The 48,768-nt window shown below is 70.8% G+C and carries 44 protein-coding genes, 1 pseudogene and 1 riboswitch; of the genes and pseudogenes, 24 read left to right on the top strand and 21 right to left on the bottom strand.

Annotation, left to right across the window (positions count from 1 at the left end; genetic code table 11):
* Positions 1 to 183: 183 nt before the first annotated feature.
* Together GCG21_RS14235 and purU are read right to left on the bottom strand one after the other, a co-directional pair.
* Positions 184 to 894, bottom strand: coding sequence for a PIG-L deacetylase family protein (locus tag GCG21_RS14235; protein WP_152910335.1), 711 nt, complete (start codon positions 892 to 894; stop codon positions 184 to 186).
* A 31-nt stretch (positions 895 to 925) separates the two neighbouring features.
* Positions 926 to 1,810 carry a formyltetrahydrofolate deformylase gene (purU, locus tag GCG21_RS14230; RefSeq protein ID WP_152910343.1) on the bottom strand — a complete coding sequence of 295 codons (885 nt, stop codon included), beginning with the start codon at positions 1,808 to 1,810 and terminating at the stop codon, positions 926 to 928.
* Between the two features lie 59 nt (positions 1,811 to 1,869).
* Between purU and GCG21_RS14225 the strand changes: the two genes are divergently transcribed.
* Both GCG21_RS14225 and GCG21_RS14220 read left to right on the top strand, forming a co-directional pair.
* Positions 1,870 to 2,391 (top strand): GNAT family N-acetyltransferase, encoded by a 522-nt coding sequence (locus tag GCG21_RS14225; protein WP_152910334.1) that lies wholly within the window; start codon positions 1,870 to 1,872, stop codon positions 2,389 to 2,391.
* A 29-nt stretch (positions 2,392 to 2,420) separates the two neighbouring features.
* Positions 2,421 to 2,966, top strand: coding sequence for a hypothetical protein (locus GCG21_RS14220; RefSeq protein ID WP_152910333.1), 546 nt, complete (start codon positions 2,421 to 2,423; stop codon positions 2,964 to 2,966).
* A 15-nt stretch (positions 2,967 to 2,981) separates the two neighbouring features.
* Here the strand turns inward: GCG21_RS14220 and GCG21_RS14215 are convergent, their stop codons facing one another.
* Positions 2,982 to 3,281, bottom strand: coding sequence for an MTH1187 family thiamine-binding protein (locus GCG21_RS14215; RefSeq protein ID WP_152910332.1), 300 nt, complete (start codon positions 3,279 to 3,281; stop codon positions 2,982 to 2,984).
* A gap of 86 nt (positions 3,282 to 3,367) precedes the next feature.
* Positions 3,368 to 3,452: riboswitch (ZMP/ZTP riboswitch) on the top strand.
* A gap of 91 nt (positions 3,453 to 3,543) precedes the next feature.
* On the opposite strand from GCG21_RS14215, the gene glyA reads away from it, so the two are divergent.
* Together glyA and GCG21_RS14205 are read left to right on the top strand one after the other, a co-directional pair.
* Positions 3,544 to 4,806: a serine hydroxymethyltransferase gene (glyA, locus tag GCG21_RS14210; RefSeq protein WP_152910341.1), complete on the top strand. Its 1,263-nt coding sequence runs from the start codon at positions 3,544 to 3,546 to the stop codon at positions 4,804 to 4,806.
* Positions 4,803 to 5,669, top strand: coding sequence for a bifunctional 5,10-methylenetetrahydrofolate dehydrogenase/5,10-methenyltetrahydrofolate cyclohydrolase (locus GCG21_RS14205; RefSeq protein ID WP_370517534.1), 867 nt, complete (start codon positions 4,803 to 4,805; stop codon positions 5,667 to 5,669). The genes glyA and GCG21_RS14205 overlap by 4 nt, the downstream gene beginning before the upstream one ends.
* 80 nt (positions 5,670 to 5,749) lie before the next feature.
* Here the strand turns inward: GCG21_RS14205 and GCG21_RS14200 are convergent, their stop codons facing one another.
* The 4 genes and pseudogenes from GCG21_RS14200 to GCG21_RS16820 form a co-directional block, all read right to left on the bottom strand.
* Positions 5,750 to 6,391 (bottom strand): methionine ABC transporter permease, encoded by a 642-nt coding sequence (locus GCG21_RS14200; protein WP_152910340.1) that lies wholly within the window; start codon positions 6,389 to 6,391, stop codon positions 5,750 to 5,752.
* An 11-nt stretch (positions 6,392 to 6,402) separates the two neighbouring features.
* Positions 6,403 to 7,455 carry a methionine ABC transporter ATP-binding protein gene (locus tag GCG21_RS14195; RefSeq protein ID WP_152910331.1) on the bottom strand — a complete coding sequence of 351 codons (1,053 nt, stop codon included), beginning with the start codon at positions 7,453 to 7,455 and terminating at the stop codon, positions 6,403 to 6,405.
* 11 nt (positions 7,456 to 7,466) lie between these two features.
* Positions 7,467 to 8,105: pseudogene (locus GCG21_RS14190) on the bottom strand (MetQ/NlpA family ABC transporter substrate-binding protein); the annotation flags it as partial.
* Between the two features lie 12 nt (positions 8,106 to 8,117).
* Positions 8,118 to 8,360: a hypothetical protein gene (locus GCG21_RS16820; RefSeq protein ID WP_227993867.1), complete on the bottom strand. Its 243-nt coding sequence runs from the start codon at positions 8,358 to 8,360 to the stop codon at positions 8,118 to 8,120.
* Between the two features lie 455 nt (positions 8,361 to 8,815).
* Here GCG21_RS16820 and GCG21_RS14185 point away from each other — a divergent pair, with 455 nt between their 5' ends.
* Both GCG21_RS14185 and GCG21_RS14170 read left to right on the top strand, forming a co-directional pair.
* The gene (locus GCG21_RS14185; protein ID WP_370517533.1) at positions 8,816 to 11,416 is read left to right on the top strand and encodes a glycoside hydrolase family 3 N-terminal domain-containing protein; all 2,601 of its coding nucleotides are present in this window, start codon (positions 8,816 to 8,818) and stop codon (positions 11,414 to 11,416) included.
* A gap of 156 nt (positions 11,417 to 11,572) precedes the next feature.
* Entirely contained in the window at positions 11,573 to 12,382 is an 810-nt protein-coding gene (locus tag GCG21_RS14170) for an exodeoxyribonuclease III (protein WP_152910330.1), read from the top strand.
* 12 nt (positions 12,383 to 12,394) lie between these two features.
* Here the strand turns inward: GCG21_RS14170 and GCG21_RS14165 are convergent, their stop codons facing one another.
* Positions 12,395 to 12,664 carry a hypothetical protein gene (locus GCG21_RS14165; protein ID WP_152910329.1) on the bottom strand — a complete coding sequence of 90 codons (270 nt, stop codon included), beginning with the start codon at positions 12,662 to 12,664 and terminating at the stop codon, positions 12,395 to 12,397.
* Between the two features lie 142 nt (positions 12,665 to 12,806).
* Between GCG21_RS14165 and GCG21_RS14160 the strand changes: the two genes are divergently transcribed.
* Positions 12,807 to 14,507, top strand: a complete 1,701-nt coding sequence (locus GCG21_RS14160; protein WP_152910328.1) for a hypothetical protein — start codon at positions 12,807 to 12,809, stop codon at positions 14,505 to 14,507.
* Positions 14,508 to 14,519: 12 nt separating this feature from the next.
* On the opposite strand, the gene GCG21_RS14155 is transcribed toward GCG21_RS14160, so the two are convergent.
* From GCG21_RS14155 to galT, 3 genes are all read right to left on the bottom strand, one after another.
* Positions 14,520 to 16,913, bottom strand: coding sequence for an HNH endonuclease signature motif containing protein (locus GCG21_RS14155; RefSeq protein WP_152910327.1), 2,394 nt, complete (start codon positions 16,911 to 16,913; stop codon positions 14,520 to 14,522).
* 163 nt (positions 16,914 to 17,076) lie between these two features.
* The gene (gene galK / locus GCG21_RS14150; RefSeq protein WP_152910326.1) at positions 17,077 to 18,279 is read right to left on the bottom strand and encodes a galactokinase; all 1,203 of its coding nucleotides are present in this window, start codon (positions 18,277 to 18,279) and stop codon (positions 17,077 to 17,079) included.
* Positions 18,280 to 18,281: 2 nt separating this feature from the next.
* Positions 18,282 to 19,493: a galactose-1-phosphate uridylyltransferase gene (gene galT, locus GCG21_RS14145; protein WP_227993865.1), complete on the bottom strand. Its 1,212-nt coding sequence runs from the start codon at positions 19,491 to 19,493 to the stop codon at positions 18,282 to 18,284.
* Between the two features lie 110 nt (positions 19,494 to 19,603).
* On the opposite strand from galT, the gene GCG21_RS14140 reads away from it, so the two are divergent.
* Both GCG21_RS14140 and GCG21_RS14135 read left to right on the top strand, forming a co-directional pair.
* The gene (locus tag GCG21_RS14140) at positions 19,604 to 20,113 is read left to right on the top strand and encodes a 2'-5' RNA ligase family protein (protein ID WP_152910324.1); all 510 of its coding nucleotides are present in this window, start codon (positions 19,604 to 19,606) and stop codon (positions 20,111 to 20,113) included.
* On the top strand, positions 20,110 to 21,288 hold the full coding sequence (locus GCG21_RS14135; protein ID WP_152910323.1) for a YihY/virulence factor BrkB family protein: 1,179 nt from the start codon (positions 20,110 to 20,112) through the stop codon (positions 21,286 to 21,288). Before GCG21_RS14140 ends, GCG21_RS14135 begins: the two co-directional genes overlap by 4 nt.
* Before the next feature lie 48 nt (positions 21,289 to 21,336).
* On the opposite strand, the gene GCG21_RS14130 is transcribed toward GCG21_RS14135, so the two are convergent.
* The 4 genes from GCG21_RS14130 to sdhC all read right to left on the bottom strand — a co-directional run bounded on the left by GCG21_RS14130 (position 21,337) and on the right by sdhC (position 24,837).
* Positions 21,337 to 22,089: a succinate dehydrogenase iron-sulfur subunit gene (locus GCG21_RS14130; RefSeq protein WP_152910322.1), complete on the bottom strand. Its 753-nt coding sequence runs from the start codon at positions 22,087 to 22,089 to the stop codon at positions 21,337 to 21,339.
* Positions 22,089 to 23,879, bottom strand: a complete 1,791-nt coding sequence (sdhA, locus tag GCG21_RS14125) for a succinate dehydrogenase flavoprotein subunit (RefSeq protein ID WP_152910321.1) — start codon at positions 23,877 to 23,879, stop codon at positions 22,089 to 22,091. The genes GCG21_RS14130 and sdhA overlap by 1 nt, the downstream gene beginning before the upstream one ends.
* A 79-nt stretch (positions 23,880 to 23,958) precedes the next feature.
* Positions 23,959 to 24,408 carry a succinate dehydrogenase hydrophobic membrane anchor subunit gene (locus GCG21_RS14120; protein WP_152910320.1) on the bottom strand — a complete coding sequence of 150 codons (450 nt, stop codon included), beginning with the start codon at positions 24,406 to 24,408 and terminating at the stop codon, positions 23,959 to 23,961.
* A gap of 15 nt (positions 24,409 to 24,423) precedes the next feature.
* Entirely contained in the window at positions 24,424 to 24,837 is a 414-nt protein-coding gene (gene sdhC, locus GCG21_RS14115) for a succinate dehydrogenase, cytochrome b556 subunit (protein ID WP_153878697.1), read from the bottom strand.
* A gap of 145 nt (positions 24,838 to 24,982) precedes the next feature.
* Here sdhC and GCG21_RS14110 point away from each other — a divergent pair, with 145 nt between their 5' ends.
* From GCG21_RS14110 to GCG21_RS14070, 9 genes are all read left to right on the top strand, one after another.
* Positions 24,983 to 26,170 (top strand): mannose-1-phosphate guanylyltransferase, encoded by a 1,188-nt coding sequence (locus GCG21_RS14110; RefSeq protein ID WP_152910318.1) that lies wholly within the window; start codon positions 24,983 to 24,985, stop codon positions 26,168 to 26,170.
* A 38-nt stretch (positions 26,171 to 26,208) separates the two neighbouring features.
* The gene (locus tag GCG21_RS14105) at positions 26,209 to 27,495 is read left to right on the top strand and encodes an amidohydrolase (RefSeq protein WP_152910317.1); all 1,287 of its coding nucleotides are present in this window, start codon (positions 26,209 to 26,211) and stop codon (positions 27,493 to 27,495) included.
* 237 nt (positions 27,496 to 27,732) lie between these two features.
* Positions 27,733 to 28,863: a BMP family protein gene (locus GCG21_RS14100; protein ID WP_370460126.1), complete on the top strand. Its 1,131-nt coding sequence runs from the start codon at positions 27,733 to 27,735 to the stop codon at positions 28,861 to 28,863.
* Positions 28,864 to 29,098: 235 nt separating this feature from the next.
* Positions 29,099 to 30,697 (top strand): ABC transporter ATP-binding protein, encoded by a 1,599-nt coding sequence (locus GCG21_RS14095; RefSeq protein WP_153878695.1) that lies wholly within the window; start codon positions 29,099 to 29,101, stop codon positions 30,695 to 30,697.
* Positions 30,694 to 31,971 (top strand): ABC transporter permease, encoded by a 1,278-nt coding sequence (locus GCG21_RS14090; protein ID WP_370517532.1) that lies wholly within the window; start codon positions 30,694 to 30,696, stop codon positions 31,969 to 31,971. The genes GCG21_RS14095 and GCG21_RS14090 overlap by 4 nt, the downstream gene beginning before the upstream one ends.
* Positions 31,968 to 33,245, top strand: coding sequence for an ABC transporter permease (locus GCG21_RS14085; protein ID WP_152910316.1), 1,278 nt, complete (start codon positions 31,968 to 31,970; stop codon positions 33,243 to 33,245). The genes GCG21_RS14090 and GCG21_RS14085 overlap by 4 nt, the downstream gene beginning before the upstream one ends.
* Before the next feature lie 29 nt (positions 33,246 to 33,274).
* Positions 33,275 to 33,694 (top strand): cytidine deaminase, encoded by a 420-nt coding sequence (locus GCG21_RS14080; RefSeq protein WP_152910315.1) that lies wholly within the window; start codon positions 33,275 to 33,277, stop codon positions 33,692 to 33,694.
* 17 nt (positions 33,695 to 33,711) lie between these two features.
* A complete protein-coding gene (locus GCG21_RS14075) occupies positions 33,712 to 35,013 on the top strand; it encodes a thymidine phosphorylase (protein ID WP_152910314.1) in 1,302 nt (433 codons plus the stop codon).
* Positions 35,014 to 35,188: 175 nt separating this feature from the next.
* Complete coding sequence (locus tag GCG21_RS14070) at positions 35,189 to 35,998, top strand: hypothetical protein (protein ID WP_152910313.1); 810 nt, start codon at positions 35,189 to 35,191, stop codon at positions 35,996 to 35,998.
* A gap of 2 nt (positions 35,999 to 36,000) precedes the next feature.
* On the opposite strand, the gene GCG21_RS14065 is transcribed toward GCG21_RS14070, so the two are convergent.
* From GCG21_RS14065 to GCG21_RS14050, 4 genes are read right to left on the bottom strand one after another with little or no spacing between them, the layout of a single operon-like run.
* Positions 36,001 to 36,906, bottom strand: coding sequence for an aldehyde dehydrogenase family protein (locus tag GCG21_RS14065; RefSeq protein ID WP_152910312.1), 906 nt, complete (start codon positions 36,904 to 36,906; stop codon positions 36,001 to 36,003).
* The gene (locus tag GCG21_RS14060; protein ID WP_152910311.1) at positions 36,903 to 38,345 is read right to left on the bottom strand and encodes an aldehyde dehydrogenase family protein; all 1,443 of its coding nucleotides are present in this window, start codon (positions 38,343 to 38,345) and stop codon (positions 36,903 to 36,905) included. The genes GCG21_RS14065 and GCG21_RS14060 overlap by 4 nt, the downstream gene beginning before the upstream one ends.
* A gap of 8 nt (positions 38,346 to 38,353) precedes the next feature.
* On the bottom strand, positions 38,354 to 39,379 hold the full coding sequence (deoC, locus tag GCG21_RS14055) for a deoxyribose-phosphate aldolase (RefSeq protein WP_152910310.1): 1,026 nt from the start codon (positions 39,377 to 39,379) through the stop codon (positions 38,354 to 38,356).
* Between the two features lie 38 nt (positions 39,380 to 39,417).
* Positions 39,418 to 40,131: a GntR family transcriptional regulator gene (locus tag GCG21_RS14050; protein ID WP_194165114.1), complete on the bottom strand. Its 714-nt coding sequence runs from the start codon at positions 40,129 to 40,131 to the stop codon at positions 39,418 to 39,420.
* 145 nt (positions 40,132 to 40,276) lie between these two features.
* On the opposite strand from GCG21_RS14050, the gene GCG21_RS14045 reads away from it, so the two are divergent.
* The 6 genes from GCG21_RS14045 to GCG21_RS14020 all read left to right on the top strand — a co-directional run bounded on the left by GCG21_RS14045 (position 40,277) and on the right by GCG21_RS14020 (position 46,421).
* The gene (locus GCG21_RS14045; RefSeq protein ID WP_152910308.1) at positions 40,277 to 41,275 is read left to right on the top strand and encodes a carbohydrate kinase family protein; all 999 of its coding nucleotides are present in this window, start codon (positions 40,277 to 40,279) and stop codon (positions 41,273 to 41,275) included.
* Positions 41,272 to 41,850, top strand: coding sequence for a TIGR00725 family protein (locus GCG21_RS14040; protein ID WP_152910307.1), 579 nt, complete (start codon positions 41,272 to 41,274; stop codon positions 41,848 to 41,850). The genes GCG21_RS14045 and GCG21_RS14040 overlap by 4 nt, the downstream gene beginning before the upstream one ends.
* A 36-nt stretch (positions 41,851 to 41,886) precedes the next feature.
* Positions 41,887 to 42,963, top strand: coding sequence for an ABC transporter substrate-binding protein (locus GCG21_RS14035; RefSeq protein ID WP_152910306.1), 1,077 nt, complete (start codon positions 41,887 to 41,889; stop codon positions 42,961 to 42,963).
* 6 nt (positions 42,964 to 42,969) lie between these two features.
* The gene (locus GCG21_RS14030) at positions 42,970 to 43,758 is read left to right on the top strand and encodes an ABC transporter ATP-binding protein (RefSeq protein ID WP_152910305.1); all 789 of its coding nucleotides are present in this window, start codon (positions 42,970 to 42,972) and stop codon (positions 43,756 to 43,758) included.
* A gap of 2 nt (positions 43,759 to 43,760) precedes the next feature.
* Complete coding sequence (locus GCG21_RS14025; RefSeq protein WP_152910304.1) at positions 43,761 to 45,395, top strand: ABC transporter permease; 1,635 nt, start codon at positions 43,761 to 43,763, stop codon at positions 45,393 to 45,395.
* Positions 45,396 to 45,464: 69 nt separating this feature from the next.
* Positions 45,465 to 46,421: a nucleoside hydrolase gene (locus GCG21_RS14020; protein WP_152910303.1), complete on the top strand. Its 957-nt coding sequence runs from the start codon at positions 45,465 to 45,467 to the stop codon at positions 46,419 to 46,421.
* 48 nt (positions 46,422 to 46,469) lie between these two features.
* Here GCG21_RS14020 and GCG21_RS14015 read toward each other — a convergent pair whose 3' ends face one another.
* Positions 46,470 to 47,102 carry a hypothetical protein gene (locus GCG21_RS14015; protein WP_152910302.1) on the bottom strand — a complete coding sequence of 211 codons (633 nt, stop codon included), beginning with the start codon at positions 47,100 to 47,102 and terminating at the stop codon, positions 46,470 to 46,472.
* A 77-nt stretch (positions 47,103 to 47,179) separates the two neighbouring features.
* Positions 47,180 to 48,475: a threonine ammonia-lyase IlvA gene (gene ilvA / locus GCG21_RS14010; RefSeq protein WP_153878682.1), complete on the bottom strand. Its 1,296-nt coding sequence runs from the start codon at positions 48,473 to 48,475 to the stop codon at positions 47,180 to 47,182.
* Between the last annotated feature and the right edge of the window lie 293 nt (positions 48,476 to 48,768).

Genomic DNA, 48,768 nt, shown 5'->3' with positions numbered 1-48,768 from the left:
ACGGGCATCAACAGGCTCATTCGCAGGCATCCGCTCATCAAACCCGCTGAAGTGTCACCACCAAGACCCCTCGAACTGTCACCGATGTCCTGATGCAGAACTGTCACCGATGTCCTGCGACATAACATGTGCCACCGCAACGGCGAGTTTCCCCGCAGGGGGCGGGGAGGGGCAAGCCCGCCCTCAGGGCTGGAGCACCTCGAACGTGGCGGCGTACCGGCAGCCGAGGCGCTCGCCGGCGGCGGTCGCACCAGCGTCCAGGAAGCCGGCCGGGTCGAAGCCGCCGAGGCCCTCGATGTAGGCGGCATGCGCGCGGAGCGAGTCGAGCCCGACCTCGAACGTGGCGGTGATGTCGACCGCGTGCCCCGCGGCGGGCGAGCCGGGCAGCCAGATCTGGCGGACGCCGTCCCAACGCTCGAGCCCGCCACCCGCATCGGGGAAGATCCACCGGTTCCCGGCGTCGCGCACGGCGTCGACACTCGCGCGGCCCACGGCGATGTGGTCGGCCTGATTGAGCAGCCCGCCGGGCCAGGTCTCCCGGTAGCTGTTCGTCATCACGATCTGCGGGCGCAGCCGCCGGATCTGCTCGCACAGCGTCGCCCGCAACTCGAGCGAGTGCTCGAGCGTGCCGTCCGGTCGGCGCAGGAAGATCACGTCCTCGACGCCGACGATCCGGCACGAGTCGACCTGCTCGCGCTCCCGCAGCGGTCCCGCCCGATCGGGTGCCATCGAGTCGATGCCCGCCTCGCCCGAGGTGACCATGACGTACGTGATGTGCTTGCCCTGCGCCGTCCAGCGGGCGATCGCCCCGGCGGCGCCGAACTCCATGTCGTCCGGGTGCGCCACGATCGCGACGGCGCGCTCCCAGTCCTCGTCGAGTGGTTGCAGTTCCATGCCACTCACCGTAGGCGACGGAGCGGGCCGGCTACCGGAACACGACCGTGCGGTGTGCGTCGAGCAGCACCCGGTGCTCGGCGTGCCAGCGCACGGCCCGGGCGAGCACCCGGCGCTCGACGTCCTGACCGAGCCGCATGAGTTCGGTCGGGTCCTCCGCGTGCGTGACCCGCTCGACGTCCTGCTCGATGATCGGGCCCTCGTCCAGGTCGGCCGTCGCATAGTGCGCGGTCGCCCCGATGAGCTTGACCCCGCGAGCGTGCGCCTGGGCGTAGGGCCGGGCGCCCTTGAACGAGGGCAGGAACGAGTGGTGGATGTTGATGATCCGCCCGGGCAGGGCACGACACAGGTCGTCCGAGAGGATCTGCATGTACCGGGCCATGACCACGAGCTCGGCGTCCAGCTCGGCGGTGAGCTCGAGCAGCCGGTTCTCCGCCTCGGCCTTCGTCGCCTTCGTCACGGGGATGTGATGGAACGGCACGCCGTAGAATTCGGCGATCGGCGCGAGGGTCGTGTGGTTCGACACGACGGCCACGATGTCGGTCGGCAGCCCGGTCGAGCGCTGTCGGAAGAGCAGGTCGGTGAGGCAGTGCGCCGTGGTCGAGACCATGACGATCGTGCGCATCGCCCGGCCCACCCGGTCGAGGGTCCAGGTCATCCCGAACGAGGAGGCCACCGGCTCGAGCACCGACCGCAGCGGCCCCTCGCCCGCACCGGACTCGACCTGGACCCGCATGAAGAACAACCCGGACTCCGGATCGCCGAACTGCTGTGACTCGGTGATGTTGCCGCCGATCCCGGCCACGGCACCGGCCACGGCATGGACGATCCCGGGGCGGTCGGGGCAGGAGAGGGTGAGGACCCACTGGGGTGCGCTGTCAGTCACAACGGCCAGGGTAGCCGCCCGGCCCGACATCGTCTCACCCACGGCGCTGCGCCGTGCGCCGGGGGAGTCCGAGGTGCAAGGATGGGGTCATGAGCGAAGACCTGCGGATCGACCTGGTCGAACAATCCTGCGCCGGCGAGCTGCTGACGGTGCGCCGGGCCGCGTTCGTGACCGAGGCCCAGCTGTACGGGGACCCGAACATCCCCTCCCTCACGCAGACCCTGGCGGAGCTCGAGGCCGATCTCGATCGTGCCGACGTCGTCACGCTCGGGGCGTGGACCGGCTCGCGGCTCGTGGGCTCCGTGCGCGTGGGCCTCGAGGAGGACCGGGCGCTGCTCGGCCGCCTCGCCGTGGTGCCGGACCTGCAGGGCCAGGGGATCGGCACCCAGCTCCTCATGGCCGTGCTCCACTACCTGCCCGAGGACACGAAGGAGGTCTGGGTCTTCACCGGCCAGGACTCCAAGCAGAACCTCGCGATGTACGACAAGCACGGCTTCGAGCACCAGTACGACCAGAACGCCGGCGATCTCACCTACGCCTACCTGCGCAAGATCCTTGGCGACGGGCCGGATGAGGCGCAGACTGAACACGAGGTCGACTCCGCCTCCTGACCCCGGCACCGACGATGGGGAAGGATTTCATGCACGCGCTCACTACGCGCCACGCCCTCGCGGCCGGCGCCCTGGCCGCGGCGCTGCTCGCATCGCTGAGCGGCTGTGAGAGTGGGGACGACGGCGGCTCGCCCACCCCGCCCGCGTCACCGCCGGCCTCGGTCACGCCGAGCGAGCCGGGGCCGAACGAGTCGGCGCCCACGGGCTCGCAGAGCGATACCGCGAGCCCGACGTCCACCCCGACGCCCACCCCGACACGGAGTGAGACCGGCGGGACCGATGCGCCCATCCCGACCGACGCCGCCGACTACGCCGACGCCCTGATCGTCGCCTGGGGGTCGGGGGATCACGACCGGATGGTCGAGCTCGCCACCCCCGAGGTGGTCGAGGAGCTCACCGGTCATGCCGATCCGGGCGGCCCGCACTGGGATCGGGTCGGCGAGGACTCCGGGGCCGGATCCACCTTCGTGCGGTACGAGGACACGAGCACCGGGGAGACCGTCGAATTGCGAGTCGAACTCCAGGCGGCCGGTCAGGGGCGGGAGCACGCCGTCGCCGAGGTGAAGTTCGGCTGAGGCGGAGCGCGCCGGTCAGTCGGTCAGCCGGGCCTCGACCCGGTCGACCTTCTCGGTCAGCTGATTCGTGAAGCCGGGCCGGATGTCGGCCTTGAGCACGAGTCCGACCCGCGGGGAGCCCTCGCCGGCCGCGTCGAGGGCCGCCTTGACCACGGCCATGACCTCGTCCCATTCGCCCTCGATCGTGGTGAACATGGCGGTGGTCTCGTTCGGCAGGCCGGAGTCGCGGATGACCCGGACGGCCTTGGCCACCGCGTCGCTCACGCCCCCGGTCTCGTCGCCGGCGGAGGGGCTGATACTGATCGCTACGAGCATGCGTCCAGCCTAGTGACCGTTCCCGCGTCCGGCCACGGCCGGTGGGCGGCGATCGCATATCGGATCGCCGCCGGTTCCTTGTACACTGGCATCATCGCGACTGGCGCAGAGGTGGATCACCACCGGGGAGCGATGCCAAGGAGTTCGTGGTCGCCCGCCTGGGCCACGGAATCGACTGAGACCGACCGAGATCGATCGACATCCGTCGACACCGTCGAGACCCGTACTTGGAGAACCCGTGACGCAAGAAGCCGCCGCCAACATGCCCCTGGCCGAGCTCGATCCCGAGATCGCCGCCGTGCTCGAGGGGGAGCTCGTCCGCCAGCGCGACACCCTCGAGATGATCGCCTCGGAGAACTTCGTTCCCCGCGCCGTGCTCCAGGCCCAGGGGTCGGTGCTGACGAACAAGTACGCCGAGGGCTACCCCGGCCGCCGCTACTACGGTGGCTGCGAGCAGGTCGACATCGCCGAGTCGCTCGCGATCGAGCGCGCGAAGTCCCTTTTCGGCGCCGACTACGCGAACGTCCAGCCCCACTCGGGTGCGACCGCGAACGCCGCCGTGCTCCACGCCCTCATCAAGCCGGGCGACAAGATCCTCGGCCTCTCGCTCGCGCACGGCGGGCACCTGACCCACGGCATGAAGATCAACTTCTCCGGCAAGCTGTACGACGTCGCCGCCTACGGCGTGGCCGAGGACACCCACCTGATCGACTACGACGCGCTGCGTGCCCGCGCCATCGAGGAGCAGCCGAAGGTCATCATCGCCGGCTGGTCGGCCTACCCCCGCCACCTCGACTTCGAGGCGTTCCGCTCGATCGCGGACGAGGTCGGCGCCTACCTGTGGACCGACATGGCCCACTTCGCGGGTCTCGTGGCCGCCGGTCTGCACCCGAACCCGGTACCGTTCTCGGACGTCACCTCGACCACCGTGCACAAGACGCTCGGCGGCCCCCGCTCGGGCCTCATCCTCTCCCGTGACGGTGAGACGTTCGGCAAGAAGCTCGACTCGGCCGTCTTCCCGGGCCAGCAGGGCGGTCCGCTCATGCACGTCGTGGCGGCGAAGGCCACGGCCCTCAAGGTCGCGGCCGGCGCGGACTTCCGCGAGCGGCAGGCCCGCACGATCTCGGGCGCGCGGATCATCGCCGACCGGTTGCTCGCGGAGGACGTGAAGAAGGCGGGCGTGTCCGTCGTCTCCGGTGGTACCGACGTCCACCTCGTGCTCGTGGACCTGCGCCACTCCGACCTCGACGGCCAGCAGGCCGAGGACCTCCTGCACGCGGCCGGCATCACGGTCAACCGCAACGCCGTGCCGTTCGACCCGCGCCCGCCCCGGGTCACCTCCGGCCTGCGGATCGGCACCCCGGCGCTCGCCTCCCGAGGCTTCGGCGACGAGGAGTTCACCGAGGTCGCCGACATCATCGCGGGGCTGCTCGCGACCGGCGCGGGCGCCGACGTCGAGGCGGCCAAGGCCCGCGTGGCCAAGCTGACCGGCGCGTTCCCGCTCTACCCCGGCCTGCAGCAGTGAGTGCTCGGATGCTGCCGGGCGGCCCGGTCGCGGACGCGGTCCTCGCCGGCCTCGCGCCCCGGATCGCCGCGCTCACCGCGGCCGGGCACACCCCGGGCCTGGGCACGATCCTCGTTGGCTCCGACTCCGCCTCCGCCGGGTACATCCGGATGAAGCAGACCAAGGCCACCGAGCTCGGGTTCACCGCGCCGCACATCCATCTCGGGGACGACGCCACGCAGGCCGACGTGCTCGCCGCGGTCGCCGACATGAACGAGGCGGACGACGTGGACGCCGTGCTCATCCAGCACCCGACCCCGCCGCAGATCGATTTCGACGCCGCCCTGCTCGCCCTCGACCCCGATAAGGACGTCGACGGCCTGCACCCGGTGAACATGGGCCGCCTCGCCCTGGGGATGCCCGGGCCGGTCCCGTGCACGCCCGCGGGCATCGAGGCGATCCTCGCCCACTACGAGATCGAGGTCTCCGGGCGCCACGTCGTGATCCTCGGCCGGGGCACGACGCTCGGCCGGCCGCTCGCGCTGCTGCTCTCGCAGAAGCGTCCGACCGCGAACGCCGCGGTGACCGTCGTCCACACGGGCGTGCCGGACTGGGCCGACTACACCCGCCGCGCCGAGATCGTCATCGCCGCCGCGGGCGTGCCCGGCATCCTCCAGCCCGAGCACCTGACCCCGGGCGTCACCGTCATCGGCGGCGGCGTCCGCTACGAGGGCCGCAGGCTCCTGCCGGACGTCGACGAGGCCTGCGAGCAGGTCGCCGGCGCCATCACCCCGCGCATCGGGGGAGTGGGCCCGACGACCATCGCCATGCTCTTCAAGAACGCGGTCGAGGCCGCGGAACGCCGGGCGGGCCTGGCGGCCTGAGCTCAGCCGTTCACAACGACCTTGTGGTCGGGAATCGCGCGATTCCCGACCACAAGGTCGTTCTCGACGAGTGATACGACTCAGCGCCGCAGCGCCCGTTTCGCGAGCGAGTTCCCGAGCCACTGCACGAGCTGGACGATGATCACGATGATCACCACGACGGTCGCGGTCACGGCCCAGTCGTACTGCTGGTAGCCGTACACGATCGCGACGTCGCCGAGCCCACCGGCGCCGAGGTATCCGCCGATCGCCGACATGTCGAGCACGCCGACGAACAGGAACGTGTACCCGAGGATGAGCGGGGCGAGCGCCTCGGGGATGAGCACGGTGAGGATGATCCGCAGCGGCGAGGCGCCCATCGCGCGCGCCGCCTCGACCACGCCCGGGTCGATCGACAGCAGGTTCTGCTCCACGAGCCGGGAGAACACGAACGCGGCCATGAAGCACATCGCGAACGTGAACGCCTCGATGCCGATGATCCGCCCGGTCACCAGCTTGGTCAGCGGCCCGAGCGCCACGAGGAAGATGATGAACGGGATCGGTCGCACGATGTTCACGCCCAGGTTGAGGATCGTGAAGGTGGCCCGGTTCGCGAGCAGGTTGCCGCTGCGCGTCACGTACAGCCCGATCCCGAGCGCGAGCCCGACGACGCCGCCCGCGGCGAGGGTGATGAGGACCATGTAGGCCGTCTGCCCGAGGGCCTCGAGCAGCAGCGGCGCCATGTCGCCGGCCGTCACGGGCGCACCTCCGATGCTCCGGAACCGCTTGTGGACGACGTCGCTCCCCAGTCCTCGACGTCCGTCAGTCCGCGCAGCTCGGCCACGGCCCCGGCCACGCCGGGCCCGGTCAGCTCGTAGGTGAGCGAACCGGACGGCCGTCCGGACACCTCCGTGATGCCGCCGTAGACGAGGGTGGCGGCCACGTCGTGCCGGCCGAGGACCGACTGGAGGCGAACGCTCGAGCGAGTCTCGTCGTCCACACCGATCGTGAGAAGCCGCCCCGTGTGGCGGGCGCGCAGCCGCTCGACCACCTCGGCCGAGGGCCGGTCGCGCCGGGTGGAGGCGACGAACGTGCGGGTCATGGGCGCGCGCGGGCGCGTGAACACGTCGTAGGTGGGGCCGGCCTCGACCACGCGGCCCGAGTCCATGACCGCCACCCGGTGGCAGATCGCGCGCACGACGTCCATCTCGTGGGTGATGACGACGACCGTGATGCCCAGCTCGGCGTTGACCCGTTGCAGCAGGGAGAGCACGTCGGCGGTCGTCTCCGGGTCGAGCGCACTGGTGGGCTCGTCGGCGAGCAGGATCCGCGGGCTGGTCGCGAGCGCCCGGGCGATGCCCACGCGCTGCTTCTGGCCACCGGAGAGCTTCGCGGGATACGCGCGTGCCTTGTCGGACAGCCCCACGAACTCGAGCAGCTCGGCCACCCGCGCCCGGCGCCGGGTCCGCGGCCAGCCCGCTACCTCGAGCGGATAGGCCACGTTCGCGGCGACGGTGCGCGAGCCGAGCAGGTTGAAGTGCTGGAAGATCATGCCGATCCCGGCCCGGACCCCGCGCAGCCGCGTCTCGCTCAGCGGCGAGAGCGGCTCGCCGGCGACGGTGAGCTCGCCGGCATCGTGCCGCTCGAGGGCGTTGATGAGTCGCACGAGGGTGCTCTTGCCCGCACCCGAGTAGCCGATGACCCCGAAGATCTCCCCGGCGTGGATCTCGAGGGAGACCTCGTCGACGGCGCGCAGTGCGCCGAAGGACTTGCTCACGCGCTCGAGGCGGATGATGGTGTCGGTCATGGGTGGGCGACTCAGCCGTCGATGTCGGTCTGCAGCCCGGTCAGGATGTCAGCCAGCGCGGCCGGGGCCTTGTCGAGGAAGGCCGCGGTGCCGCCGGCGACCTCCTGCACGCCGGCCTCGACGGTCGCGTCGTGGTAGATCTCGGCGAGCTTGGCGAAGGTCGGGTTGTCGGCGTCGCCGGCCCGGGCCGCCCAGATGTTGATGTAGGGGGCGGCGGCGTCGGACTCGGGGTCGTCGGAGAAGAGCGCGTCGTCGGCGCTCAGGCCGGCCTTGCCCACGAAGTCGTTGTTGATGATCGAGGCGTCGACGTCCTCGAGCGCGAGCGGGGTCTGGGCGGCGTCGACGGGGGTGACGCTCACCCGGGAGGAGTCGAGCACGTCGCTCGGGGTGGAGAAGGCGTTCCCGCCGCCGGCGAGCTCGATCAGCCCGGCCTCCTGGAGCACGAGGAGCGCACGGGCCTGGTTCGTGGCGTCGTTGGGGATGGCGACCTCGCCGCCCTCGGGGATCTCCTCGATGGTGGAGTGCTCGGTCGAGTAGATGCCGAGCGGGTAGACCGCGGTCGACCCGATCGCCACGAGGTCGCCGTCGGCCTTCGCGTTGTACTGGGCGAGGAAGAGCAGGTGCTGGAACTGGTTGAGGTCGAGTTCGCCGTCGGTGAGCGCCTAGTTGGGCAGCTGGTAGTCGGTGAAGTTGACGAACTCGACGCTGATCCCCTCGGCGGCCGCGAGGTCGGTGAACGTGTCCCAGTAGTCCTCGGCGGCCGTGACCACGCCGATCCGGATCGGGTCGTCGCTGCCGCCGGTCGAGGCCGCGGCGGGGGCATCGCTGCCGCAGGCGGTCAGGGCGAGGGCGCCGGCGGTGAGGAGGGAGGCGAGTGCGGCGTGCTTGAGGCGGAGGGAGGACATGGGTGTGGTTCCTTCGTGCTGGGGCGGCGCGGATGGGCCGCCGTTCGGGGCGGGACGGCTCGCGGCAGCGGTCGTGCTCACGGGCCTGGCGGGTCGGTGCGGGTGGGGGACGACCCGATGCGCCGCTCAGATGGGCGCGGGGGAGGCGTGGTTCAGGCGCACATTCGCATCATTCGGCCCGGGGAGGGCCGAAGGGATGCGCGCAGGACGATCGAGGTGGACACGGGTGCCATTGTGCATGGGCGCGAGTCGGCGTGCTCGTGGGCCGCCGCAAGTGTTCAGCATGTGGACGACGTCGCTCCCCTTGCGTAGCGGCGGCAGGCGCCGTAATGTCAGGTCCGAAATATCTTTACGACCAGTAGTGATCTGGCAACAGATATTTTCATCAACGTTCCGTGCTGCGCACGGTTGCCGGTCCGGAACGGTGCGACTCACCCAACACAGGAGGAACAACGGTGTCCCGAACACTTCGACGGGCCGGTCGCGCGACCGGTACGCGTGCCTGCCTCGCCGCGCTCGCGGCGGGCGGTCTCGTGGCGGCCACGATGCTGCCGGCCCAGGCCGCCATCGATCCGCCCAGCGACGCGGATGCGATCGCCCAGATTGTCGCAGACATGAGCCTCGAGGAGCTCATCGGCCAGATGACCTGGACCCACGTCTACGGCAACTCCGCCGACGACGACTCGATGAAGTCCAAGAATCAGGCCCGCTACGGCGTCGACACGCCGGCCGAGGTCGTGGAGAAGTACGACCTCGGCGGTGTGCTCTACTTCGCCTGGTCGAATCCTGTGGTCGAGCACGATCCCGTCGGCAGCGCCGAACTGTCGAATGGCTTGCAGGAGGCGTCCGTCGGGGAGGACGGATCGGGGATCCCGCTCGCCGTGACGATCGACCAGGAGGGCGGCATCGTCGCCCGGGTCGGCTCCCCGGCCACGGTGTTCCCGGGCAACATGGCCCTCGGCGCGACCTTCGACGCGGGCCTCGCCTATGACCAAGGGGCGGTCCTCGCGAAGGAGATGACCGCCATGGGCATCAACGTCGACTTCGCCCCGAGCGTCGACCTCAACACGAACCCGGACAACCCCGTCATCGGCGTGCGGTCGATGGGCTCCGATCCCGATGCGGTCTCGGAGCTCGGCGTCGCGCAGATCAACGGTATGCAGGAACAGGGCATGGCGGCAACGGCCAAGCATTTCCCCGGTCATGGGGATACGGCCACGGACTCCCACACCGGCCTGCCGATCGTCACGTACGATCGCGCGACCCTGAACACGCACCTCGAGCCCTTCGAGGCCGCGATCGACGCCGGCGTCGACATGATCATGACCGCCCACATCATCGTCGAGGCGATCGACCCGGACATGCCGGGCACGCTCTCGAAGAAGGTGCTCACCGGGCTGCTGCGCGAGGAACTCGGCTTCGACGGGCTGATCACGACCGACGCCCTCGACATGGACGCGCTCAAGAACATTCCCGGCAACCCGCTCGACGACGGTGATATCGCTGCTCTCGCGGTCGCGGCCGGCTCGGACATCCTGCTCAACTCCCCGGACGTCGACGCCGCCATCCAGGGCGTGCTCGACGCCGTGCACGACGGCGACCTCTCTCGTGCCGACCTCGAGCAGTCGGTCACGCGGATCCTGCACTGGAAGCTCGATCGCGGAGTCTGGGAGGACCCGATGGTCGACACCGGCGCCGCCGCGGACCTCGTCGGTTCGAGCGAGAACCTCGCGGTGGCCAAGGAGATCAGCGAGCGCTCGCTCACCCTGCTGCGCAACGACGATGCCGTGCTCCCGCTCGATGTCGACGCCGACCACGTGCTCGTGGTCGGCGCCGGGTCCGGCTGGCCCGAGCGGATGACGCCGATGCTCGAGGAGCGAGGATTCACGGTGACCGAGGAGCTTGAGAACGGCTCCTCGCCGTCGGCCGAGTATCGTGCCCGGGCCGTCGCCGCGGCCGAGGACGATGCGATCGACGTCGTGCTCTTCACCTCGAACAACGCGAGTGGGAACAGCGCCCAGCAGGCGATGGTCGCCGACCTCGTGGACACCGGCAAGCCGGTCGTGGTCATCGCCACCCGGAACCCCTACGACATCAACGTCTTTCCGGGTGCCGCCGCCGTGATCAACCAGTACAGCTGGCAGATCCCGAGCTTCGCGGCCGTGACGGCCGCACTCGCCGGCGACATCAACCCGAGCGGGAAGCTCCCGGTCGACGTTCCCACGGCCGACGGCTCCGACGTGCTCCTTCCGCTCGGCTTCGGCATGCGATACACGACCACGCTGGTGCCGGACGAGCCGGTCTTCACGGACGGCCCCGGGACCGCCGGTGACACGGTGACGATCCCCGACGTCGAGGGAGTGCGGTACCGACTCGGCGGGGAGCCCATGAGCCCGGGGGTCTACCCGGGACGCGGTGACGTGGTGGTCACGGCGGAGGCACTCGAATGGTTCGAGTTCGCCGACGGCGCGACCACGGAGTGGACGTTCTCCTTCGACTCCGCGAAGCAGCCGGCCGTACCGGTCGCTCCGACGTTCACGGATGAGGCCGGTATGGATTCGGACACCGTGACGATTCCCGACGTCGAGGGTGTGCAGTACCTCATCGGCGGTGAGTCGGTCGAGCCGGGCACACATCCGGGCTCCGGCGAGGTGGTCGTCACCGCGGAGCCGCTCGAGGGCTTCGAGTTCGCCGACGATGCGGTGACCGAGTGGTCGCACACCTTCGACGCCGGCCCGACCGAACCTCCGACGGACGATCCGACCGATGAACCGACGGACGATCCGACCGATGAGCCGACCGATGAGCCGGCGGACGAGCCGACGGACGAGCCGACGGACGAGCCCACGGGCGATCCGACGGACGAGCCGACCGACGGTTCGGACGTATCCGACGGGCCCGGCGGTCAGCCGACGGGCACGGTACCGGGCGGGGACGCGATGCCCGACACCGGTGCGGACGCATCGGGAATGCTGGTCGCGGCGCTGGCCATGCTCGCCGTCGGGGGAGCGGTGCTCCTCGGGGTGCGCCGTCGCAGTGCGAGCAGGGTGAGCTGATCGGCTGACCGAACGCCCGAGAACGACGTGAGGTCGCGCACCGTGGATCCTCGATCCATCGGGCGCGACCTCACGGCCGTCTGCCTTGCACCGGACTGCGCTGTGGTCCAGGTCACGAAATTTCGGGCCGCGCCGCTCTGACGATTTGATGGGGGCATGTTCAGTATCGCCACCGTCAACGTCAACGGGGTCCGGGCCGCCTACCGGCGCGGCCTGCAGGGATGGATCGACACCCAGGATCCGGACGTGCTGCTCCTGCAGGAGGTCCGGGCGGAGACGTCGATCCTCACCGATCACCTCGGGGACGGCTGGCACGTCGTCCACGCCGAGGCCCCCGCGAAGGGGAGGGCGGGCGTGGCCATCGCCACCCGCCGGCCGGTCGAGGCGGTCCGCATCGGGCTCGAGGGCGCGGCCCCCGCGAGTGGCGGACGTTGGATCGAGGCGGACCTGCTCACCCCGGACGGCAGGCATGCCACGGTCGTGAGCGTGTACGTGCACACCGGGACCGCGGACGAGCCGGAGCACATGGCCCTCAAGTACGGCTTCCTCGACGTCATGGAGAAGCGCATGGCCCAGCTGCGCGAGCTGGCCGAGCTCGACGGGCGCCGGCTGATCATCGGCGGCGACCTGAACATCGGGCACACCGAGCGGGACATCAAGAACTGGAAGGGCAACCTCAAGACCTCCGGCTTCCTGCCGGAGGAGCGCGCCTATCTCACCCGCTGGTTCTCAGGCGCGGGCTGGGTCGATCTCGGCCGAGCGCACGCCGGCGACGTCGCCGGGCCGTACACGTGGTGGTCCTATCGCGGGAAGGCCTTCGACAACGACGCCGGCTGGCGCATCGACTACCTGCTGGCCGACCCGGGTACGGCCGCCGAGGTGCGCGACGTGACCGTCGACCGCGAGCCGAGCTACGACGTCCGCATCTCCGACCACGCCCCGGTCCGCGCCCGCCTCGACATCTAGTTCGCCCGCGGCTCAGCGCACGAGCACGACGACGAGCCACACGGCGGCGGCGATCAGGCCGCCGGTGAGCACACCGGCGGAGACGCGGCGCACCCGGACCGGCCGCGGGGCGGCGGGATTGGGCACGAGGAGCGCAAGCGAGGCGAGGACCGCGGCCACCGTGAGCAGGTGGCCCACGAAGTTCGACCAGCGACCGAGCAGGACGAGCGCGACCGCGCTCACAACGGCCGCTGTTCCGGGAATGAGCAGCCGATGGCGCCCGATGTTCGACTCCTCGCTCATGTCCCACTCCTCACCACGGCACGTGCCGGTCGATCCTCCACGCGGCCTTGTACACGAGCACCGCCAGTCATAGATTGGCACAGTCCTCGCCGCGCAACGTCGTCCGGCGAGCAGGATCAATGAGGATTGTGAGGCCCGTGCCATGAAGCGACCGACCGACTCCGAGGCCCGCCCGCGGCGTCTGCGCGTGGCCCTGGCGACCGGGGGCGGCGCGGCTCTCCTCGTCGCTCTCGCGTTCCCCGCCTGGGCCGCACCCGACGCGGAGGCGCCCGTCGCCGACCAGTTCCCGCCGCGGGCCAATTCGGTGTGGATGTACGACCGCGACGAGGCGGGGGAGTTCCAGGCCGGGATGTGGGTCGACCTCGTCAACGAGTACAACGCGGTGGCGACACCCGGCAACGAGATCGGCGAGGTGTTCAGCTACGCCACCGACATGGAGACCTACTGCCCCGACGCGGTTGCGGCGAACTGCACCCTGGACGACCTGCATGTGTACTACGGACCCGATGCCCAGGGCCGGCGCTCGACCGCGGCGTACGCGCGTGACCTCGACCCGATCGAGGGCACGGACGGCGAGGAGACGCCCGTGCTCGTCTCCCCGATCATCGACGGCCGGATCGGCCCGGACGGCTACCTCACCAATTTCGACGACCTGTCCGAGGAACTCGCCCGCGGCTACGCCGATACCGCAGCCGAACTGCTCTGCGGGGACCCGGGCATCGACGGGATCCAATTCGACCTCGAACCCTTCGATGTGTCCACGAAGAACGGGCAGTACTACTTCTACCTGCAGATCGCGGAGAACTTCGCCGGCACCGACGGCACGGACCCGTGGGGCTGTGTCGACGAGACACACCCCCAGGGGCGCTTCTTCTCGTTCTTCACCTTCGCCGAGGCCATCGAGCCCGGCACCGAGAGCGCCGCGAACGTCCAGGACATCGTGAGCGCTCGCGGGAACGGCTACATGGTCGCCTCCCTGTACAACCTGAACAACCGCGGCCCGGGCAAGCTCGACGGCCTGCCCGCCTACACCGAGACCGTCGCACGCGAGGTGGCCGACATGAAGGCCTGGGCCGCCGAGTCGGATATCCCCTACGGCTTCGGCATCCCCGCTTCGGCGTCGTCGAACGAGTACACGACGTGCGACGGCGCCGGCTGCGAGCCCGACGTCGAGGGGGTGCCCGGATACCCGATGCTCGACTACACGAAGGCGGCCACGGAGGCGATGCACGCGAACGACATAGACGACGACCCGTTGTTCCGCGGCGTCTCGATCTGGGACTTCGGCCACGGCGTCAACGTCGACGGCAACGAGTTCGGTCCGGCACCGGCGCCCGCCGAGGTCATGCTCTACCTCTCCCACAACCTCATCCGGCCCGATTCTGCTCAGCCGGGCCCGGGCGACGGTGCCGACTCGGACTCGGGGGCCGACGCGGACTCCGGTGCCGACGCGGACTCCGGTGCCGACGCAGGTACCGGTGCCGATGCGGGCGCCGACGCGGGAACCGGGGCCGATGCCGATTCCGCCGCCGGGACCGACGCGGACGCCCAGGGTGGGGCCGCGGATGCCCAGGGCGGGACCGCGGATGCCCAGGGCGGGACCGCGGATGCTCAGGGGGCTGACGCGGTGGCGGGCCAGGGTGACGATGGAGCTGCTGCCGACGCCGCCGACGATGCACGCGGACCCGCCGCTGGTTCGACCGGTGAGAATCCGGCCGGGCCCGCGGGTACGCCCGACGATCTCGCCGTCACCGGGTTCGGGGGCACGGCGCTGCTCGTCGCGGGGGTCCTGGGTCTCGCCGGGGCCACCACCGTGGTGCTGCGCCGTCGCCTCGCCTCCTGAGCCGCCGGTGTCCTACACGACGGGCGGCTGCGGGGGCCGATCGGCGAGGATTGCCTCGAGGTCGGCTTCGCTGGGGTCGACGTCTCTGTCGGCATGGCCGTATTCGTAGTCGAGGCCGTCCATGAAGGCCTCGTCGAGATCGTCGCGGCGGGCCCGCGAGTCGGGTCCTGCCGCAGCGTTCGGGTGACCCCGGTGAGCTTCGAGATCCGTGCGAGCCGCGGGGGTCTGGCGTGCGTCGAGCGCCGTGTTGGCCTCGAGTCCCGGGACCTTCTCGAGTCCCGGAAGAGTCTCGTTGCCCGGGACAGTCTGATGATCCGGGCGATCCGGGCGCGGCTCGCGGCCGGGAATGGCATGGGGGCCTGGAATCGTGCCGGAGTCCGGGAGCGCCTCGAGGTCCTGGAGGGCGCCGAGGTCCTGGAGTGCGCCGGGGCCCTGGAGTGCACGGAGGTCACGGCGGTGCCAGGCCTGGTCGGTGACCTCGGTCGTGCCGGTCGGGGTGCGCAGGAAGCGTAGGCCCATGGGGCCGGTCCAGTAGTAGGTTCCGGGCGCGAGCGTGACGTAGGCCCACGAGCCGCGTCCCTGCGGCTGTCCGGGGTGGTTGTGGGTCTTCCAGCGATGGTGCCGGCGGCACAGGCTGGCGAGGTTGCAGGTGCAGGTCGGTCCGCCGGTCGGGTCGCCCTGGGGGTCGGTCTTCCAGGGGTCGATGTGGTCGGCATCGCAGGCCCGCGCCGGGCGGGCGCAATTGGGGAACACGCAGGTTCGATCGCGCAGGTGGAGGTGGTCCTTGATCACGTCCCCGGCGGCATAGCCGGCGACTTCGTGTTCGGTTTCGAGGTCGATGACCGGACGCACGAATATCTGCGGCCCCCACGGCCCACCCGTCCCGCGTGGCCTATCAGAGCACCGTGGTCCGTCAACGGGCGCGCTGTCGGGCATGGCCGCGTCGTGGGGCGTGGTGAACATGGCCGCGATCTCGGCGGCGCTGATCACGAGCCCGGGCGGGATCCCCGGCCCCTCGATGCGCACGGGTTCGCGGGCCAACCGGCCCGCGACATAGGCCGGACCGGCGGCGTGCTCGGGATCGACTGCGCCCGCTGCGCCCGCTGGGCCCGTCGAGCCGGCCGTATCTTCGAGACAGCCCGTACCTGCCGAGCCCGGCGGGTCCGCGCACGACCCACCGGCGGGCAGGCAGCCAGGATCACGGTCGGGATGATCAGGGGGCCGATCGCCGGGATGACGATCGAGTGATCGGTCGCCGGGATGACGATCGGGTGGTCGGTTTCCAGAATGAGGATCGGGTTGGTCGGGTGGCCTGCCGTCGGGCCAGAACGCCGAGGCGTTCATGTGCAGGTACATGACGACCTTCGCCCGCGGCACGCCCCGACCCGACCACGCAGGCCCACACGAGACACCACCGCCCACAGCCGTCGCAGGCGCCCCGCCGGTCAGACCCGCCGCCGCTCCGGCCACCGCCGCGCAGGCGGCGCTGCCCACGGCTGGACTCGCGCCCGTGCCCACGGCCATGACGTTGGTGCTGTTCGTGCAGTCCGGCGCCCCCGCCCCCGGCGCCTGTGCCTGCCGGGTCTGCTGTGCCTCCTGTGCCTGCTGGCCTGATTGTCCGTTGGTGAGGTCGAAGCCGTCCTGTCGGGCCGGTTCGGGGTGGTGGGTGGCGGCGATGATGCCCTCGAACGTGAGCGAGCGACGGGCGTCGAGGACCTCACCGGATCCGGCGGCCTTGAGTTGCGCGGCCCCGAAGGCCAGGCTCTGTTCCAGATCGAGGGCCGCGAAGGTGGACACGATCGCGTCGATGCGGCCGGTGCCGTCGGTGCCGATATGGACATCGGCCCGGCGCGGATCGGCCTGCGCCCGCTGCAGGTCGGCGTACTGGTCGGGCATGTGGGTGATCATCGCCTCCCGCACCAGCCCCTTGATGGCGTATCGGCCCCGGATCGCCCCGGCCGCAGCGACCTGGACATCGACGAACCGGGCCGCCTCCGCGTTCAGGCCGAGGGTCTGTTCGGCCACGAGCCGGGCCGTGTGCGCCCGGGTACGCCCATCGAGCACCCGCCCGTACAGCAGCGGTAGCCGTTCGGCGACCTCGAGGGCTTCGAGGAGCATCGCCTGGGCGGCGTCGGTGGAGAAGCCGGTCACGGCCGCGAACCAGTTCGCCGCCGAATCACAATACGAGACCCCCAGGGCCAGATCGGTGTGGCACGACCACGCCCCGCACTCTTCGGTGACCGGGCTGCGTTGGGCGATCTCGATCGCCAGGAAGAACAGATCGGCCTCCGCGCCCGCCTGGACCTTGCGCACCTGGCGGACCCGGTCCAGTACCGCGTCCTCGGACGCGATCGAGGCGATCTCCGCTCGCCTCGCTCGCATCTGCCGGGCCGCCTTCGTGCTCATGAAACAACCCTAGAACCGACCACCGACATCCACCCCGAGGCGCCCGATCCTCCGACCGGCAACCCGCGGAATGGCGGCGAAGACGCGGGCAACGACGGGGAATCACACCGGACCGCGACGGGGACCGGTCGTCCCTCGCCCGGTCCCTCGTCCGGTCGCCGGCTCAGGCCACGCGTCCGGCGCCTTCGGCCGCGGGGGCGAGGAGGAACTCGGGCGCGGCGAACCCGGAGCGGTCGAATGCGGCCTCGACCGCGGCCACCACGACCGCCGGCGAACCGGCGGGCACGAGGGCGATCGCCGACCCGCCGAAGCCACCACCGGTCATCCGGGCACCGAGGGCGCCCGCCCCGAGGGCCGAATCGACGGCCACGTCGAGCTCCGGCGCCGAGACCTCGTAGTCGTCACGCAGCGACACGTGCGAGGCGGTCATGAGCTCGCCGGCCCGCGCGAGGTCGTCGGCGCGGAACGCCGCGGAGAACTCCTCGACCCGCTCGATCTCCGTGACCACGTGACGCACCCGCGCCCGGCTCACGGGATCGCGCAGCCGCGCGAGCGCGGCCCCCAGGTCGTCGACGTCCCGCAGCGTGGCCACGCCGAGCTCGGCCGCCGCGGCCTCGCAGGTGGCGCGCCGGGCCGCGTACTGGCCGTCGACCAGCGCGTGCGGGGCCTTCGTGTCGATCACGAGGAGCTCGAGGCCGTGCCCGGACACGTCGAAGGGCACCTGGCTCAGCTCACCGGAGCGGGTGTCGAAGTGGAGGGCGTGGTCGGCGCGGCAGTGGAGCGAGGCGTTCTGATCCATGCCGCCGGTGTTCGCCCCGGCGATCTCGTTCTCGGCCCGGACGCACGCGGCGGCGAGCACCGATCGGCCCGCGGTCGTGGCCGGGTCCGGTCCGTCCCAGGAGTCTGCGTCGGCCAGGGCCACGGCGGCGGCGCACTCGAGCGCCGCCGAGGAGCTCAGGCCGGCGCCGTAGGGCACGCACGAGGAGACCGCGGCGTCGAACCCGGTCGTCGCGTGGCCCGCCTGCTCGAGCGCCCACGGCACGCCCACCACGTAGGCCGCCCAGGACCCGAGTCCCGGCGCCACCTCGTCGAGTGAGCCCGCCCAGGTCGCCGCCTCCCGGTCCGAGACGAGCCGCACGCTGCGGTCCGCCGGATCCGGCCGCGGCGCGAAGGCCAGGTACGTGCGGTGCGGCAGCGCGATCGGCAGGCACACGCCCCCGTTGTAGTCGACGTGCTCGCCGATGATGTTCACGCGGCCGGGCGCGGCCCACACCCCCGACGGCTCGTAACCGAAGGCGGCGGTGAACGTCGCGCGGGCCCGAGCTGCGCCGTCCGCACGCTCCCACGGGGCGATCCAGGTGGTCATCGCTACGCGACCGGCTCGGCGGGGATCTCGCGCAGCCGGTCGGCGATGCGCTCGGGCGAGGTGTCGGAGATCCACGCGCCCATGCCCGATTCGGAGCCCGCGAGGTACTTGAGCTTGCCCGGCGCGCGCAGCAGCGAGAAGAACTGCAGGTGCAGGCGCAGGTCGTCGCGGCCCTCGCGGGTCGGCGCCTGATGCCATCCCGAGATGTAGGGCAGCGGGATGCCGCGGCCCTCGTCGTCGACGAAGAAGCGCTCGAGGCGGCGCAGCAGCCGCAGGTACAGGCCGGCGAAGTCGTCGCGTTCGGCCCGGGTCAGGGCGGGCAGGTCGGGCACGTCGCGGCGCGGGGCGATGTGCACCTCGACGGGCCAGCGCGCGGCGGCCGGCACGTAGGCGACCCAATGCTCGGTCTCGGCCACGATCCGCCGCCCGGAGGCGAGTTCGGCCTCGAGGATGTCGCGCAGTAGGTTCCGCCCGGTGCGTTCCCGATGGGCCCGGGCGCGGGTGAGCATCTGCTCGGTGCGCGCGGTGAGGTAGGGGTAGGCGTAGATCTGCCCGTGCGGGTGATGCAGGGTGACGCCGATGTCCTTGCCACGGTTCTCGAAGATGTAGACCTGCTCGATGCCGGGCAGCGCGCTCAGGTCGCGGGTGCGGTCGGTCCACGCCTCGACGATCGTGCGCATCCGCCGCTCGGAGACTCCTCCGAGGGAGGCGTCCGGATCGGGGGAGAAGCAGATGACCTCGCAGCGGCCTGCGGCCGGGCGCGTCGGCCACAGCGGGCTGTCGTCCACGAACGAGGTGTCCGCGGGCGCCCCGGGCACCGCCATGAGCGAGGGGAAGCGGTTCTCGAACACGACGACGTCGTAGTCCTCTGCGGGGATCTCGCCGTCGGAGTATTCGGCCGTCGGGTCGGCCGGCGCGAGCGGGTTCGCGTCCGGGCCGGGGAGGAAGGTGCGATTCATCCGGTGGGTGGCCATGGGGATCCACTCGCCCGTGAGCGGATCCTGGCGCATCTGCGGGCCCGTGACCTCGCGGGTCGTGCCGCCTGGGTCGGTGAACGAGGCGAAGCGGTCGGCCAGCGGGCGGGGGTCGTCGAGCCGCCGGGTGGCCCGTCCGGAGACGTACGGCTCGGAATCGTCGAAGTAGAAGAGGTCCCGGCCGTCGGCCAGGGTCGTCGGTGTGCGCCGCACCGCGGTGTGCTCGTTGGATAACGCCATCCCGGTAGTCATCTGAACACAATAACACAAGTCTGAACAAGCGTCGTTTTGTGGGAGAGTTACGCGAGACGGGCCCACGCGGGGTGCCGAACTGAGCCGCTGGAGTCGAGATGTGGATCGGTGTCGCGATCGAGATTCCCGACCCGTATCGTGCTGCCCTCACCCGGGCCCGGCTCGACGCCGGTGATCCGCGCGCCGGCCTCATCCCCCCGCACATCACGCTCGTCCCGCCCACCTGGATCGATCCGGAACGGCTTATGGACGTCGTCGCTCACCTCGCGCGCGTCGCCGCGGCCCGGTCACCGTTCATCGTCCGGCTGGCCGGCACCGAGACGTTCCGGCCCATCACCCCGGTGGTCTTCGTCCCGCTCGTGCGCGGCGGGGACGACTGCACCGGTCTCCAGGCGGCGTTGAACGCGGGCCCGCTCGCGGCCGAGCAGCGCTTCCCCTACCGTCCGCACGTGACGATCGCCCACGAGATCGACGACACCTCGCTCGATCGGGCCGAGGCGGCGATGGCCGACTTCTCCGCCGAGTTCCCGGTCGCCGCCTTCGAACTCTTCGAGCACGGGCTCGACGGCGTGTGGCGGGGAATCGATCGATTCACGCTCACGGTATGAGACGCGCGCGGACGGGCGGCGCCGGCGGCGAACAGGAGCCGCGGGCGACGGACCGACCGGGCCGTTCGGTCCTCGCGGGCATGATCGAACGGCTCAAAGTCGCGGCCGCCCGGGCCGAGTCGTGGTGGCGCGACACGAGGATCGCCCGTGCCCTGGCCCGGTACAGCGCCGGCAACGGCGCCCAACTGAGCGGCGGGATCGCCCTGGGCGGGCTCCTCTCGGTCGCCGCCGCCCTGACGATCGCGCTCACGGCGTTGGTCGGGGTGTTCCGCGACCATCCCGGCTTCGCGCAGACCGTGTTCGCCCAGATCGACCAGGTGCTGCCCGGGGTGATCGACACCGGCTCGGGAACCGGCCTGGTCACCCCGGATCAGCTCGTGCTCGCGACCGGGTGGGGCGTGGCCGGCATCATCGCCGTGCTCGTACTGCTCAACTCCGCCACCGTGGTCATGGCGGCGCTGCGCACGGCTCTGCGGGCGATGTTCGGGCTGCGCAAGACCGGCGAGAACTTCCTGTTCGGCAAGCTGCGCGACCTGCTCGGGTTCATCGGCCTGGCCGTGTCGGTGCTCACGACCTCGTTCCTGGCGGTCGTGACCCAGGTCGCGTTCGGCTGGCTGGAACGGCACGTCGGGTGGCTCATGAACGAGTCGGGGTCACGCCTCGGCCTCGACGTCGCCACGATCGCCGTGAGCTTCCTCGTGGACGCCTCCGTCTTCGCCGTCCTCTTCCGCGGGCTGGCCGGGGCGCGGGTGCCCTGGGCGCGGCTCTGGCAGGGCTGCGCCCTGGGCGCCGTCGGCACCGGCGCGCTGCGGCTGCTCGGGGCCTCCGTCGTGGCGAACGTCTCGGGCCGGCCGCTGCTCGGATCGGTCGCCGCGGTCGCGGCGCTGGCGACCCTGCTCATCTGGCTCAACCTCGCCGCCCGGCTCGCGCTGCTCGTCGCGGCCTGGACCGCGGATCCGCCGGCTCGCCCCAAGCTCGATCGCAAGGCCCTGGTCAACGTCGACCACACCCCGAACTACGTGTCCGTGGTCGCGCCGGAGACCCTCGACTGGACCTTCGACACCTACACCGGGATCGTCGCGATCGAGCAGCGGCCCCGCGAGCCCGAACCGGAACCGGCCCCGGTCGGATTCTTCGCGCGCGTCCGTCAGCTCATGCGCGAACGCGGGCGCTGACGCGGCCCGCAGGTCTGACCCGGACGGAGGGACCGGCGTGCGCGCCGGTCAGAAGCCGCGGGTGAGGATCGCCTGCTTCACCTCGGCGATCGCCTTGGTCACCTGGATCCCGCGGGGGCAGGCCTCGGTGCAGTTGAAGACCGTGCGGCAGCGCCACACGCCCTCCTTGTCGTTGAGGATCGTCAGCCGCTGCTCGCCGCCGGCGTCCCGGGAGTCGAAGATGAACCGGTGGGCGTTGACGATCGCGGCCGGCCCGAAGTACTGCCCGTCCGCCCAGAACACGGGGCACGAGCTCGTGCAGGCCGCGCACAGGATGCACTTGGTCGTGTCGTCGAAGGCGGCCCGCTGCTCGACGCTCTGCAGGCGCTCCTTCGAGGGGGTGTTCCCCTCGGGCATGAGGAAGGGCATGATCTCGCGGTAGGAGGCGAAGAACGGCTCCATGTCCACGACGAGGTCCTTCTCCACCGGCAGTGCCTTGAGCGGCTCGATGATGATCGGCTTCTTCGGGTTGAGATCCTTGAGGAGGGTCTTGCACGCGAGCCGGTTGCGCCCGTTGATGCGCATCGCGTCGCTGCCGCAGACCCCGTGCGCGCAGGACCGGCGGAACGTGAGCGAGCCGTCCTGGTCCCACTTGATCAGGTGGAGCGCGTCGAGCACCCGGTCCGTGCCGTGCACCGACACCTGGAAGTCCTCCCAGTACGGCTCGGGGGAGGCCGCTTCGGGGTTGTACCGTTCGATTCGCAGGGTCACCGTGAAGGTCGGGACCTCGTCGACCTCGGGCGCCTGGGCAGTGGCAGACATCAGTACTTACGCTCCATCGGCTGGTAACGGGTGACCGTGACCGGCTTGTAGTCGATCCGGATGTGGTGCGGGGCGATCCCGGCGGCATCGGTCGTGCCGCCCTCGTCCGCGACCCGGTAGGCCATCGTGTGCTTCATCCAGTTGGGATCGTCGCGGTCGGGGAAGTCCTCGCGGAAGTGGCCGCCGCGCGATTCGGTGCGGTTGAGGGCCCCCTCCACCACGACCTCGGCCAGGTCGAGCAGGAAGCCGAGCTCGAACGCCTCGAGCAGCTCGGTGTTGAACCGCTGGCCCTTGTCCTGGACCGCGACCGCGTTGTAGCGGGCCTGCAGCGCCCGAACGTCGGCGCGGGCCTGCTTGAGCGATTCGTCGGTGCGGAACACCTGGGCGTTCACGTCCATCGTGGTCTGCAGCTCGCGGCGGATATCGGCCACGCGCTCGCCGGTGGAGCGGGCGCGCATGGCCTCGAGCTCGGCGACGACGCCCGTCGCGGGCCCGTCGGGCAGCTCGACGAACTCGGTCCGGTTCGCGTACTCCGCGGCCGCGATCCCGGCGCGGCGGCCGAAGACGTTGATGTCGAGCAGGGAGTTCGTGCCGAGCCGGTTCGACCCGTGCACCGACACGCAGGCGACCTCGCCGGCGGCGTACAGGCCGGGCACGGTGTCGGTGCTGTTGCGCAGCACCTGACCGGTGATCGTCGTCGGCATCCCGCCCATCGCGTAGTGGGCGGTCGGGTAGACCGGGATCGGCTCGTTGTACGGCTCGACCCCGAGATAGGTGCGGGCGAACTCGGTGATGTCCGGCAGCTTGGCGTCGATGTGCGCCGGCTCCAGGTGCGTGAGGTCGAGGTAGACGTAGTCCTTGTGGGGCCCGCACCCGCGCCCCTCGCGCACCTCGTTCGCGATCGACCGGGCGACGATGTCGCGCGGGGCGAGGTCCTTGATGGTCGGGGCGTAGCGCTCCATGAACCGCTCGCCGTCGCTGTTGCGCAGGATGCCGCCCTCGCCGCGCGCCGCCTCCGACAGCAGGATCCCGAGGCCGGCCAGGCCGGTCGGGTGGAACTGGAAGAACTCCATGTCCTCCAGCGGCAGCCCCTTGCGGTAGGCGATCGCCATGCCGTCGCCGGTGAGCGTGTGCGCGTTCGAGGTGGTCTTGAAGATCTTCCCGGCACCGCCGGTGGCGAACACGACCGACTTCGCCTGCACCACGTGGATCTCGCCGGTCGCGAGCTCGAAGGAGACGACGCCGGCGACCTTCCTCGCGCCCTCGCCGCCCTCCGGATCGTCGACCAGGAGCAGGTCGAGCACGTAGAACTCGTTGAAGAACTCGACCTTCTGCTTGACGCACTGTTGATACAGGGTCTGCAGGATCATGTGGCCCGTGCGGTCGGCCGCGTAGCACGAGCGCCGCACGGCCGCCTCGCCGTGGTTGCGGGTGTGGCCGCCGAAGCGGCGCTGGTCGATCCGGCCCTCGGGCGTCCGGTTGAACGGCAGCCCCATCTTCTCCAGGTCGAGCACGGCGTCGATGGCCTCCTTGGCCATGACCTCCGCGGCATCCTGATCGACCAGGTAGTCACCGCCCTTGACGGTGTCGAACGTGTGCCACTCCCAGTTGTCCTCCTCGACGTTCGCGAGGGCGGCGCACATCCCGCCCTGCGCCGCGCCGGTGTGGGAGCGGGTCGGGTACAACTTCGTGAGGACGGCGGTGCGCGCCCGGGTGGACGACTCCAGCGCCGCACGCATCCCGGCGCCTCCGGCGCCTACGATGACGACGTCGTAACGGTGGGTCTGCATCGAAGAGGTCTCCTACTGATGGGTCCGTGAGGAACGGTCTGCTCGGGTGCGCCGGCCGCGGCCGGTCACCGGGCGCGGGTCAGCTGCAGATCGACGGCAGTACATCGAGCGGCGCGCCGGCCGGGCAGGGGTCGAAGGTGAAGATCACCAGGGTGCCGAGCACGATCGTGACGACGGCGGCCGCGTAGGTGATGAGCTTGAGCACCCCGCGGGTGCCGTTGCGCTCCGCGTAGTCGTTGATGATCGTGCGCACGCCGTTCGTGCCGTGCAGCATCGCCAGCCAGAGCATGGTCAGGTCCCAGATCTGCCACCCCAGGCTCGACCACTTGCCGGCGACGAAGGCGAAGTCGAGGGCGTGCACCCCCTCGCCGACCATGAGGTTGACGAACAGGTGACCGAAGATGAGCACCACCAGCACGACGCCGGAGATGCGCATGAAGGCCCAGCCGTACAGCTCGAAGTTTCCGCGGGTGATCTTGCGCCGCGGATAGGGGTCGTTGGGCAGCGCGACCTTGCTCGCGGTCGTCATGTGCTCGCTCATTCCTCAGCCCCCGAATACGTTCGACAGGTGCCGCGGCAGGAACGCCGCCATGAACACCACGAAGAGTGCGATGACGATCCAGAACAGCACCTTCTGATACTTGGCGCCCTTGTCCCAGTAGTCGACCAGGATGATGCGGATCCCATTGAATGCGTGGAAGAGGATCGCCGCGACCAGGCCGGCCTCGCCCAGACCCATGATCGGGGTCTTGTAGTGGCCGATGACCGCGTTGTAGAGCTCCGGGTCGACCCGCACGAGCGCCGTGTCGAGCACGTGCACGAGCAGGAACAGGAAGATGAGCATTCCCGTGACCCGGTGGGCGACCCAGGACCACATGCCCTCATGGCCGCGATACAACGTTCCCAGGGTGCGCTTGGACTTCTTAGGCGCGGAAGGTGCTGCGGGCGGTGCAGACACGGTGGGGCCTCCTCGGCAGTACGCGCGACGGGGTGAGCCAGGGGAGGGCTCGGCTCCGGTCGCCAATTCGATTCCACTCTAGTCCGGTTCCTCAGGCGAATGTGCCACGTCGGCGCCGCTGCGGAGCTGTCGGTAGCCTGGGCCCATGACACAGCCCCGATCCGCCCCACGGCCCGCATCGGAGCCCGCGGACGCGGGCCGCACGGCGGGCCGGGCCACGTTCCGGGCGATCGTCCCCGCCGGCGGCGCCGGCACCCGGCTGTGGCCGTTGTCACGCCGGACGGATCCGAAGTTCCTGCACGACCTGACCGCCTCGGGCCGGAGCCTGCTCCAGTCCACCTACGCGCGCCTGCGCCCGCTGGCCGAGGGCGTGGTCGTCGTCACAGGGGCGGGGCACGCCGCGAAGGTGCGCTCGCAGCTCCCCGACCTTCCCCCCGGCGACGTGCTCGCGGAACCGTCCCCGCGGGACTCGATGGCCGCGATCGCGCTCGCCGCCGAGGTGCTCCGGCGCCGTCATCCGGACGAGGACCTCGTGGTCGGATCCTTCGCCGCGGACCATCTCATCGCGGACGAGCCGGCGTTCACGAGCGCCGTGACCCGCGCGGTCGCCGCGGCCCGGCACGACTACCTCGTCGCGATCGGGATCGCTCCCGACGAGCCCTCGACCGCGTTCGGGTACATCCGCGTCGGCGCGGGTGGCCCGGTGGCCGGCGTCGAGCCGGTCGAGGACTTCGTGGAGAAGCCCTCGCCGGAGGTCGTCGCGGGCTATCTGGCGGCGGGCGGGTACCTGTGGAACGCCGGCATGTACCTGTGCCGGGCGGAGCGGCTGCGCGAGCTCCTCCGCCGCTACCAGCCCGCGCTCGCCGCCGGGATCGAGGAGATCGCCGCGGCCTGGGACGGGCCCGAGCGTGCCGAGGTACTCGAACGCGTGTGGCCCGGGCTCCCGGCCATCGCCATCGACCACGCCCTGAGCGAGCCGCTCTCCCGCGACGGCGGGGTCGCCGTCGTCCCCGCCGACCTCGGGTGGAGCGACATCGGCGACTGGGACGCGATCGCCACGGCGTTGCCCGAGCCCTCGCCCGTGCAGGCGCCGCCGAGCGGCGGGCGGGGCGCCGTCCGGGTGTTGGGCCCGGCGGGTTCCGCGGACCGGGTCCGTGCCTACGGCGCGGAGGGAAGCGTGGTGGTCCCCGGTGAGGCGACGGTCGTCGTCCTCGGGATTCCGGGCGCCGTCGTGGTCAACACCGGGGACGCGATCCTCGTGACCACCCGCGACCGGGCACAGCACCTCAAGCAGGTCGTGGACGACCTGCCGCGGGAAGGACCACTGCGGTGAGGCGACCATCGACCGAGACCGACTCGACGGACGGATCCATGAGCGAGACACCCCGGCCCCCGCGCACGAGCGGATCGAATGCCCTCGCCGAGCGGATCATCCGCTGCAGCGACGGACTCCAGGACGAGCTCATCGCGTTCCGGCGCGACATGCACAGCCATCCCGAACTCGCCCGCGGCGAGAAGCGGGCGACCGAGGCGGTGGCGCGCCGGCTGCGCGCGGCCGGACTGCGCGTCGCGCTGCTGCCGGGCACCGGACTGTACTGCGACATCGATGCCAGCACGACCGGCTCGACCGGCTCGACCGGTTCGGCTGCCGGCGCGGGCGGCCGGGTCGTGCTGCGGGCGGATCTCGACGCGCTGCCGCTGCTGGAGACCTCCGGGCTCGAGTTCGCGGCCACGAACGGGTACGCCCACGCGTGCGGGCACGACATCCACACGGCCTCGGCCCTCGGCGCGGGGCTCATCCTGGCCGAGCTCGCCGCGGCCGGTGAGCTCGCGCGCGACGTGCGCCTCGTGTTCCAGCCCGCCGAGGAGGTCCAGCCCGGCGGCGCCCTCGACGTCATCGAGGTCGGTGCGCTCGACGGCGTGAGCGAGGTGTACGCGCTGCACTGCGACCCGCGGGTCGACGTGGGCGCCGTGGCCACCCGGGTGGGGCCGATCACCTCGACCTCCGACACCGTGACCGTCACGCTCACCTCGCGCGGCGGGCACACGTCCCGGCCGCACCGCACGGGCGACCTCGTGTACGCGCTCGGTCAGATCATCACCGCCGCCCCCGCGGTGCTCGCCCGCCGGATCGATCCGCGCTTCGGGGTCAACCTCACGTGGGGCAGCGTGCACGCGGGCACGGCCGCGAACGCGATCCCCGCCCGCGGGACGGTGACCGGGACCCTGCGATGCCTCGACTCCCGGGCCTGGGACGAGGCGGACGACCTGCTCATGTCGATCATCCCGCAGCTCGTGGCCGCCACCGGCGTCCACGCCGAGGTCGACCTCGTGCGCGGGGTGCCGGCGGTCGTCAACACGGCCCGCGAGGTGGACGTGCTCGAGGCCTCCGTGCGCACGCTCGTCGGCGAGGACGCGACCGACCTGACCGATCAGTCCCTCGGCGGGGAGGACTTCGGCTGGTATCTGCGACACCGGCCCGGGGCGATGGGCCGCCTGGGCACCCGCAGCGCGGGCGGTCGCACCTACGACCTGCACCAGGGGGACGCGATCTTCGACGAGGGCGCGATCGGCGTCGGCGCGCGGGTGCTCGCCGGCGTGGCCGCGCTGCCGCGGGCCGGCCGGACCCGCTATCCGGAGCCGGTCCGGGACAGCTGAGACCGCCCGGACGCTGCCGGTCCCGCCGCGGCGGACGCGCTCGCAACGGTTGCATAACGAACGCCTTTCCCGCTCGCCCAATACCTGCATCGGCGACGACGACGGACTAGTGTCCATTCTCCGGACGGCAAGGCGACCCCGGGCCGAGAGGTCCAACCGGCCACGGTGCGTGGGTCAACCCGATCCGGGATCCTCCGCCCCGACCGGGGCGGCACCTCACATCGGGAGACAAGCATCGTGAAGAAGTCTATTTTCGCCGCCGTGTCGGCGACAGCTGCCGTTCTCGCCCTGGCCGCCTGTGGGGCGCCCCCCGGGGAGGGAGGCGACGGCGACACCGGAGGCTCGGGCGAGACCACGAGCGCGGGTGTCGACCACTCCGACTTCGTGGCGTGCATGGTCTCGGACGAGGGCGGCTTCGACGACGCCTCCTTCAACGAGTCCGGCTACGAGGGCCTCACTCGGGCCGAGTCCGAGCTCGGCGTCACGATCCACTCGGCCGAGTCGACCAGCCCGAGCGACTACGGCCCGAACGTCGACTCCCAGGTGCAGGCCGGCTGCAACCTGATCATCGGGATCGGCTTCAACCTCGAGGACGCGATCCAGGAGGCCGCCGAGGCCAACCCCGACATCGAGTTCGCGCTGGTCGACTCGGTCTTCACCGACGAGGACTTCAACGTCGTCGAGATCGACAACGCCAAGCCGCTCGTGTTCAACACCCAGGAGGCCGCGTTCCTCGCCGGCTACCTCGCCGGCGGGATGACCGAGACGGGCACCGTGGCGACCTACGGCGGCATGCCGCTGCCCTCGGTGACGATCTTCATGGACGGGTTCTCCGACGGCGTCAAGAAGTACAACGAGGCCCACGACACCGACGTCAAGGTGCTCGGCTGGGACAAGGAGGCGCAGAACGGCTCCATGACCGGTGACTTCTCCAACGTCGAGAACGGGTACACGACCACCCAGCAGTTCATCAACCAGGGCGCCGACATCATCCTGCCGGTCGCGGGCCCGGTCGGGTCCGGATCGCTCAAGGCCGCGGCCGAGCACGACGGCGTCTCGGTCATCTGGGTCGACTCCGACGGCTACCTGCAGCCCTCGAACGACGCGAACAAGGACCTGATCCTCACCTCGGTGGTCAAGCTCATCGGCAACGCCGTGTTCGACACGATCAAGGCCTCCGCCGAGGACGACTTCAGCAACGCGCCGTACGTCGGCACCCTCGAGAACGGCGGCGTCGGGATCGCCCCGTACCACGCGTTCGAGGACAAGGTGCCGGACGATCTCAAGTCCGAGATCGACGACCTGCGCAGCCAGATCATCTCCGGCGACCTCGTCGTCGAGTCGGTGTCGGCGACGCCGGTCGGATGACGCCGATGGGGTGAGGTCGCCGCCGGCCGCGGCGCCGGACCGGACACGACAACCGGTGGCGGTGGGCCTCAGGGAATGCCACGCGTTCCCCGAGGCCCACCGCCACCGACCGTCTCGGAGGGCGCTCCGAGGCCGCTCGGAGCCGCTCGGAGACGACCGGAATCGGCCCGCGCCACCGGGGCGGGCGTTACAGTCACCCGTACGAGACCGCGAGGGTCGCGGAGAGGGACACATCGTGAAACTTGAGTTGCGGGGTCTGACCAAGCGATTCGGCTCGCTCGTCGCCAACGATCACATCGACGTGACGTTCGAGGCGGGATCGATCCACGCCCTGCTCGGCGAGAACGGCGCCGGCAAGAGCACCCTGATGAACACCATCTACGGCCTCTACCAGCCGGACGACGGGCAGATGTTCATCGACGACCGGCCCGTCCGGTTCGACGGCCCCGGTGAGGCGATGGCGGCCGGGATCGGGATGGTGCACCAGCACTTCATGCTCGTGCCGGTGTTCACCGTGGCGGAGAACCTCGTGCTCGGCCACGAGCCCACCGGCACCGGCGGGATCATCGACCTCAAGTACGCGCGCAAGCTCGTGCGGGACATCTCCGCCCGGTTCGGCTTCGAGGTCGACCCGGACGCCTACATCGAGGACCTGCCGGTCGGGGTGCAGCAGCGCGTCGAGATCATCAAGGCGCTCTCCCGGGACGCGAGGATCCTCATCCTCGACGAGCCGACCGCGGTGCTCACCCCGCAGGAGACCGACGAACTCATCGGGATCATGCGCCAGCTGCGCGACGAGGGCACGGCGATCGTCTTCATCACCCACAAGCTGCGCGAGGTCCGCGCCGTCGCCGACGAGATCACCGTGATCCGCCGCGGCCGGGTCGTGGGCACCGCCACCCCCGATGCCGCCGAGAACGAACTCGCCTCCCTCATGGTCGGCCGGGCCGTCAACCTCGGTGTCGAGAAGGCGGAGGCGCGCACGAACGACCGGCTCTTCGCGGTCGCCGACCTCAGAGTGCACGACTCCAACGGCACCCCGGTCGTCGACGACGTGAGCTTCGAGGTGGCCGGCGGGGAGATCCTCGCGGTCGCCGGTGTCCAGGGGAACGGTCAGACCGAGCTGGTCGAGACCATCCTCGGGCTGCGGCCGGCGCTGGCGGGCTCCGCCCGCCTCAACGGCCGGGAGCTGCTCGGGCTCGAGGTGCAGGAGGTGCTGGACTCCGGGGTCGGCTTCGTGCCCGAGGACCGCTCGACCGACGGGCTCATCTCCTCGTTCTCGATCGCCGAGAACATGATCCTCGACCGCCACAACCGGCCACCGTTCGCGAAGGGCCTGGCCATGTATCCGAAGGTCATCGCGGACCACGCCGAGAAGTACCGCGCCGAGTTCGACGTGCGCACGCAGTCGATCCAGGATCCGATCTCCGCCCTCTCGGGCGGGAACCAGCAGAAGGTCGTGCTCGCCCGGGAGATGTCCCGCGACCTCGACCTGCTCATCGCCTCGCAGCCGACCCGCGGGCTCGACGTGGGCTCGATCGAGTTCGTGCACGGCCGGATCGTGGCCGAACGCGACCGGGGCACCCCCGTGCTCATCGTCTCCACGGAACTCGACGAGGTGGCGGCGCTGGCCGACCGGATCGCCGTGATGAACAAGGGCCGGGTCGTCGGGATCGTCCCGGCCGGCACGAGCCGCGACGTCCTGGGACTCATGATGGCGGGCATCCCGCCCGAGGCCGCGGAGGCCGAGGCGGAGCAGCACCCCACGACCCTGCACGAGAGCGGGCCCGAACTGCTCGACCCGGAGAACCCGCAAGGGAAGGAGAAGAAGTGAGCGACACCCCGAGCCCACCCGAGCCGTCCTCCCCGGCGGAACCGGTCTCCTCGTCGGAACCGGTCTCCCCGTCGGAACCGGCCGAGGCGAATCGGCTCCACACCGAGCCGAAGCTCAACCTGCTGCAGGAGATGCTCCGCTCGAGCTGGCTCGTGACCCTGCTCGCGATCGTCGCCGCGCTCGTCATCTCCGGCCTGCTCATCGCCGCGGCCGACGAGCAGACCCGGCAGGCGTCGTCCTACTTCTTCTCCCGCCCCTACGACATGCTCTGGTACGCGTGGGACGCGATCCGCTCCTCCTACGTGGCGCTGTTCCGCGGCGCCGTGTTCGACTTCGAGGCCGACTCCTTCGTGCGGATGATCCGCCCGCTGACCGAGACGATGGTGTGGTCGACCCCGCTTATCTTCGCCGGTCTCGGCCTGGCCGTCGGGTTCCGGTCGGGCATGTTCAACATCGGTGCCCAGGGGCAGGTGCTCATGGGCGCGGCCGCCTCCGCCTACGTCGGCTTCACGTTCTCGGCGCCCGGCCCGACGCTGCTCGTGCTCGCCGTGCTTGCCGCGATCGTGATCGGTGGAATCTGGGGCGGCATCGCCGGTTTCCTCAAGGCCCGCACCGGGGCGAACGAGGTGATCGTGACGATCATGCTCAACTGGATTGCGGTGTGGCTCGTCTCCTACCTGCTCACCACCTCGGTGCTGCGGCCCATCGGCAACCGGCCGATCAGCCCGGCCGTGCACGACAATGCGATGTTCCCGAACCTGCTGCCCGAGCCATTCCGTATCAGTCTCGCCTTCCCGCTGGCCCTGCTCGCGGCGTTCGGGGTGTGGTGGCTCATGGAGCGGTCCACGCTCGGCTTCAAGTTCCGTGCCGTCGGGGCGAACATGGACGCCGCCCGCACGGCCGGCATCAAGGTTCCGTCGGTCTTCGTGTGGGTCATGGTGGTCGGCGGCCTCCTCGCCGGGCTCGGTGGGTCGAGCATCGTGCTCGGCACGGAGGGGACGATGCAGGCGAGCACCGCGGGGTCCGTCGGGTTCGACGCCATCACGGTGGCACTGCTCGGTCGCTCGAAACCGCTGGGCACGGTCGGGGCGGCGCTCCTGTTCGGGGCGCTGCGGGCGGGCTCCCCGTTCATGAAGACGGTCGCCGACACCCCCACCGACATCGTGCTCGTGATCCAGGCGGTCATCGTGCTGTTCATCGCGGCGCCCCCGCTGGTGCGCCGGATGTTCTTCCTTCCCCACAGCGGCCTCAAGCGGAAGGAGGCGCTCGCATGACCGCCACGACCGAGTCCCCCCGCCTCGAGGAGGCCACGCCCCGGGAGGCGGTCGCCCTGCGCACACCGATCATCCTCGGCGTCGTCGGTCTCCTCGGACTGCTCGCCTACCTGTTCCTCGGGCCGGAGGGCGCCTCCACCTTCAAGCTGTCCCAGAGCAACGACACGTTCGACGTCGGCGAGGTCACCGTGCCCGGCCGGCCGGCCGGGATCGTGCTCATGCTCGGCGCGCTGGCGCTCGCCGGCTCCTCGTTCTACCTCGCCTACCGGCGCAAGAAGCTGCCGACCTGGCTCACCGCCGGATTCGGCGTGCTCGTGCTGTTCGCGTTCCTCGTGTGGGTCGTGGCGGGGAACAACTACGGCCTGCCGATCCCGTTCCTGCTCTCGACCACGATCATCGCGGCCCTCCCGCTCGCCTTCGGGGCGATGGCCGGGGTGCTGTGCGAGCGCTCGGGAACGATCAACATCGCGATCGAGGGGCAGCTGCTCGCCGGCGCGTTCATGGGCGCCACGGTCGGCGCCGCGACCGGGAGCCTGTACTTCGGCCTCATCGCCGCCCCGATCGCCGGCGGGCTCGTGGGCTGGCTGCTCGCCGTCTTCACGGTCAAGTACCGGGTGGACCAGATCATCGTCGGGGTCGTCCTCAACGTGCTCGTGCTCGGCCTGACGAACTACCTGTTCTCGACCGTGCTCTCGACCAACCAGTCGCTGCGCACCCCGCCCGCCCTGCCCGAGCTGCGGATTCCGCTGCTCGCCGACCTGCCCGTGATCGGCAACGCGTTCTTCAACAAGAACATCATGGTCTACACGATGATCGTGCTCATCTTCGTGCTCCAGTACCTGCTGTTCCGCAGCCGGTGGGGGCTGCGGATGCGCTCGGTCGGGGAGCACCCGAAGGCGGCCGACACGGTCGGCATCAACGTCAACCGCACCCGGTACCGCAACGTGATCCTCGGCTCGGCCATCGCGGGATTCGGCGGAGCCTCGATCGTGGCGGCCGGGCTCGCGTTCACGAAGGAGGCGACCCAGGGCCGCGGCTATATCGCGCTCGCCGCGATGATCCTCGGCCGGTGGAACCCGACCGGAGCGCTCGCCGCGGCGATCCTCTTCGGCTTCTTCGACTCGCTGCGCCGGGTGCTCGGCAACATCGACTCGCCGATCCCCTCGGAGCTGCTGTCGATGCTGCCGTACCTGGCCACGATCTTCGCCGTCGCCGGCCTCGTCGGCCGCTTCCGGCCGCCCGCGGCCGAGGGCAAGCCGTACCCGCCGGAGTGACCGGGCACGCCGGCATCAAGGAGGCCGCCATGGCAGACATCGACTGGGACCGGCTGCGCAGGGCGGCCCGGGAGGTGGTCACGCGCGCCTACGCCCCCTACTCCGGCTATCCCGTGGGGGCGGCCGCGCTCACCGACTCCGGTGAGGTGATCGTCGGCTGCAACGTGGAGAACGCCGCCTACGGGGTGACCCTGTGCGCGGAGTGCTCCCTCGTCTCCGCCCTGATCACGGGCGGCGGCGGCCGGCTCGTCGCATTCACCTGCTGCAACGGCGGCGGCGAGGTGATCATGCCGTGCGGCCGCTGCCGCCAGCTGCTCTGGGAGCACGGCGGCGCCGAGCTGCTGGTGGAGACGGTCCGGGGGATCCGGCCGATGACCGAGGTCCTGCCCGATGCGTTCGGGCCGGAGGCCCTCGCCGCACACCGGCCCGAACGCCGGCCCGAACCCTGATCAGGAGGAGCGAGAAGATGAGCCACGAACCGTTCGACGCCGTCGAGGTGATCACGGCCAAGCGGGACGGCCGCCGGCTGGACCCGGACCGCATCGCCTGGGTGATCGACGCCTATACCCGCGGGGTCGTGGCCGAGGAACAGATGGCCGCCCTGGCCATGGCGATCCTCCTCAACGGCATGGACGCCCGCGAGATCCTCCACTGGACCACGGCGATGATCGACTCCGGGGAGCGGATGGACTTCTCCGGCCTCGACCGGCCGACCGCCGACAAGCACTCGACCGGCGGGGTCGGCGACAAGATCACCCTGCCGCTGGCACCGCTCGTCGCGTCCTTCGGCGTCGCCGTGCCGCAGCTCTCGGGCCGGGGACTGGGCCACACGGGCGGCACCCTCGACAAGCTGGAGTCGATCCCCGGCTGGCGGGCGGCCCTCTCGAACGACCACCTCATGCGCCAGCTCGCGGAGGTGGGGGCGGTCATCTGTCAGGCCGGTTCCGGCCTCGCCCCGGCCGACCGGAAACTCTACGCCCTGCGCGACGTCACGGGCACCGTCGAGGCGATCCCGCTCATCGCCTCGTCCATCATGTCCAAGAAGATCGCCGAGGGCACCGATTCGCTCGTGCTCGACGTCAAGGTCGGCTCGGGCGCGTTCATGAAGAGCATGGACGACGCCCGCGCGCTCGCAACCACGATGGTCACCCTCGGGCGCGACGCCGGCGTGACCACCTCGGCGCTCCTGACCGACATGTCCACCCCGCTCGGGCTCACCGCCGGCAACGCGCTCGAGGTGCGCGAGTCGGTCGAGGTGCTCGCCGGCGGCGGACCGGGCGACGTGATCGAGCTGACGGTCGCGCTCGCCCGGGTGATGCTCGACGCGGCGGGACGCCCCGACGCCGATCCACGGGCGGCGCTCGCCGACGGGCGGGCGATGGACGTGTGGCGCAGGATGATCCGGGGGCAGGGCGGCGATCCCGAGGCGCCCCTGCCGGTGGCGACCCACACCGAGGAGGTCCGGGCCACCGCCGGCGGCGTGCTCACCGGGCTCGACGCCTACGCGGTCGGGGTGGCGGCCTGGCGACTCGGGGCCGGGCGTGCCCGCCGCGAGGACGCCGTGCAGGCCGGCGCCGGCATCGAACTCCACGCCAAGCCGGGGGAGGCGGTGCGCGCGGGCCAGGTGCTCATGACCCTGCACACCGACACGCCCGAGCGCTTCGGCCGCGCGGTCGAGGCCCTCACGGGCGCCGTGACGATCGGGCCGCAGCAGACCGGACCGGAGGCGCCGGCGCCGCGACCCGTCGTGCTCGAGACGATCGACTGAACTCGCGCCGATCGGGCGGACGGTAGCATCGGGGGAAACGGGGCGGGATCCTTCGTTGTGCCCGGCCGATGCATCGATGCGGCGGCGGGGACCTCGATGCGGCGTGCCCAGAACCAGCGGGGAGGCCTGATGCGGGATCGACGTGACACAGTGACGCGGCCGAGGTCGTGACGCCGTGAACCGGCCCGACTCCGGCGGCGGCTCCGGGGTCGTGGTGCTCAACCTGACCGACCTGGACCATCCGGAGGACCTGCGCCTGCTCGAACTGGCGGGCCGGCTCCTCGCCCCGCACGGACTGCTGCCGGTGCTCGCCCCCGGGCCGGAGGGGTGGCTGGATGCGCTCGACCGGATCCGGCCCGATGCGGCCTACCTCGGGGCCCCGATCGAGGATCTGGCGACCCACCACGAGCTGGAGGAGCGCGCCCGCGCGGGGGCGCGGCTGCTCGTGGCGCATCCCCTCCGGCCCAGCCCCCACTTCGACAGCCTGCACGGCTGCCCCACCCAGGGCGTCGACGCGGCGCTGGAGTACCTGCTCGAGCGGGAGGACCGGATCGGCTGCCTCGCCTCGGAGCCCCAGCTCGACACGCACGGTCGGGGCCGGGTCAGCCGGTATTCCCCGTACGCCCGCGCGGTCGACGACGGCCGGATCGCCGAACCGGCCGTCGCGGTGCACGACGGCACCCGGCGGGGCATGCGCCGCGGGGCGGCCCGACTCATCGACGCCGGGGTCGGGTCGATCCTGTGCACGAGCCGCTGCAGCGGGGAGGCCGCGGACGAGGAGGCCGCCGAGCGGGGCCTGCGCGTGCCGCTCGACCTGCGCGTCGTCGCGGGCGGGCGGGCCGTGCCCGAGTGCTCCCGGCGCTCCTTCGAGATGGCGGTCTCGGGGGCGACCCCGGCCCTGGCCGCGCGGCTCCTCGTCGATCTCGCCACGGGCGCCCGCCGCCCGGGCTGCGACCACGGGCTGGCCTGGCGCGTGCGAGCCTGAGGTCAGGTGCCCTTGGGGTGCCAGACCGTCTTGGTCTCCGTGTACGCGAGGATCCCGCGCAGCGACTGCTCCGCCGTCCAGTCCGGCCCCTCCTCGGCCGCGGGGCGCCGCACCCGCTTGAGGCTGTCGGCGGCGGCCGCCTCGAGTTCGCCCCAGGTCACATTCTCGGCGCCGACGGCGCCGGCGAGGTCGAGGGCGTTGACGTCCTGGTGGGCCGCGAGCGGAGGCGCGAGTTCGGCGGTGCGGCCGGTGAGCAGGTTGACGACGCCGCCGGGAACGTCCGAGGTCGCGAGCACCTCGGCGAGGGCGACGGCGGGCAGCGGCCGCTCCTGCGAGGCGAGCACGACGGCGGTGTTCCCGGAGACGACGGCGGGCGCGAGCACGGAGACGAGGCCGAGCAGCGAGGACGCCTGCGGGGCGAGGACGCCGGCGACCCCGGTGGGCTCGGGGGAGGAGATGTTGAAGAACGGGCCGGCCACGGGGTTGGCGTTCCCGGCGACCTGGGCGATCTTGTCCGCCCAGCCCGCGTACCAGACCCACCGGTCGATCGCGGCGGAGACGACGGCGCTCGCCCGCGCGGCGCTCATCCCCTCGCCGGCGGCGACGTCCGCCTCGAACTGGGCGCGCCTGCCCTCCATGAGCTCGGCGACCCGGTAGAGCACCTGCCCGCGGTTGTACGCGGTGGCCCCCGCCCATCCGGACTGCGCCGCTCGAGCAGCCCGGACCGCGTCGCGCACGTCCTTGCGCGAGCCCTGGGCGACGTTCGCCGCAAAGGCGCCGCGCGACGTCGTCACTTCGTAGGTGCGACCGGATTCGGAGCGCGGGAACGCTCCGCCGATGAAGAGCTTGTGGGTCTTGGGAACGCCCAGGCGCCGGTCGCCGGCCGCGCTCGTGGTCGTGGGGCTCATCGCGTGGTTCCTTCCACCAGGTACGGGCCGAGGCCGTGGCGCCCGCCCTCGCGGCCGTAGCCGGACTCCTTGTAGCCGCCGAACGGGCTCGTGGGATCGAATTTGTTGAACGTGTTCGCCCAGACGACGCCGGCGCGCAGCTGATCGGCCATCCACAGGATCCGCGAGCCCTTCTCCGTCCAGATCCCGGCGGAGAGGCCGTAGGGGGTGTTATTCGCCTTGGCGACCGCCTCGGCCGGGGTGCGGAAGGTGATGACGCTGAGCACGGGCCCGAAGATCTCCTCCTGCGCGATCCGGTGCGACTGGGAGACCCCGGTGAACAGGGTCGGGCGGAACCAGAACCCGTTCGTCGGGATCCCGCAGTCGAGCGACCAGCGGATCGCGCCCTCGTCCTCGCCGGCCTGCACGAGGTCCGTGATGCGCTGGAGCTGGGCGGCGGAGTTGATCGCGCCGACGTCGGTGTTCTTGTCCATCGGGTCACCCACACGCAGCGTGCCGAGGCGGACCTTGAGCCGCTCGACCAGTTCGTCGTGGATGTTCTCCTGCACGAGCAGCCGGGATCCGGCGCAGCACACCTGGCCCTGGTTGAAGAAGATGCCGTTGACGATCCCCTCGACGGCCTGGTCGATCGGGGCGTCGTCGAAGACGATGTTGGCGGCCTTGCCGCCGAGCTCGAGGGTGGCGACCTTGCGGGTGCCGGCGATCGCGCGGGCGATCCCCTTGCCCACGGCGGTCGACCCGGTGAAGGCGATCTTGTCGACTCCCCGGTGGGCGACGAGGGCCGCGCCCGTGGGCCCGGCGCCGGTGAGGATGTTGACCACCCCGGGCGGCAGGCCCGCCTGGCGCAGCACGTCGGCGAAGAGCAGCGCGGTCAGCGGGGTGGTCTCGGCGGGCTTGATCACCACGGTGTTGCCGGTGGCCAGCGCCGGGGCGATCTTCCACGAGAGCATGAGCAGCGGGAAGTTCCACGGGATCACCTGCCCCACGACGCCGTGCGGGCGGGGGGCGGGGCCGAAACCGGCATGGTCGAGCTTGTCGGCCCACCCGGCGTAGTAGAAGAAGTAGGCGCTCGCCAGCGGCACGTCGACGTCGCGCGACTCCCGGATCGGCTTGCCGTTGTTCAGGGTCTCGGCCACGGCGAACTCGCGCGAGCGCTCGGCCAGGATCCGCGCGATCCGGTAGAGGTATTTCGCGCGCTCCGAGCCGGGCGTGCGGCTCCAGACCTTCTCGAAGGCCTTCCGGGCGGCGGCGACGGCGCGGTCGACGTCCTCCTCCCCGGCGACCGAGACCTCGGAGAGCACCTCCTCGGTGGCCGGATTGATCGTCTTCATCGTCGTGCCCGCGCCGTCGGTGAACTCGCCGTCGATGAAGAGGCCGTAGCTGGAGTCGAAGCTGACCACGGAGCGCGACTCCGGGGCGGGCGCATACTCGAAGACCATGGGATACCTCAGTCGATCGTGATGTAGTCGGGTCCGGTGTAGGCACCGGTGGTGAGCTTGCGGCGCTGGGCGAGCACGTCGTTGAGCAGGGAGGAGGCGCCGAAGCGGAACAGCTCGGGGTCGAGCCAGGTCTCCCCGGCCACCTCGTTCACCGCCACGAGGTAGTGCACGGCCTGCTTCGAGCCGCGGATGCCGCCGGCGGGCTTGACGCCCACGCTCACGCCGGTCAGCGCCGCGAAGTCACGCACCGCCTCGAGCATGAGCACCGTGACCGGCAACGTGGCCGCCGGGTTCACCTTGCCCGTGGACGTCTTGATGAAGTCGGCGCCGGCGAGCATGGCGAGCCAGGAGGCGCGGCGGACGTTGTCGTAGGTGACCAGTTCGCCGGTCTCGAGGATGACCTTGAGGTGGGCGGGCTCCGGGCGGGACCGGCACACCTCACGCACGGCCACGATGTCCTCGAACACCCGGGCGTAGTCTCCGGCGAGGAAGGCGCCGCGATCGATGACCATGTCGATCTCGTGGGCGCCGGCGCTCACGGCGTCGGCGGTGTCGGCCAGGCGCACCGCGCGGGAGGCCCGCCCCGAGGGGAAGGCCGTGCTCACGGCCGCGACGTGGATCCCGGTTCCGGCCACGGCCTCGAGGGCCACGGGCACGAGGTCGTTGTAGACGCACACGGCCGCCGGCCGGGGGCAGCCGGGATCGCTCGGGTCGGGGGTGCGGGCCTTGGCCACGAGGGACCGGACCTTGCCGGGGGTGTCGGCGCCCTCGAGGGTGGTCAGGTCGATCATCGAGATGATCGCATCGAGCGCCCAGGCCTTGGCCGAGGTCTTGATCGAGCGGGTCGAGAGCATCCCCGCGCGTGCGTCGGCACCGACCTTGTCGACCCCCGGCAGCCCGTGCAGGTACCGGCCCAGATTGGCCGACGTGAGCGAATCCGTGCCGACGATGCCCGCAGCGGTGGCCGCGACCTCGGCGGCGCTGCGGTGCCAGGGGCGGAGGGCCGGTGGAGCACCGGCGGTGGTGCGTGTCATGGGGCGAGTATAAAGCGAGGCCCCGGAAGCGCTACCTCTCATCTGCGCGTCAGCCTGATGGGCGTGAGCCGCGCCGAGATGATGTACTTCGCCAGGTAGACCGGTCGCGCCCCGTGGTTGAGGACCACGGTGAGGACGAGTACGCCGGGCCCCTGTACGCGGGCTCCCGGCGGCGGCGGGTCGAGGCGGGAATCCGCATAGCCGGTCTGAACCAGGGAGTAGTGCGCCTGGCTGCGGATCGCCGGATCCACCGCCTGGAGCATGCTCGTGGAGCCGGTGTCCGCGATGGGTGCCCAGTCGGGGTGGCTCAATTCGAGGGCGTCGAGTGCGGGCTCGCCGTCGAGGTCCAGATGGCTCTGCCACACGCGCAGCGGGGTGCCGAGCGGGACGTCCAGGTGCTCTCCGCTCCATCTCGTGGCGTGGGTCGTGGCGCGTCGGGATACCGTGAGCGATGCGCCCTGTCCGTGCCCGAACATGTCCTCGATCGGCGTGGGCCCGCTGTCGGGCCTCGGTTGCGACAGGCCCGCCACGACGCGGCGGCGGCCCTGCCCGCGACTGAGCAGCCCGTCCTCCTCCAACAATGTCAGCGCCTGCCGCACGATCCGGCGACTCACCCCGAGCTGTTGGGCCAGGTCCAACTCGGTCGGGACGGTGTCTCCGGCCGTACGCCCCGCCTCGGTGATCACTTGGTACAACGCGTCATAGACCTGGACGGCCAGGGGCCGTGCGTCTCGAATTGGCTGGATGTCCATGAAGCCATCATGCCAATATTCCGCCTCTGCCGCGGCCGATGGGCCGGTCATCAGACGAATGTCTCGGACGGGACATGCTTGTCAGATCGAAGCTGCATGAGTATGTTGTACCAAAGCGGACATTCACTGCGAAGGAGCAGCGCCGATGCGGACCGTGGGCACGACAACACTTGAGGTCATCGGTGGCCTCACGCTCGACAGTGTCATCAGTAGCGATGGGACATACGTCACCGACAGCCCTGGCGGCAATGCCTTGTGGGCCGCCGCGGGTGCCGTCATGCTCGGTGCGGACGTCGCGCTGCACACCGTGGCCGGCCGTGACTACGACCCCGACGTGCTCACCGCACTCGCCGCGGCCGGTATGCGCGTCGATCACGTGCGCAGAGACTCCGAGATCGACAGCACCCGGGTCACGTTCGCCTACGAACTCGACGGCGAGCGCATCGGCCCGGCGCCACGCGAGCGGATCCTCCAGCTGCCCCGGTCGGCGCAAGGTGCCTTCGTGGACACGACCCTCGACCCGGCGCAGGTGCTGCCGACCCTGTCGACCCCCGCCGACCTCGCGCGATCCGGCCGCGCATCCCACCCCTGGCACATGGGCCTTCTCCCGGTGAGCCGGTTCGGCGAGCTGGTCACGTATCTCGCCGGTGTCGGCGCGCCCTACATCCAGGCCGACTGCCCGTCGCGTCACGACCTGCTCGAGACCGGCATTCACGTGCTCGACGGGCTGCTGGAGCAACTGGACGTCTTCCTGCCGAGCACGTCGGACTCGGCCGTCTTCGACCCGGACCAGACTCCGCTCGAGACGGTCGCCGCGTTTCGGGCCCTCGGAGCGCGCACGACGGTGCTCAAGGACGGTGCCGCGGGCGCCTGGATCGCCGAGGGCGATGCGGCGTCGATGTGGCACGTTCCGGCCTACCGAGGCCATCTCGTGCGCGACCCGACGGGTGCGGGAGACGTCTTCTGCGGTGCCTTCGCAACCGCCGTCGTCCGCGGGGACTCACTGCTGCGAGCGACGTGTGCCGCTTCGGCGTGCGCGTCCTTCGCCACGACGGTGCTGCAGCCGCTCGAGCTGCTCGCCGTCGATCCTCACGACATCGAGTCACGAACCACGACCATCGAGAAAGGTGCACGGAGACTATGAGACGAACAACCATCGGAGTGCTGGGCAACGCCGCCCCCGCGGGCACGCAGTTGCCCCCGGGCCTGCTGGACCTCGCGGCCGAGGTCGGGCGATCGATCGCGCGAAGCGACGCGGTCCTCCTCAGCGGAGGCACCGACGGCGTCATGGCGGCCGCCAGCCGAGGTGCCCAGGAGGCCGGCGGGTTCACCGTCGGGTTCCTGCCGTACGCAGATCACGAACACGCGAACCAATACCTGGACCTGTCGCTCCCGACCGGCATGGGGACGATCCGCAACTTCCTGACGGCGCGCTGCGCCGACGCGGTCATCGTGGTGGGGGGAGGCGTGGGAACCCTCAACGAGATCACCATCGCATACGACGCGGGTACTCCGATCGTTGCGCTCGCGGGATCCGGTGGGTGGGCGGATCGGATCCGACCGAACCTCATCGACGACCAGTGGATCGATGCGAGACAGGTCACCCCGATCTCGTTCGCGGCAACCCCGCAAGAAGCCGCACAGATCGCCCTCGCCCGCAGCCGGGAAGAGCGACTGGGCAGTCGGCTCAGCGCGCTCACGGGCGCTGCAGGCCACTAATTCACCGATCGAGCATGTCGACGCTTGGAGGACATCATGACCAGAATGCAGATCCAGTTGAACCGCGGCGCCGCTCGGGGTGCTCTCGCCGCCGCGGCCGTACTCGCTCTCACCGCCGCCTGTTCGTCGACGGGATCCGGCGATGACGGCTCGCCCGATGGAGCGGCCGGCGATTCCGTGTTCGCGGCGGACGGCACGCTGACCATCCAGCTCTCCTACCTCAAGGAGGTCGGGTACGCGGGCGACTACATCGCCGAAACCGACGGGTACTTCGAGGACGAAGGCTTCGGGAAGGTCGATCTCATCGCCGGGCCGACCGCCGTCGAGGCCGCCGTGGCCGCCGGGAACGCCGAGGTCGGCTATACGACACCCATCGGAACCGCGAGCATGGTCGCGAATCAGGACACGCCCATACGGATCGTCGGCGTGCTCGAGCAGCGAAACGCGTTCACGATCATGTCCCTGCCGGGCGCGGGCGCGATCACGGAACCCGCAGACCTGATCGGCACAACCATCGCCGTGCCCGAGGGTACGGCCACGATCATCGTGCAGGCCCTCCTCAAGGCCAACGGCATCGCGGCCGATGAGGTCCAGCTCGTTCCGGGGATCGGGAACGTCGGGATGATCTCGGGCGGCGAGGTGGACGGCTACTTCACCTTCGAGACCAGTGAACTGGTGGCCATCGAGAACGGAGACGTCGTGTCGATGCCCTTCGCCGATCATGGCCTGCCCGTGAGCGGGCTCGCGTACGCCGTGACGACCGAGGCGATCGAGAACGATCGCGATGCGGTCAAGGCGTTCCTGGTGGCTGAGCTGCGAGGCTGGGCCGATGCGATCGACGACCCGGAGTTGGCCGTCCAGCTCACGATGGACACGTACGGCAGCGATCTCGGGCTCGATCGGGCCACCCAGGAGGCGCGCGCCCAGCGCTTCGCCGACTACCTGTTGCCCGGTGGCGAGGGCAGCCTCCTACTGCTGACGGATGAACAGATCGCCGGCAACCTGGAATCGCTCGGTGATGCGGGGATCGACGTCGCAGCAGACGACGTCTTCGACATGACCCTGCTCCAGGAGATCTACCAGGAGCATCCCGATCTGCAGCAGGCGAAGTAGGTCGCGATGAACACGCTGAACACGGATGGTTTCCGTATCCGTGGCCTCACGAAGACGTTCGGGCGCGGCGATGCGGCCGTGACCGCATTGCGTGACGTGTCGGTCACGACGGCGCGCGGTTCGTTCGTGGCGCTCCTAGGGCCGTCGGGGTGCGGGAAGTCGACGATCTTTCGCATCCTCGCCGGCCTGGACGACCCGACCGAGGGCGCGGTGGCCGTGCACGATCGTGATCCGGAGACGATACGCCGTTCGAATGAGCTCGGGATCGCCTTCCAGAACTCGGCCCTGTTGCCGTGGCGTCACGTTCGGGGCAATATCGCACTGCCGCTCGAGATCGCCGGGATCAAGCCCGCCCCCGGCCTGATCGAGGGTCTCATCGACCTGGTCGGTCTCCAGGGTTTCGAGGATGCCAAGCCGGCACAACTGTCCGGTGGCATGCGCCAGCGGGTCTCCATCGCCCGTGCGCTCGTCGTAGAACCCGAGATCCTGCTGCTGGACGAACCGTTCGGGGCGCTCGACGACATGACCCGGCAGCGGATGAACCTCGAGCTTCAACGCATCTGGACGGAACGCCCGGCCACGACGCTGCTCGTCACGCACGGCATCGACGAGGCGATGTTCCTCGCCGACCAGGTCGTCGTGATGAGTGCGCGGCCGGGGCGCGTCATCGAGGTCATCGATGTGCCGCTACCACGCCCGCGTACCCCCGAGATGATGCGATCAGCGGAGTTCCACGCGCTGGTGGATCACGCCTCGGAACTGCTCTTCACCCAACAACAGGCGGCGATGGTGTGACCATGGCGAGTATCCAGATCGCAGGTCCGGGCAGCAGGCTGCGCCGGCGCCGAGGCGGGCAGGGGCCGCATCCGGTCGTCGTCGGCTCGGTCGGCTCCGTTGTGATCCTGCTGGTGTGGTGGGCGGTCGCGTCGGTGTTCTTCACCGGGCCCGGCGCGCTCCCTACCCCGCTGGAGGTCCTCCTGCAGTTTCCCGCGGACGGGCTGGGCTTCTACTGGACGAATCTCCAGGTGACACTCGTCGAGGCCGCCCAGGGCTACCTGCTCGGAGCGGTCCTCGCGTTACTCCTGGCCGTCCTGGTCCTGCTCGTCCCGAGCCTGGAACGTGCGGGAACACAGTTGGCGGTCGTGACGTACTGCTTGCCGCCGGTCGCCGTGGCGCCCGTCGTCTTCCTGCTCCTCGGGGCGCCGAGCCCCGGTGATCCGTCGCGGACCGCGACCTGCCTGGCCGCGCTGCTCGTGTTCTTCCTCGTGTACACGAATGCCGTCCTCGGGTTCAGGTCCGCCGACCGGCAGAGCCTGGAACTCGTCCAGGCCTACGGCGGGAGGCGCCGGCACCAGCTCCTCAAGGTCCAATTGCCGGCCTCCGTCCCGGCGCTCATCGGAGGGCTCAAGATTGCCGCGCCGATCGCGGTGCTCGGGGCGATCCTCGGCGAGTACGCGGGTGGTGTGGACAAGGGGCTCGGCCCCGCGCTGCTCACCGCCCAACGACAGGTGGACGCACCGCGGACGTTCGCGATCGGCCTGCTGTCCGCGGCCGTGGCGGGAGGGTGGTTCGCGCTGCTCGCCCTGGTCGAACGACTCGCCCGGCTCCGGCTGGGCGGAGGGGGCGGGGAACTCAGCCGTGGTCCGGTTGCCGGCGGGCGCGGCGGTGGCCCGTGGCTTGCGGTGGTGCTGGGCGCCGGTGCCCTGGCCTTCCTGCTCCTCCTCTGGTGGCTCGGGCTGTTGGCCATCGATGCCTCACCGTTCGTCAGCAAGACTCCCGGTGACGTCTGGCGCTACCTGTTCGTGGATGAGGCGGCGGCAGGCAATAGGGAGATCGTCCTCGGGAATATCGCGGTCACGTTGGCGGATGCGGGACTGGGGTTCGTGGCCGGCCTGATCGTCGCCTTCGCTCTCGCGGTCGCGATGACGCTCATCCCGTCCCTGTCGCACGTCGTGCTGCCGTGGGCGCTCGTCATCCAGCTGGTGCCGTTGGTGGCGATGGCACCCGTGATCATCCTGCTGTTCGGGCGAGGGACGGCGACGGTGGCGGTTCTGGGCGGACTGATCGTGTTCTTCCCCGGCCTGGTGAACATCTCGATGGGGCTGCGTACCCCGCCGCAGGAGATGCTCGAACTCGTGGCGGTGTACGGCGGCGGCCGCCCCGCACAGCTCCGCAAGGTGCGCCTCGCCGCGTGCGTGCCCGCGCTCTTCGCGGCGATCAAGATCGGTGTGCCCGCGGCGATCAACGGGGCGCTCCTGGCCGAGTGGCTCGCGACGGGACGAGGGGTGGGCGGAAACATCACGACGGCCATGAGCAGTGGCAACAACATCGCCGTCTGGGCGCACGTCGTCGTGATGACAGGTGTCGCGCTCGGGCTCTATGCGCTCGTGGTGGTGCTGGAGAAGGCGGTGTTGCGACGGCAATTCACGTGACAGCAGTACTCGTCGTGGCCGAACGGGCCACGCTCAGATCGTTCGGGTCAACGAAAAGAAGGAGCACCCATGCCGACGAAGATGATTCTCGACTGCGATCCCGGTGTCGACGACACCATGGCACTGATGTATGCGGCGCTGCATCCCGAGATCGACCTCCTGGCGGTGAGCACCGTCTGGGGGAACGTGGACGTGGCCACGGCGACCCGCAATGCGCTGCACACCCTCGAGCTGGTGGGTGCCGGAGCAGTACCGGTCGCGCAGGGCGCCGGTCAGTCGCTGCGCGGGGAGGCCCACGGCTACGGGTTCTTCGTGCACGGCGACGACGGTCAGGGGAACGTCTACGACGGTGCGCCCGTCGGTCCGGCGGCGTCGACGACGGGCGCGCAGCAGATCATCGACGTCGCCCGAGCCCATCCCGGTGAGGCCTGGCTCGTGGCGGTCGGGCCGCTGACGAACCTGGCGGTCGCACTCGCGCTCGAACCGGAACTTCCCACGCTCGTCGCCGGCGTCTCGATCATGGGCGGCGCCGCGCTGGCGCCGGGGAACGCGACACCCGTCGCCGAGGCGAATATCTGGCACGACCCGGAGGCGGCCGATGCGGTCTTCCGTGCCGACTGGGACATCATCATGGCCGGGCTCGACGTGACGATGAAGGTCCTGATCACCCCGCAGCGTCGAGCGATCCTGGACGCGGGCGGTCGGGCCGCGCGGTACATGTCGGGGATCCTGCAGTTCTACGGCGACTTCTGTGCCGCCACGGCGTTCAACAGCTGGAACGCGACGATGCACGACACCATCGCGGTGGCGGCCGCGGCGGGAACCCTCACGATCCGTGAGGCACCCGTGGTCGACGTGGCTGTGGATTGTTCCGGTGGGCCGTCCCACGGTGCCACCCTCTGCGATCTGCGGGGCAAGTACGCGGGCTATCCCGCACAGGAGGGTGCGCACTGCACGGTCCTGCTCGACGTCGACGACGGGATCGCGGACGAGGTGGTCGCGCTCATCGCCGCGTACGACGGGTAGCGCTCCACGATCGACTGCGCGACCGGCTGCCCGGCGAGCCGAAATCGGTTAGCCGGGCAGCCTATTCTGGCCGAGACCGTGGAGGAATCGCGGCCCGGTGATCGCGAGCTCGCGCCGGTGGCTCTCGTGCCAGCCGCGGTACGGGGTGAGGGCGAGGTTCTCGTTCCGGAACCGGTCGTCCTCGGAGACCTCGGTCGTGCAGAAGTCGGGGATGATCAGGTCGGTCACGGGCCCGCCGCGCTCGACCTCGGCGATGACCAGCGGCGCGTTCTCGAGGAGGAACTCGTCGATGATCCAGCCGTCGGCATCGAGCCAGAGGGAGTGGCGCACCTTCGTCACGAGGTGGTGGCCGAACCCGACCATCCGGCTCGCGACGAGCGGATCGAGTTCCCGCTCCGCCTCGTAGCGGGTGCCACCGGCCGCGGGCCCCTTGGCGGTCATCGTCGCGAGGGTGATGTTCTCCCCGATCGCGTCGATCACCTCCGCGGCGCTCCCGAGCCCGCGGATCCCCGCCGGCGCGGGCCCGTGGATGCGCACGCGCACGGCGTAACCGTCCTGGGAGAGCAGGTAGGACTGCACGACGACGTCGGGGAACGGGTCGGCGTCGGTGAGCGCGGGCACGCCGTCCGCAAGCAGGAACTTGCGCTCGAACTCGAAGTCGGACCAGTCGTCGGCGGCCATGACCCCACGGTATCCCGGGAACGGCGACGCGCCGGGGAATCGGCGCGCCCGCGCGCGCCGCGCCGCGGGGCGACCGGCTACACGAACAGGTGGAAGAGCGGCGAGTCCGGCGCGATCACCCGATACGTGAGTCCGGTCGCCGCCATCCGCGCGAGCAGCGGCTCGTAGTCGCCGGCCCGCCCGAGGGTGAGGCCCACGAACGCGGGCCCGGTCTCCCGGTTCGACCGCTTCGCGTACTCGAACAGGGAGATGTCGTCGTCGGGCCCGAGCACCTCGTCGAGGAACAACCGCAGGGATCCCGGCTGCTGCGGGAAGTCGATGAGGAAGTAGTGCCGCAGCCCCTCGTGCACGAGCGAACGCTCCATCACCTCCGCGTACCGGGAGACGTCGTTGTTGCTGCCGGTGAGCACGCACACGACGGTCGAGCCCGGCGATATCTCCACGGGCGCGCCGGAGCCGAGCGGCCCGAGCGCGGCCAGCGCGAGCGCCCCGGCGGGCTCGGTGATGATGCCCTCGGTCTGGTAGAGCCGCAGCATCTCCGAGCACAGCCGCCCCTCCGGCACGGCGGCCATCCGCAGCCGGAGGCGGGAGACGATCTCATACGGCAGGTCGCCGACCCGGCGCACCGCGGCCCCGTCGACGAAGTTGTCGATCTCGGCCAGCGTGACCGGCTCGCCTGCGGCGAGCGCGGCGATCATGGACGACGCACCGGCGGGTTCCACTCCGATCACCCGCGTCGTCGGGCTCGCCTCCGCGAGGTAGGAGGCGACCCCGCTGATGAGCCCGCCCCCGCCCACGGGAACGACCACGATGTCCGGGGAGGAGCCGAGCTGGTCGTGGATCTCCTTGGCCACGGTCCCCTGCCCGATGATCGTGCGCGGATCGTCGAACGGGTGCACCGGCACGGCACCGTGCTCCCGGGCATAGGCGGCCGAGGCGGCGTAGGCCTCGTCGTAGGTCGAGCCCACGGAATGCAGGTGCACCATGTCGCCGCCGAGCTCGCCGATGCGCTGGAGCTTCTGCCGCGGCGTGGTGCGCGGGAGGAAGATGTGCCCGGTGATCCCGAGGTCGTGGCAGCCCTCGGCCACGCCCTGACCGTGGTTGCCCGCGCTCGCCGCGACCACGCCCCGCGCCCGCTGCTCCGGGGTGAGGGAGAGCATGAGGTTGAGGGCCCCGCGGACCTTATAGGAGCGCACGGCCTGCTGATCCTCGCGCTTGATGAGGACCCGGGCCCCGGTGGCCCGGCTCATCCGCTTCCAGTGGGTGAGCGCCGTGCGGTCGACCACGCCCTGGAGGCGCTGGGTGGCCTCGCGGATCGCGGCGGCGCTCACCACGGGGGCGGCGGTCGCGGCGGAGGGGGAGGCGGTGGACACGCCGACGAGTCTAGTACTCGACCCCCTGGGGACCGCCGCTCCACCCCCACATGGTCGGGGCGGAGAGGGCCGACGGAGCGCCCCGTTCTCGCCCCGACCGGGCCGGAGCCCGATCGGCGGCTCAGCCTGGATCCACCGTGCTGGTTTGAGTCTGGGTGGCGTGGGCGCATGAGAATGCCCTCCTGGCCTGGGATAATGCGTGTTGTCAACGCACGCAGTCCCAAAAAAGAAGGGCATCTCGTAGATGCAACTATCTCATGTCTCCTCGGTACGGTTCGACGATCCGAATCTGG

Origin of the sequence: Pseudactinotalea sp. HY160 (assembly GCF_009372055.1) — a bacterium.
Classification (GTDB): Bacteria; Actinomycetota; Actinomycetes; order Actinomycetales; family Beutenbergiaceae; genus HY158.
Note: the sequence above shows the minus strand (reverse complement) of the source record. Positions and strands in the feature narration are given on the sequence as shown.

Excerpts from the sequence above, each read along its gene's own strand:
- GCG21_RS14235 (WP_152910335.1), bottom strand. The coding sequence starts at position 894 with ATGGAACTGCAACCACTCGACGAGGACTGGGAGCGCGCCGTCGCGATC.
- purU (WP_152910343.1), bottom strand. The coding sequence starts at position 1,810 with ATGTCGGGCCGGGCGGCTACCCTGGCCGTTGTGACTGACAGCGCACCC.
- GCG21_RS14225 (WP_152910334.1), top strand. The coding sequence starts at position 1,870 with ATGAGCGAAGACCTGCGGATCGACCTGGTCGAACAATCCTGCGCCGGC.
- GCG21_RS14220 (WP_152910333.1), top strand. The coding sequence starts at position 2,421 with ATGCACGCGCTCACTACGCGCCACGCCCTCGCGGCCGGCGCCCTGGCC.
- GCG21_RS14215 (WP_152910332.1), bottom strand. The coding sequence starts at position 3,281 with ATGCTCGTAGCGATCAGTATCAGCCCCTCCGCCGGCGACGAGACCGGG.
- glyA (WP_152910341.1), top strand. The coding sequence starts at position 3,544 with ATGCCCCTGGCCGAGCTCGATCCCGAGATCGCCGCCGTGCTCGAGGGG.
- GCG21_RS14200 (WP_152910340.1), bottom strand. The coding sequence starts at position 6,391 with ATGGCGCCGCTGCTGCTCGAGGCCCTCGGGCAGACGGCCTACATGGTC.
- GCG21_RS14195 (WP_152910331.1), bottom strand. The coding sequence starts at position 7,455 with ATGACCGACACCATCATCCGCCTCGAGCGCGTGAGCAAGTCCTTCGGC.
- GCG21_RS16820 (WP_227993867.1), bottom strand. The coding sequence starts at position 8,360 with ATGTCCTCCCTCCGCCTCAAGCACGCCGCACTCGCCTCCCTCCTCACC.
- GCG21_RS14170 (WP_152910330.1), top strand. The coding sequence starts at position 11,573 with ATGTTCAGTATCGCCACCGTCAACGTCAACGGGGTCCGGGCCGCCTAC.
- GCG21_RS14165 (WP_152910329.1), bottom strand. The coding sequence starts at position 12,664 with ATGAGCGAGGAGTCGAACATCGGGCGCCATCGGCTGCTCATTCCCGGA.
- GCG21_RS14160 (WP_152910328.1), top strand. The coding sequence starts at position 12,807 with ATGAAGCGACCGACCGACTCCGAGGCCCGCCCGCGGCGTCTGCGCGTG.
- GCG21_RS14155 (WP_152910327.1), bottom strand. The coding sequence starts at position 16,913 with ATGAGCACGAAGGCGGCCCGGCAGATGCGAGCGAGGCGAGCGGAGATC.
- galK (WP_152910326.1), bottom strand. The coding sequence starts at position 18,279 with ATGACCACCTGGATCGCCCCGTGGGAGCGTGCGGACGGCGCAGCTCGG.
- galT (WP_227993865.1), bottom strand. The coding sequence starts at position 19,493 with ATGGCGTTATCCAACGAGCACACCGCGGTGCGGCGCACACCGACGACC.
- GCG21_RS14140 (WP_152910324.1), top strand. The coding sequence starts at position 19,604 with ATGTGGATCGGTGTCGCGATCGAGATTCCCGACCCGTATCGTGCTGCC.
- GCG21_RS14135 (WP_152910323.1), top strand. The coding sequence starts at position 20,110 with ATGAGACGCGCGCGGACGGGCGGCGCCGGCGGCGAACAGGAGCCGCGG.
- GCG21_RS14130 (WP_152910322.1), bottom strand. The coding sequence starts at position 22,089 with ATGTCTGCCACTGCCCAGGCGCCCGAGGTCGACGAGGTCCCGACCTTC.
- sdhA (WP_152910321.1), bottom strand. The coding sequence starts at position 23,879 with ATGCAGACCCACCGTTACGACGTCGTCATCGTAGGCGCCGGAGGCGCC.
- GCG21_RS14120 (WP_152910320.1), bottom strand. The coding sequence starts at position 24,408 with ATGACGACCGCGAGCAAGGTCGCGCTGCCCAACGACCCCTATCCGCGG.
- GCG21_RS14110 (WP_152910318.1), top strand. The coding sequence starts at position 24,983 with ATGACACAGCCCCGATCCGCCCCACGGCCCGCATCGGAGCCCGCGGAC.
- GCG21_RS14105 (WP_152910317.1), top strand. The coding sequence starts at position 26,209 with ATGAGCGAGACACCCCGGCCCCCGCGCACGAGCGGATCGAATGCCCTC.
- GCG21_RS14085 (WP_152910316.1), top strand. The coding sequence starts at position 31,968 with ATGACCGCCACGACCGAGTCCCCCCGCCTCGAGGAGGCCACGCCCCGG.
- GCG21_RS14080 (WP_152910315.1), top strand. The coding sequence starts at position 33,275 with ATGGCAGACATCGACTGGGACCGGCTGCGCAGGGCGGCCCGGGAGGTG.
- GCG21_RS14075 (WP_152910314.1), top strand. The coding sequence starts at position 33,712 with ATGAGCCACGAACCGTTCGACGCCGTCGAGGTGATCACGGCCAAGCGG.
- GCG21_RS14065 (WP_152910312.1), bottom strand. The coding sequence starts at position 36,906 with ATGAGCCCCACGACCACGAGCGCGGCCGGCGACCGGCGCCTGGGCGTT.
- GCG21_RS14060 (WP_152910311.1), bottom strand. The coding sequence starts at position 38,345 with ATGGTCTTCGAGTATGCGCCCGCCCCGGAGTCGCGCTCCGTGGTCAGC.
- deoC (WP_152910310.1), bottom strand. The coding sequence starts at position 39,379 with ATGACACGCACCACCGCCGGTGCTCCACCGGCCCTCCGCCCCTGGCAC.
- GCG21_RS14050 (WP_194165114.1), bottom strand. The coding sequence starts at position 40,131 with ATGGACATCCAGCCAATTCGAGACGCACGGCCCCTGGCCGTCCAGGTC.
- GCG21_RS14045 (WP_152910308.1), top strand. The coding sequence starts at position 40,277 with ATGCGGACCGTGGGCACGACAACACTTGAGGTCATCGGTGGCCTCACG.
- GCG21_RS14040 (WP_152910307.1), top strand. The coding sequence starts at position 41,272 with ATGAGACGAACAACCATCGGAGTGCTGGGCAACGCCGCCCCCGCGGGC.
- GCG21_RS14035 (WP_152910306.1), top strand. The coding sequence starts at position 41,887 with ATGACCAGAATGCAGATCCAGTTGAACCGCGGCGCCGCTCGGGGTGCT.
- GCG21_RS14030 (WP_152910305.1), top strand. The coding sequence starts at position 42,970 with ATGAACACGCTGAACACGGATGGTTTCCGTATCCGTGGCCTCACGAAG.
- GCG21_RS14025 (WP_152910304.1), top strand. The coding sequence starts at position 43,761 with ATGGCGAGTATCCAGATCGCAGGTCCGGGCAGCAGGCTGCGCCGGCGC.
- GCG21_RS14020 (WP_152910303.1), top strand. The coding sequence starts at position 45,465 with ATGCCGACGAAGATGATTCTCGACTGCGATCCCGGTGTCGACGACACC.
- GCG21_RS14015 (WP_152910302.1), bottom strand. The coding sequence starts at position 47,102 with ATGGCCGCCGACGACTGGTCCGACTTCGAGTTCGAGCGCAAGTTCCTG.